Below are 55,505 nucleotides of genomic sequence, written 5' to 3' on the forward strand. Positions count from 1 at the left end.
AGTTCGGCTCCTCCGAGACGAGGAGCCCCTTGACGTAGATCCGGCCGGGAGCCGCGGGATCGATCCGCTTCAGGACCTGGCCGGCCGAGGTGCTCTCCAGCAGCTCGTCCCCGCTGTAGTGCAGGAAGAACCTCCGGGCCGCCGCGACGTCGTCGTCGGTGACGCCGCGCAGCACGACGTCCGTCCCGGAAAGGCCCGGATCGGCCGGCGGGCGGATCACGGCGTGCAGGGTGCGCACGTCGGCGAACGACTCCTTCGCGCGTTGCCGGGTGGTGATGTCGCCGTGCCCGCTGCGGATCACCACGTCGACGTCGTGGCGGTCGAACACGGCCAGCGCGTCCTTGAGGCCCATGCCGAACTGGCCGATCACGACGTCGGAGCCGCGTTTCTCGTCGTTCTCCTTCTGCGTGAGGTGCTCGTAACGCAGCCCGCGGCCGAAGTCGGCCACGTGCCACGCGCCCGCGGGATCCTTGGTGATCACCGGTTCGACGGTCCGGGTGAGAGCGTGCTCGTCGAGGGCGTTGGCGATGATCTCGCGGATCGCGAAGGCCACCGGCCAGTGCTCCAGCACCCGCTCGATGTTCAGGTCGAAGAACTGTTCGGCACCGTCGTTCATCTCAGCAGTCCTGTTTGGTGCAGGTGGTCGAAAATGATCTTGTCCACGGCCGAAACGCGGTCGCGGTCCGCGTAGGCGAGCCACGTGATCTCCTCGATCTCGCTGCTCGCCACCAGCGTTCCCGTGTACTCCGCCGTGAAGCACGTCATCCGGACCACCACACCGGACGCCTTGCCGTCCGCTTGGGCCTCGAAGACGCCGGCCGGCGCGATCGTCGGCTCGGTGATCGCCACGGAGACCTCTTCGCGGACTTCCCGGACCAGCGTCTGCGCGTCCGTCTCGCCCGGTTCGCGCTTGCCGCCCGGGAGGTAGTAGACGTCCTTGCCACGCGAGCGGGTGCTCAGGATGCGGCCGTCCACCAGGTGCAGCCACGCGATCTTGTCGATCATGCCGGCCTCGCCAAGGCTTTCGTCATGACCCGATCCTAGGCACTAGGGTCGGGGACATGGGGAACAGCAGGGAAGTAGTGGTGACCGGCGGCGGCACGGGCATCGGGTACGCCGTCGCGGCGGCTTTCGCGGCGGCCGGCGACCGCGTCACGATCACCGGACGTCGCGAGCAGGTGCTCACCGAAGCCGCGACGCTGCTCGGCGCGCGGCCCGTCGTGTTCGACGCCGCCGATCCCGCGGCCGTCGAGACCGCACTGGGCGAGTTGCCGGACCGGGTCGACGTGCTCGTCAACAACGCCGGCGGCAACACGGACTTCGCCGGCGGCACCGAAGAGGGCCTCGCCGGGTTCGCGGCCGCGTTCGAGCGGAACCTCCGGTCCAATGTGGTCAGTGCCGCGCTGGTGACGCACGCACTGCGCGACCGCCTCGCCGACGGCGCCCGGATCGTGACGATCGGCTCGATCGCCGCCCACACCGGCGCCGGCTCCTACGGCGCCGCGAAGGCCGCGGTCGAGGCGTGGAACGTCAGCGTGGCGCAGGAGTTCGGCGCACGCGGGATCACCGCGAACGTCGTCGCGCCGGGACTGATCGGCGACACGGAGTTCTTCCACGGCCAGCTCAGCGACCGCCGCCGCGAGCGGCTGGTCGGGAACACGATGAACAAGCGACCGGGCACACCGGAGGACGTCACGGCGGTGGTGACGTTCCTCGCGAGCCCGGCGGCCGGGCACGTGACGGGCCAGGTCGTACACGTCAACGGCGGGGCCTACCTGGGCGGTTAGGACCTGGTCGAGTTCCGGCCGCGACGCCAGAAGGCCGGCCGCCCCCAGTACAGCGTCGTGACGTCGCCGGGCCCAGGCGCTTCCGCGACGCCTCGAGGCTCGAAGTCGTCGAGGGCGAGATCGATGGGCCGCCACCCGTCGTCGATCGGTTCGGCCGCGGCGGCCACGGGTAACTCACCTCGGCGTCCACAAGGGCTCAGCCTGGGCGGCCGGCGGTCGCCGGTCAAGCCGATATGGGCAACCAGGACGGTTGGAAGCCGGTCCCCGGGCGCCAGGTCGGCGATGGCGCTCGGGGACCGGCGCGGGTGCTGCCGCGGGAAAGCTTTCTTCGGACCGCGTCCAACACTCGTCGGTGGCGGGCGAAACTCTTGGTGCACACCATGTTCCGCGATCGGGGCGCGGTGCGACAGTGTTCCCGGCACCGGCTCGGTGTGTCTTTCGCATGAATCAGGCGGGCGTGACCTTCAGCAGCTTGTCGTTCGTGCCGTCCGAGGTGGTCACGTACAGGGCGCCGTCCGGGCCGCTGCGGACCGCGCGCAGGCGGCCGAACTTGTCGTCGAACTCCGGGGGCAGCGTGACGTCCAGGACCTTGCCCGCGGGGTCCAAGTGGTACAGCAGCAGCTTCTGGCCCTTGAGCGCGACGACGACGAGCGCGCCGTCGTTGCGGCCCCACTGGGCGCCGGTCAGGAAGGCGTCGCCGCTGATCGCCTCGGTGATCTTGCCGGACGTCCACAGTGGACTCACCGCGTCCGGGAAGCGCTTGAGGTCGGTCATCGGCACGCTCTCGTCGTAGCTGGAGTCCGTGCCGCCCTTCGACGGGTCCCAGCCGTAGTTCGCGCCCGGTTTCAGCAGGTTGACCTCGTCGTCGAACGTCGGGCCGTGCTCGGCGGTGATCACCTGGCCGCTGCCCGGCCGGATGGCCACGCCCTGCAGGTTGCGGTGTCCGTAGGTGTAGATGAGCCGCTCGTGCGGGTCCGACGACGTGATGAACGGGTTGTCCGGCAACGGTTTCCCGGTCTTCGCGTCCAATCGCAGCACTTTGCCACCCAGGGAGTGGCGGTCCTGCGAGACGGTCGACTTCGCCGTGTCGCCGGTGCCGACCAGCAGCGCGCCGTCCGGTGCGAAGGTCGGACGGCAGCCGGAGTGCCGGCCGCTCGGGTTGATCGGCAGCCCGGTGAGCAGGTCCTTGACCTTCGTCGCGCTCCCGCCGTCACCGGCCAGCGTCCAGGTGACCAGCCGGATGTCGACGGGCTTGCCGCCCTCCTGGTGGTCCTGGCAGGTGATGAACTCGCGGCTGGTCGTGAAGTCCGGGCTGATCACCATTCCGAGCAGCCCGCCCTCGCCCTGGGCGAAGACGTCGGAGAAGTCGGCCTGCACCTCGGTGGCCCGGCCGTCGCGGACCAGCGCGAGCTTGCCGGGCCGCTGCGGCACGAGGATGCCGCCGTCGGGCAGGAAGCCGATGTCCCAGCCGTGCTCGAGGCCCGCGGTGACCGTCTCGACCTTGAACTTCCCGGTCGCCGCCGCCGGAGTGGACGGTGGTGGCGAGACGCTCTGCACGGGCGCGCTCGACGCCCCCGAGCAGCCCGTGACCAGCAGGGAAACCACACCGATGAGACCCAGCACACGCCGCATACGGCTCATCCTGCCATCAAGCGGTGAAATCGCCGTTCGCCGCCGCGCGCGTGAGGAACTCCAGGTCCGCGTCGCCGGGGAGGTAGTGCCCGGTGCCGGGCACCAGGTCGACGACGGCGTCCGGCGCGAAGGCCTCGAGCCGTCGTTTGGTCGTCGCGGAGTCGACCATGACGTCGTCGGCGCCGGCGACGGCGTACACCGGCACGGCCAGCGCGGCCAGCGCGGCGTCGTCGAAGGGCAGGAACGGGCCGGTGCGGTACCGGTAGTTCGCCGACACGAGCAGCTGGTGCTCGACGACCTCCGGCGTGCCCGCGTCGCCGAGCACGCCGGCCACTGACCTGCGCCGGCCCCGCTCGCCCAGCAGCGCCCACAGCACGGCCTTGACGAGGAACGCCTTCTTCATCGGGCCGAGGCCGATCGGGGAGCGCAGCGCGAGCGCGGTGACGCGGTCCGGGCGCCGGGTCGCGTAGTCGAGCGTGAGCCAGCCGCCGAGCGACGACGCCAGGAACGCCGCCGACGGCACGCCGAAGTGGTCGAGCACGGCGTCGAGCCAGGCCGCGTACCGGTCGGTGCCGAGCGGCGGCCGCGTCTCGGCGCTCAGCCCCGGCTCGCCGACGATGTCGACGGCGTACACCCGGAACCGCCCGGCGAGCGCCGGCATCCGGGGCGCCCACTCGCCGGAGTTGCTGCCGGAACCGTGCAGCAGCACCAGCGCCGGAGCGCCGGCCGGGCCGGAGACGAGCACGAACGTCTCGCCCTCGGGCGTCGGCACCCGGACCTGCTCGTGGGGGACGGGCCACGCCGTCAGGACGTCGAGGTAGCGCTCACGCAGCAGCCGAGCGCCCGCCTCGGACTTGTATATCGTCATGCAATGTACTCTAACCTTCCCTATCAAGTGGATAGATAGGGAGTGTTACGCTCGGGTTGCACCAAGCCGGACTCAGCTGACGGCGTCGGCCGTCTGAAGCAGGGCTTCCGCGGTTTCGGCGTCCGCCGGCAGGAACGTCTCCAGCTTCAGCTCCGACACCGTGACGTCGGCCGCGGTCGCGAACGTCGTGATCGCGGTGATCAGCCGCAGCTCACCGACCGAAGTGGACAGTCGGACCGGGACCGCGAACCCCAGGTGGTCCGGGGCCGGCGGGGACGCCGGTGGCAGGTACGACTCGAGCTCGGCGAGCTGCGCGGCCAGCCGGTCGTCCGGGTTGCGCGCGAGGTCGTTGCGGATGCGCTCGAGGATGTGGCGCGCCCAGTCGTCGAGGTTGCGCACGCGCGGCGCCATGCCCTCGGGGTGCAGCGCGAGCCGCAGCGTGTCCACCGGTTCCTCCAGCAGCTCCGGCGCGACGCCCTCGGTGAGCAGGCCGAAGGCGTCGTTCTTCGCGACCAGCACGCCGTAGCGGTCGACGACGATCGCCGGGTAGGGGCGATGGCCGTCGAGCAGCCGCCGCAGGCCGTCGAGGACCGGCTTGATCGCCGGGGAGTCGAGGCGCGTTTCGGGGTACGACGGCGCGAAGCCGGCGGTGTAGAGCAGGCCGTTGCGTTCGCGCAGCGGCAGTTCCAGCGACTCGGCGACACGCAGCACCATCCCGCGGCCGGGGAGCGAGCGCCCGCTCTCCATGAAGCTCACGTGCCGTTGCGTCGTCCCGGCGCGCAACGCCAGGTCGAGCTGGCTGAGGTGCCGCCGAATCCGCCAGTCCTTGAGCGCCGTTCCGAAGTTCACGGGGACCATCATCGCGGTCCGCGCCATTCCCCGCGAGGAATTGAGCCCATACCCCGGTACGAACAGGCTTGCGGCATGACGAAATACGGCCTGGTCGTCCCGACCTACCAGCCCATCCTCGACGCCGGGCGGACCGCGCCCGAACTGGTCGAGACCGCCGTCGAGGCCGAACGCCTCGGCCTCGACTCGGTGTGGGTGGGCGACACGCTCGCCCGCGCCCCGATCGACGCCCTGACCATCCTGGGCGCGTTCGCGGCCCGCACGTCCCGCGTCACGCTCGGGACGGCTTCGCTGCTCCCGGCCCTGCGCGACCCGATCCTGACGGCGAACCAGCTGCTGAGCCTCGACCTGCTCAGCGGCGGCCGGCTCACGGTGGCCGTCGGCGCCGGGTTCGCCGGGCGTAGTGAACCGGAGTTCGCGTTCACCGGCGTCCCGTGGGCCCGCCGGCGCGCGCGGCTGGACGACATCGTGGCGTTGTGGCGGGCCGCGTGGCGCGGCGAGACGTCGTTCCACGGGCCGGTGCTGGACTACGGCTCCCTGCCGGTGTTCCCGGCGCCCGCGCGCCCGGGCGGCCCGCCGGTGTGGCTGGCGGCGCACACGCCGGGGGCGCTGGAGCGCGCCGGCCGGCTCTACGACGGCTGGCTCCCGTATCCGCCCGACCCCGCGGACTACGCCGCCGGGCTGGCCGGGATCCGCTCGACGGCGTCGCGGCCGGTGACCCCGGCGCTGTTCGCGACGGTCCTGGTCGAGGACGACGCCGATCGCGGGACGGCGCTGCTGGAGGAGTACTGCCGACGCAACTACGGCATGCCCGCGGACTTCGTCCAGCGCATCCAGATGCAGGTCACGGGCTCGGCCGCGGAAGTGGCGTCGCAACTGCGCGAGTACGCCGGCGCCGAGCACGTGCTGCTGCGGGTCGCGAGCACCGAGCCGAAGGTCTTCGACGAGCAGCTGCCGCGACTGGCGGAGGTGGCGGCGGAACTGCGGGCCGCGTAACGCGGGCGGGCCGGCACCGACTCATCGGCATGGCGAAGGTGAACTGGTCGGCGCGGCAGCCGCTGCCGGCGGTCCCGGCCTGCCGCCTGACCGCCGTGCTGCGCGAGGCGCGCCGGGCGACCGGCCGCGACCGCGAAACCGGCCGGATCGAGCCGGGCAAAGCGGCGCTGAGCGGGAACTGGCTGGGGGCCGTCGGCTACCTGCTGCTGGTCGACCAGGTGGGGAGCGCCTGCCGGGCGCCCGGCCCGCCGGTCGTCCGGGCGCTGCGGCAGTTCGCGCCCCGGATGGGTGAACCGGAGCGGGAAGCGCTCTACGCCCTGCGCTGCTCGCTCGTCCACGACTTCGGGCTGGTCACCGTCGGCGGACCGGGCCGGACCCACCACTTCATGCCGGCCGACGCGGGGTCCGGCCCGGTCGTGCGGCTCCCGCCGGAGCCGTGGGACGGCCGCGCCGAGCACTGCCGGCGGCTCAACGCCACCTGGGTCGACCTGCGGGCGCTGGGCGACCTGGCCGAGGAGGTGGTCCGGCGGTTCGCGGGCCGCCACGGCCAGGCGCCGGTGCCCCGCGGCCGTCGATCCCGGCCCGCGCGCCGACCGGCTCCGGGCACCCGCGCGGCCAGCGGTGATCGGAAACCTGTCGGGGGTGGCACGTAGGCTGGGGACCGTGACAAACGCTTCACTGTCCGGACTCCTCACCGCCGTACTTCCCGACCCGGCCCTGCGTGGAGTGGTCGAGCGCGCCGGTGCGCCGCTGCTCGAACTCCAAGGGCCGATCGCCGCGCGCCAGCTCGTCGCCGGCGCCCTCGCCTCGGACGACGGCGCCGGGAAACCCGTGCTCGTCGTGACCGCCACCGGCCGGGAGGCCGACGAGCTGACCGCGGCGCTGGGCGCGCTGCTGGGCACGAGCCGGGTCGCCGACTTCCCGTCCTGGGAGACCCTGCCCCACGAGCGGCTCTCGCCCCGCGCCGACACCGTCGGGCGGCGGCTGGAGGTGCTGCACCGGCTGAAGACCGGGGCCGACGACCTGCGCGTCGTCGTCGCCACCGTCCGCAGCCTGATCCAGCCGATGGCCCCCGGGCTCGGCTCGCTCGCCCCGGTCGACCTGATCGTCGGCGAGGAGCAGAGCTTCGACGCCCTGCTGCAACGGCTGGTCGAGCTGGCCTACACCCGCGTCGACATGGTCGAGAAGCGCGGCGAGTTCGCCGTCCGCGGCGGCATCCTCGACCTGTTCGGCCCGACCGCCCAGCACCCGGTCCGGGTCGAGTTCTGGGGTGACGAGGTCAGCGAGATCCGCGCGTTCGCCGTCTCCGACCAGCGGTCGCTGCCCGGCGAGATCCCGCGCGTCACCGCGCCGCCGTGCCGTGAGCTGCTGCTCACCCAGCCGGTCAAGGACAAGGCCGCGGAGCTGGCGAAGACCTACGAAGCCGACGCGCACCTGTCGGAGATGCTCACCAAGCTGGCCGACGGCATCCCCGTCGAGGGCATGGAAGCGCTCATCCCGGTGCTCTGCGAAGGCGAGCTGGAGCTGCTCACCGACGCGATGCCGGTCGGCACCCACGTCCTGCTGACCGACCCGGAGAAGATCCGCGCCCGCGCCGCCGACCTCGTCCGCACCGGCCAGGAGTTCCTCGAAGCGTCCTGGACGACGGCCGCGGCGGGCGGCCTGGCCCCGATCGACCTCGGTTCGTCCGCCTACCGCGGGCTCGAGGGGATCGCGTCCCACGCGCAGGACACCAAGCGCACGTGGTGGACGCTCAGCCAGCTGACCAGCGAAGACCCGGACGTCTACCGCGTCTCGGTCGAGGCCGCGCCGGCCTACCGCGGCGAGATCGACCGCGCGACGGCGGACCTGCGCGCGCACACCGCGGCGGGCGGCACGGCGGTGCTCGTCGTCGCCGGTCAGGGCACCGCGGCCCGCGCCGTCGAGCAGCTGTCGAGCGCCGACGTCCCGGCGTCGCTGGCGGGTGACGGCGTCACGGGCTCGCTCCCGCCCGGCACGGTCACCGTCACCTGCGGCGCCCTCACCGAAGGGTTCGTCTCGCCGGAGCGCGCCCTCGTCGTGCTGTCGGAAGCGGACCTCACCGGCCGCGGCGCCGGCGCCGGAACGTCCACAAAGGACCTCACCACCAAGATGCCGTCGCGGCGGCGCAACGCCGTCGACCCGCTGGCCCTCAAGAACGGCGACTACGTCGTCCACGAGCAGCACGGCATCGGCCGGTTCGTCGAGATGGTGCAGCGCACCGTCGCCGGCGCGACCCGCGAGTACCTGCTGCTGGAGTACGGCTCGTCCAAGCGCGGTCACCCCGGCGACCGGCTGTTCGTCCCGACCGACCAGCTCGACGAGGTGTCCAAGTACGTCGGCGGCGAGCTGCCCACGCTCAACAAGCTCGGCGGCTCCGACTGGAAGAACACCAAGGCGCGGGCCAAGAAGGCCGTCAAGGAGATCGCCGCCGAGCTGGTCCAGCTCTACGCCGCGCGCCAGGCCGCGCCCGGGCACGCGTTCGGCCCGGACACGCCGTGGCAGGGCGAGCTGGAAGACGCCTTCCCGTTCACCGAGACCAACGACCAGCTCGCCGCGATCGACGAGGTCAAGTCGGACATGCAGCGCGGCGTCCCGATGGACCGCGTGATCTGCGGCGACGTCGGCTACGGCAAGACGGAGATCGCCGTGCGCGCCGCGTTCAAGGCGGTGCAGGACGGCAAGCAGGTCGCCGTCCTGGTCCCGACGACGCTGCTCGCCCAGCAGCACCTCAACACCTTCCACGAGCGGATGCGCTCGTTCCCGGTGACGATCAAGGGCCTGTCCCGGTTCACGAACAAGACCGAGTCGGACATCATCCTGGAGCAGCTCGCCGGCGGCGAGGTCGACATCGTCATCGGCACGCACCGCCTGCTGCAGACCGGGATCCGCTACAAGGACCTGGGGCTGGTGATCGTCGACGAGGAGCAGCGCTTCGGCGTCGAGCACAAGGAGCACATCAAGGCGCTGCGCACGCACGTCGACGTCCTGACGATGTCGGCGACGCCGATCCCGCGCACGCTCGAGATGTCGCTGGCCGGCATCCGCGAGATGTCGACGATCCTGACGCCGCCGGAAGACCGGCACCCGATCCTGACCTACGTCGGCTCGTACGACGACAAGCAGGTCGGCGCGGCGATCCGCCGCGAGCTGCTGCGCGACGGCCAGGTCTTCTACGTCCACAACCGCGTCTCGTCGATCGAGAAGGCCGCGCGGCACATCCGGGAGCTGGTGCCGGAGGCGCGCGTCGTCACCGCGCACGGCCAGATGAACGAGGACAAGCTCGAGAAGATCATCCAGGGCTTCTGGGAGAACGAGTACGACGTCCTGGTGTGCACCACGATCGTCGAGACCGGGCTGGACATCTCGAACGCGAACACGCTGCTGGTCGAGCGCGGCGACCTGCTCGGGCTGGCGCAGCTGCACCAGCTGCGCGGCCGCGTCGGGCGTGGTCGCGAGCGCGGGTACGCCTACTTCCTGTACCCCCCGGAGGCGCCGCTGACGGAGACGGCGCACGACCGGCTCGCGACGATCGCCCAGAACACCGAGCTGGGCGCGGGCATGGCGGTCGCGATGAAGGACCTGGAGATCCGCGGCGCGGGCAACATCCTGGGCGCGGAGCAGTCCGGGCACATCGCCGGTGTCGGGTTCGACCTGTACGTGCGGCTGGTCGGCGAAGCGGTCGACGCCTTCCGCCGGCACGCGGGCGCGGAGCCGACGGAAGACGAGGAGCTGGCCGACGTCCGCGTCGACCTCCCGATCGACGCCCACCTCCCGCACGACTACATCCCGGGCGAGCGGCTGCGGCTGGAGGCGTACCGCAAGATCGCGGCGGCGCCGGACACCGAGGGCCTGGACGCGGTGCGCGAAGAGCTGATCGACCGCTACGGCCAGCCGCCGGCGCCGGTCAACCGCCTGCTCGCGGTGGCGAGGTTCCGGCACACCTGCCGCGAGGCGGGCGTGACGGAGGTGGCCGTGCAGGGCAACACGATCCGCTTCGCGCCGCTGCCGTTGCAGGACTCGCAGATGGTCCGGTTGAAGCGGCTGTACCCGAAGGCGATGTTCAAGGCCGTGACGAACACCGTGTCGGTGCCGAAGCCCACGGAAGGCGCGGCGGGCGGCCGCATCGGCGCCCCGACGCTGCGCGACGAGGAGCTGCTCGACTGGTGCGCCAAGCTGCTGACGCAGCTGACGAAGAAACCCGCGGCGGTGTAACGGAAACGGACGTCCGGTTGTGTACCGGACGTCCGTCGCTCAACCGACTTCGCTGAACATCGGCGGCATCGGGTCCGCCAGCCCCATCCGCACCTGCTCGACCGGCACCGGCACGGCCCCGGCGTCCGACATCGGCTTCGGCCGTGGCCGGCGTGGGTTGCGCGTCCCCGCGCCGCCACCGCGGCCCGGGTACACCAGCAACCCGCGCGCCGGATCCGGCACGGCGTCGAGCGCCGCCGTCACGACCGGCAACGCCCGGAACGCGTCGCGGCTCTCCTCGGAACGGAATTCGATCTCCAGCACGACGCCCCAGCGGTGTTCGTGCCACACCCACTGCTCGGCGCCGTTCGTCAGTGCTGCTTCGGTCAGTGCGTCACCCCGGGCGAGCCGCCACAACGAAGCCGTGGACTCGCCATCGAAGACCTCGATGGTCAGCCAGTGGTCCATGTCGACGACGGTACGCCCGGCGAAACCGAACGGGTGTTGCGTTTCGGCCGCGAAGGTGTGAGAGGGTATGCGCTGTGATGCGGATCATGGGGCGCCCTCGCGCGCTGGTGGCGGTCGTTGCCGGCGCTCTCCTGCTCGCCGGGTGCGGTGCGGGCCCCGGTCAGGTCGGCAGTGCGGTGATCGTCGGCGACCGCTCGGTCTCCCTCGACCAGGTGCAGTCGATGATCGACCAGGCCGTCCGGGATCAGCCGTACGCGCAGAAGCTCGCGCGTGAGCACAAGGTCGACCTGCTCGGCCGGGAGATCATCCGGCAGTCCGTGCTCCACGAGCTGACCCTGCGCGCCGCGAAGCAGGAGGGCATCGTCGCCGATCAGGCGAAGATCGCCGCCCTCGCCGCGAAGGAGTCCGCCGCCCCGGTCACCGACACCGGGCAGGGCGACCAGGTCGCCGTCACCGAGATCGTCTCCAAGCTGCGCGACAAGAACGAGACGGCCGGCGACGTCGTCCTGGAGCAGCAGCTCGCCGAGAAGTACCTGCCGAAGCTGTCGGTCGGCGCGGACTACGTCGGGATCAGCGCGGCCGCCGCGAACGACAAGGACGCCCGCGCCCGCGCGTTCGACCTCGCGAAGCAGTTCGCCGACGACCCGGGCAAGATCCAGGGCGCCATCCAGCAGGCGAGCCAGGCGGCGCAGGCCGCGCAGCAGGCCCAGCAGTCCGGCGGCCCCGGCCCGGCCCCCGGCGACGTCTCCGACGCCGGGCTCACCGAGCTCTTCGGCGCTTCGCAGTACCTCGCGCTGGCGCAGACCGCGTTGTTCGGCTCCGCCGCGAACAGCGTCGTCGTGTTCCAGGCGCGGATGCCGACCAAGCCCGACTGGTACGTCTTCGTCGTCCGCACCCGCGGCACCGACAAGGCCGTGCCGGCGGACCAGGAGGCGCAGAAGCCGACCGACGAGCAGCTGACCGCCATCGGCACCCGGCTCCTGCAGCCCTACGTGGGCCCGAGCGGGCTGCGCGTCAACCCCCGGTACGGCGTGTGGGATGTTGTGAGCATGAACCTCGCGACGAACCAGGACGCCACCCAGGGCACCGTGCTGCCCTTGCGCGGTGCCGCTCCCGCGCAGCAGTGAGCCGGGGCGTCGTCGTAGTCGTCCGCGGGGCGACACTGCCCGCCGCGGCGCTGAAGATCCTTCGTGAGTCCACCGCCGTCTTCGCGGCCTCGGACGTCGACCCCGCGGTGTTCGGGGTCCCGGCGATCACGGAGGCGCTGTCCCTGAAGGGCATCGTGCTGCTCACGACGTCCCGCGAGGAACCCGCCGCGGCCGTGCTCATCGCGACCGGCGCGCAGGTCATCGACACGCCCGTCCCGCCGCTGGTCGAAGCCGCGGACGTGATGGACCGGCTCCGCTCGCCGGGCGGCTGCCCGTGGGACGCCGTGCAGACGCACGAGTCGCTGCGGCAGTACCTGGTCGAGGAGACCTACGAGCTGCTCGACGCGATCGAGGACGGCGACCGCGAGGCGCTGCGCGAGGAGCTCGGGGACGTCCTGCTGCAGGTGCTCTTCCACGCCCGCGTCGCCGCCGAGGACCCCGCGGACCCGTTCGGCATCGACGACGTCGCGGCCGCACTGGTCGAGAAGCTGGTCGGCCGGCACCCGCACGTCTTCGCCGGCGCCGACGAGGTGCGCACGGTCGAGCACCAGAACGCCAAGTGGGAAGAGCTGAAGCAGCGCGAGAAGCAGCGTCTGTCCATTGTGGACGGCGTCGCGCTCGGCCAGCCCGCGGTCGCGCTGGCCGGCAAGCTCGGCCAGCGCAGCGGCCGCGCCGGCATCCCGCTGGACCTCTTTCCCGAGGGCTCGAACGCGGCGGCCCAGCTGTTCCGCATCGCGGCCACGGCCCGCCGCGCGGGCGTCGACCCGGAGGGCGAGCTGCGAGCGCTGGCGAAGGAGTTCGCGCTGGAGGTCCGCGCCGCCGAGCAGGCCGCGCGCGACGCGGGCCTGGAGCCGACCACCCTCGAAGCGGACGGCTGGCGCAAGTTCTGGCCGGCCCGCGACTGACCCCGGACGTCACTTTCGCTGGGAAAGATGCGTCCGAGGGCGCCTGGACGTATCTTTCCTAGCGAAAGTGGGCGTGACACAGGTCACATTCGGGTGAGAACCGGGGGCGATCTTACGGCGTCTTCCCCGGTGTGAGGATGAAGCCACTGGAGGACGCCGACGAGGAGCACCTCGTCCGGCGCACGGCCAAGGGCGACCGCGCGGCGTTCGAGGAGCTCTACCGCCGCACGTCGCCCTGGCTGGCCGTGCGCCTGCGCCGCCGGTGCGCGGACGAGCAGGTCGTCGCCGAGGTCATGCAGGAGACGTACCTGGCCGTCTGGCGCGCGGCGGGCTCGTTCGCGGGGTCCGCGGCCGGCGGCTCCGCGGTCGGCTGGGTGTGGATCATCGCCGCCCGGCGACTGGTCGACGCGTTCCGCCGGCGGGCGCACCACGCGCAGCCGCCGCCGGTGATGGCACTCGACGTCGCGCCGGTGCCCGGGGCCGAGGAAGAAGCGCTGGCGGCGGCGGTCGGGGACGAGGTCGGCGACGCGCTGCGCGACCTCGCGCCCGAGCTGCGGGCCGTGCTGCAGGCGATGGTGCTCGACGGGCTGACCGTCCGCGAGACCGCCGTCCTGCTCGGGCTGCCGGAAGGCACCGTCAAGACCCGGGCCCGGCGGGCGCGGATCGCGATGCGGGAGGCACTGTCATGAAGCATCCGTCGGACGAGCTCATCGCCGGCTACACGGCGGGCGACGACCTCCCCGGTGACCAGCTCTGGGGCGTCGAGGCGCACCTCGAGACGTGTGCGGTGTGCCGGGCGCGGCTGGCCGTGCTGAGGCCCGCGCAGCCGGTGGTGGACCTCGTCTGGTCGCGGCTCGCGGTGGACATCGAGCTGTCGGGCACGCCCGCGCACCCACAGCCGCAGCCGAAAGCGCACCCGCGGCGGCGGTGGCTGTTCACCTGGACCACCCCGGTGATGGTGCCGTGGCTGGCGATGATCGTGCTGCTCACGCTGCTCGTGGTGGCGTTCGACCGGATCTGGCCCACGACGTTCGACACGACGGCGGTGCAGCTGCTCGCGCCGCTGCTGCCGGTGCTCGGCGTCGCCGCGTCGTGGGCGCGGGGGCTCGATCCGGCGTACGAGGTCGTCGTCGCGACCCCGCGGGCCGGGCTGTACCTGATCGCGCGGCGGACGGTGGCGGTGCTCGTCGTCGTCCTGCCGGTGCTCGGCTTCGCGGGCTGGCTGACCGGCACCGGCTTGGCGCTCTGGCTGGTGCCGAGCCTGGCCTTCACCACCGGCACGCTCGCGCTGGGCGGGCTGATCGGGGTCACCCGCGCGGCCGGCGTGCTCGGCGCGGTGTGGGTCGCGGCGGTGGTGCTGCCGAGCGTGGTGGCGCACCAGCAAACGGTTGTGCTCAGTGCCGGTGCGATGCCGGTGTGGGCGGGGATCTTCGCGCTGACGACGGTGGTCGTCGCCCTGCACAAGGGCGCGTTCACCCGGCTCGGCGTCGGCGACTAGGGAGGAAGACATGCGTGCTGTCGGGGCCGCCGAGATCGCGCCAACGGCCTACGCCTGGGAAATCCGGGCGGAAGGGCTGAAGGTGCGGGTCGGACGGCGGAAAATGGCGGTGGACGGGCTGGACCTGTCCCTCGGCAAGGGGGTGCACGGCTTGCTCGGGCCGAACGGCGCGGGCAAGACGACGCTGATCCGGGCACTGGCGACGGTGCTGCGGCCGGCGGAAGGCCGGCTGACGCTGCTCGGCGCACCGGCCGGGGGGCACACCGGGCAGCGCGGCCTGCGCCGCCGGATCGGCTACCTGCCCCAGGACTTCGGCTACTACAAGCGGTTCACGGTCCGCGAGTTCGTCGAATACCTGGCGTGGCTCAAGGAAATGCCGAAGGCGGACATCCCGGGCGCGGTGCAGCGCGCGATCGAGCGCGTCGGGCTGGCCGACCGCGCCGGCGACCGGATGAAGACGCTTTCCGGCGGCATGGTGCGCCGCGTCGGGATCGCGCAGGCGATCGTCAACGACCCGGACATCCTGCTGCTCGACGAGCCGACGGCCGGCCTGGACCCGGCCCAGCGCGTCCGGTTCCGCGAGCTCGTCCAGGAGCTGGGCCAGGACTCGTGCGTGCTGATCTCGACGCACCTGGTCGAAGACGTCGGCACGGCGTGTTCCGACGTCGTGCTCTTCGCCGAGGGCAAGCTGGTCTTCCAGGGGACGCCGGGCGAGCTGGCCGCGGCGGGGACCCCGGACCACGTCGGTGACAGCCCGATCGAGCGCGGTTATTCGGCGCTGCTGAACCACGAGCACGGCAAGGGGGCGTGGTGATGGTCTTCCGCATCGAACTGCGGCGCTCCATCGCGCCCTGGGCCGGGCTGGCGCTCGTCGTGATCGCGCTCGGTTTCCTGTTCCTGCTGTCCGGCCCGTGGTGGAAGGTGCCCGCGCCGTGGACGGCGAACACGACGACCACCGCGTTGTGGCTGCGGTTCCTCATGGTGTTCCTGTGGCCGGTCGCCGTCGGCGCCGGGGCGATCCAGGGCATGCGCGACAGCCGTTCCGGCATGGTCGAACTGCTGTCCACGACGTCCCGGCCGGGGTGGCACCGGGCATTGCGGCTCGCTGGGGCGGTGGGGGCGCTGTGCGCGCTCGGGTTCGTGCTGGTGTTCGGTGTCGGCCTGGCCGAGGTGCTGGGGCACGGCGGGTTCGTGTCCGTGAGCTTCCTGCCGGTCCTGTTCGTCGCCCTGCTCGCCATCGTGGCCGGGAGCTGGGTCGGCCTGGCGGTCGGGCGGCTGCTGCCGCACCCGCTGACCGCGCCCGCGCTGGCCGTGCTGACCCTGGTGGTGTCGGTGCTGGTCTGGGCGGCGGGCTGGCTTTCCTACAGCCGGCTCGGGTTGCTGACGCCGACCTTCGACGAGCCGCAGGGCGCACTGGTGACGACGGCGACCTCGGTGGACCTCGGGCAGACGGCGTGGTTCCTCGGGCTCGCCCTGACGGGCTTCCTCTTGCTGGCGGCGAACTCCGCGCGGGCCCGGGTCCTCGGCCTGCTGCCGGTGGTGGCCGGAGCGGCGATCGCCCTGCCGGTCTTTCCGGCCTCCGCCGACGGGCTCATGGCCGCCGACAGCATCGCCGCGCAGAAGCTCTGCGACGGGCCGATCTGCGTCAGCCGGGCGCACGAGGACAGGCTGGCCGCGCTGGCCGGGCCGGGCCGCGAAGCGCTGGCGATGCTGGCGAAGCTGCCCGGCGCGCCCACCCGGATCGAGGAGCAGACGGCGCCGACCTCCGTCGCCGACCGGCCCGCTCGCGATTCCGGCGTCGTCTACCTGGACTTCCAGCTCGACGACGACCTGCTCACGGCCGACGCGAGCACCCTGCGGCTCGCGGTGCTGTCCGGGGCCGGGCTGCCCGGGTGCATGCCACCGAGCTACGGCGACGTGCCCGACATGGGCGGCCGCATGATCGCGGCGGCGTACTTCACCGGCGAGCTGAAGCTGCTGCCCGAGTACGGCGGCAGCTGGTTCCGCCACGAGTTCGGCCGGATCGAGCAGGTGTGGCAGAAGTTCCGCGCGCTGCCGGCGGACGTGCAGTTCGCCCGGGTGGCCGCACTGCGCCAGGTGCTGCTGACCTGCAACGGCGACCCGCTCGACACGCTTGTGCCGGGGGCGCTGCGATGAGGTGGGCGATCCTCTACGCCCGGTCGAGGCAGCTCCCGGCGGCGTTCGCGGCGCTGCTGGTGGCCACGTTCGGCCTGTGGTTCCTGGGCCGCGACTCGTGGGGCACGCTGCTGGTGGTGCTGACGCTGGCGGCCGGGATCGCGGTGGCGGCGATCGGCCTGAGCGGCCAGGACCCGGATCTCGACCGCGCCGCGGCCCTCCCGTGGCCGGTCCGGCGGTTCGCGCACCTGGCCCTGATCGGCCTCGCGACGGGCGCGCTGGTGCTGGGGGTGCAACACCTGGGCACGTCGATTGTCGACTTGTCGATCATAGTCCGCGACGCGGCGGGCTTGGCGGGCTTGGCCGGCCTCGCGGCCACGGTGGCGGGCGGCCAGTTCGGCTGGACGCTCCCGCTGGCCTGGTGCGCGATCGCCCCGTTCGTCCCGGAAGACGACTCGACCGGCGCCCGCATCACCGCGTGGATGCTGCAACCCCCGGCCACCACGGCGGCGACGTGGACGGCGGCGGTACTGGCGCTAACGGGAGCGGCGACCTACACGACCTGGGGCGGCCGCCGGTAGCCACGGGCTGGACCGGTTGGGGTGGGCGCCGGGGTGACGGCCGGGGCAGGCGCCGTCCGTGTGGCGCGACCGGCCGGGGCGGTGAACATCCGGTGCCGGCTCAACCGGAACCCGCGTCTCGGCGTGGATGCTGCGCCCGCCGGGTACCGCGGCGGCCACATCGGAGGAAGCCATGCTGCGCGTGTTGTTCGATGTCGAAGATCTGGCCCGGACCCGGTTCGCCACCGCCGGCGATCAGGCGAGCTGGCTTCGGGCGGGGATCGGTGACCTGCTCAACGCGCTGCACCCGCGGGTCCGGTGGCAGGCTCCGGTCCTGTCGGTCCGTGACCTTCCGGACCACGCCGTCCGGCTCGGTGGGCGGGGACTGCTCGTCGACTCCACCGCGTGCCGGCTGCGGTTCGTCCCCGAGGCGGCGCAACCGGTGCTCTACTGCCCGGCGGCGCCGCCGGTGAAGCGGTGCCCGGCCGACGCGCTGAGCGACGTGCTGGGCCGGACCCGCGCCGAGATCCTCCGGCTCCTCGGAGACGGCGAACGCTCCACCGCCGAGCTGGCGGAGGCGACGCGGATCAGCCCGTCGCGGGCCTCCCAGTGCGCGACGGCCCTTCGCGCGGCCGGTCTGGTCGCCACGCGGCGGACCGGGCGGTCGGTGCGCCACGGACTCACCGGGCACGGCCATCGTGTGCTGCGCGGCTGACCGTCCACAGTGGAGCGATTTCGGGATGCGCAAAACCCTGGGGTCTAGCCGGAATCCGCCACTAGCCTCCCGGAGTCCGGCACGGTGCCGGGCGTGGGGAGGATTTCCATGCGGGTCATCAGGTCAGTGGTCGCGCTGGCGGCGGTCGTGGCGGCGATGTTCGGCTCGGCGGCCGTGGCCGACGCGGCGGTGACGACGCCGTGGCGGATCGAGTACGGCGCCAGTGTGGCCGCGGGAACCATCGGGTGGACCGACGGCCGTTCGGCGACGGTGTCCGGCACGATCCACGCGGTCAGCGGCTACCGCGAGGTCTGCGTCTGGGGTGTCAACGGCACCTACACCAGCCCCGTCGAGTGCGACGCGACGTTCCCCGGGGTCGACGCACCCTTCTCGGAAGTCCTCACCATCAACCAGGTCGGCGGCGTCCAGGTGATCTACATCCACCTGTCCGACCAGTACGACCACGACTTCGGTCAGCTCCGCTGCACCCGGGCCGGGTGCGTGCACCAGTGACCGGCGGCGGTGCGGGCACCCCCAGCGCCCGCACCGGCACCGACGTCAGACGTTGCGGATGTTCGTCTCCAGCTCCAGCGGCTCCCGGTCCCAGTCCTCGACGCCGAAGGCGAGGATGCGGGCCGGGTGGATGCGGATCACCGCGTCGTCGAAGTGGTTGTCCGGCAGGCTGACGCCGACCAGTGCCTCCGCGCGGCCGCGGATCTCCAGGCAGCGGACCCGCCACGGGTTCGTCGACGGGAGGTCGTCGACGACGAACGCGACCTGGTCGTTCGTCGCGATGTTGCGGAACTTCTTGCTGGTGCGCAGGTTGTGCCCGGTGACGTCGACGGTCTTCTCGTCCGGGTTGTAGCGGAAGCCGACCGGGTTGACCTGGAGCTTGCCGTCGGGCTGGGCCGTGGCCAGGCGGCCGAGGGGCTGGTCAGCGAGGTACGCGAGCTCTGCTTCGGTGAACATGCGTCCAGCATTCAACTTCAAGCGAGCTTGAAGTCAAGCCCGGTGTCAGGCGAAGACGCCGTCGGCGAACACGAGCTTCGTGAACCGCTCGCCGATCCGGCGGTGCGCCGCCGCGTCCGGGTGCAGGTTGTCCGGCAGCGGGAACTCCGCGAAGTCCGCCTCGCCGTACAGCGCGCGGCCGTCGAGGTAGTGCAGCCGGGCGTCCTGCCGGGCCGCCACGATCCGCTCCAGCTCGGCGCGGATGACCTCCAGCGTCAGCTTGCCCGCGGCCGTCTCGGCGGGGTCGCCGGTGGCCCGGAACCGCACTTCGCCCGCGGCCAGTGCCTCGTGGTCGAAGTCGCCGGGGCCCGGCGTCCGCTCGTGGATCGGGCAGAGGATCGGCGAGACGACCAGCAACGGCGTGTCCGGGTGGCCGTCGCGGATGGTGTCGAGGAACCCGTGCACGGCCGGGCCGAACGCGCGCAGCCGCATCAGGTCGGCGTTGACGACGTTGATGCCGAGCTTGACGCTGATCAGGTCGGCCGGGGTGTCCCGCAACGCGCGAGCGGTGAACGGGTCGAGCAGCGCGTTGCCGCTGAACCCCAGGTTGACCAGGTCCACGCCCGCGGCGGTGGCGGCGAGCGCGGGCCACGTCTCGGACGGCGTCGCCGCGTTCGAGCCGTGGCTGATCGAGCTGCCGTGGTGCAGCCAGACCCGGCCGCGGGCCGGCACGGTCTCGACCGGCGCGTCGGTGCGCAGCGCCACCAGCTCGGTGATCTCGTTGTGCGGCAACCAGATCTCGACGTCCTTGCGGCCGTCGCCGAGGCCGGCGAACCGGACGCGGCCGGTCGGGCCGTCGGCGCGCGACCCGGCGCCGGTGCGCGGATCGACGGTCAGCGTGCTGCCGCCCTCGACCACGCCCGACTGCGCGAGCCGGCCGTCGACGAGCAGGTCGTAGACGCCGTCCGGGCGCGGCGGGGCACCCGCGTACACCAGCTTCGTGGGCCGGGTTTCCAGCTCGACGACGTCGGCGCGGGTCCGGAACCGCAGCCGCACGCCCGCGGGCTGCGCCTCGGCCATGGCCAGGCGCGGGTCGGTGTTCTGGGCTCGTGCGCGGGCGGGCAGCCGGTGCGGGACCAGGCCGAGCTCGGTGGGCTCCAGTTCGAGCGCGCCGCGAACCAGCGAGGCGGTGAGGGCGGTGGTGATCATGTCTGCGGCCAATCGCGGAGAAGGGTGTCGAGGACGGCCAGGATCCGGGTCCAGGATTCCTGCGAGGCGGGGGAGCTGTGGTCGAAGCCGCCCTGGGACTCCAGGTCGACGTAGCCGTGGAAGACGCTGCCCAGCAACCGGACGGCGTGCGTCTCGTCCGGCCCGGTGAGGTCGTAACCGCGCAGGATCGCGCGCATCATCTGCGAGTGCCGGACCCCGGCGCTCGCGGCGGCGGTCTCCGGATCGAGCCGGAACCGCGTGGCGGCGTACCGCCCGGGGTGCTCCCGGGCGTAGTCCCGGTAGACGTCGGCGAAGGCCACGAGCGCGTCGCGCCCCGCCCGCCCCGCCAGCGCGGCGGCGGCCCGGTCGGCGAGCTCCTCCAGCGCGAGCAGGGCGATCTTCGTCCGCAGGTCGTGGGCGTTCTTGACGTGCGAATAGAGGCTCGCGACCTTGACGTCGAACCGCCGCGCCAGCTCCGACGGCGTCACCTGCTCGAAGCCGGCCTCGTCGGCCAGTTCCGCCCCGGCACGCACGACGCGTTCCGTGGTCAACCCAGCACGAACCATGACTACACTCCCTTTTGCCTAAAGCGAGTGTAGATCAACCTAAAGGCTTTAGGCAAACAGGGCGTCGCCCCAGGAGCCGGTCGGCGAAACGCCCGGCGGGACGGCGAAGTGCGCCGAGCCCGTGTGCTGGACGTACTCCATCATCGCGTCCTTCGACGAGAGCGCCTGCTGCATCGGGACGTACTGCTTGCGCGTGTCCCGGTTGAACGCCAGGAAGAACAGCCCGGCCTCCAAGTGCCCGACGCCGTCCGAGCCGTCGACGAAGTTGTAACCACGGCGCAGGATCCGGGTCCCGTTGAGCGCCTGGTGCGACGCGAGCCGGACGTGGGCGTCCTCGGCGATCAGCTTCTCGCCGCCCGCGCCGCCGACGTCGAGGTCGATCTCGTCGAACTCGTTTTGCTGGCCCAGGGCCGCGCCGACGCCCTTCGTGCGGCCGATGATCTGCTGCTGGCCGTCGAGGGTCTCGCGGTCCCACGTCTCGATGTGCATCCGGATCCGGCGCGCCACCAGGTAGCTGCCGCCCGCCATCCAGGCCTGCCCGTCGGCCGGCGTGGCCCACACCTGGTCGCGCAGGAAGTCGGTGTCCTCGGACTTGATGTTGTTCGTGCCGTCCTTGAACCCGAACAGGTTCCGCGGTGTCTGCTGCGCCCGCGACGTCGACGAGCTGCGGCCGAAGCCGAGCTGCGACCAGCGGACCTCGGTGACGCCGAAGCCGAGCCGCACCAGGTTGCGCACGGCGTGCACGGCGACCTGCGGGTCGTCCGCGCACGCCTGGATGCACAGGTCGCCGCCGCTGCGGGCGGGGTCGAGCTTGTCCTTCGGGAACAGCGGCAGGTCGATCAGCTGCGGCGGCCGCTTCGCCTGCAACCCGAAGCGGCCGTCGAACAGCGACGGCCCGAAGCCGATGGTCAGCGTCAGGTGCGACGCCGGCAGGTCGAGGGCCTCGCCGGTGTCGCCCGGCGGGGCGAACTCGCCGCCGCCGACCGCGCCGTTCGCGACGACCTCCTGGCCCGCCGTCATCCGGCGGGCCGCTTCGGTCCACGTCTTGAGCAGCTGCCGCAGCTTCTCGCGGTCGGTGGTCGTCACGTCCAAGGCGGCGAAGTGCAGGTTCGCCTGGGCCGGCGTGACGATCCCGGCCTGGTGCTCGCCGTGGAAGTCGACGGTGGTCACCGACGCTTCGGCGTTGCTGCTGGTCGCCTTGTCGATCCCGATGCCCGCCGCGGCCCCGGCCCCGGCGAGCGCGACACCCGCTCCCGCCAGGCCGAAGAGCTTCCGACGGGAGACGCGGGTGCCGTCTTCGGTCACTTGGAAACAACCTCCGCAACCTTGCTCAGCGGCTCGCTCAGCGCGTCGACGGCACTGGCGAACGCCTTGATCTCGTCCTGCGACAGCTGGTCGTACAGCTTGTAGCCGTCACCGACGCGGGTCTTGTCGAGCAGGCCCTGCACGTTCGCGAACTCCTTGTCCAAAGTGGACACGAGGGCGGCGTCCCGCTCCTGCAGCAGCGGCCGCAGCGAGGCGATCGCGCCCTTCGAGCCGTCCACGTTGGCCTGGAAGTCCCACAGGTCCGTGTGCGAGAAGGTCTCCTCCTCGCCGGTGATCTTGCCGGTGGCGACCTCGTCGAGCAGGCCCTTCGCGCCGTTCGCCAGGTCGAGCGCGGTCAGCTCGAGGGTCTTCGTCTTCGAGACCAGGTCCTTGACGTCGGTGAGCAGCTTGTCCGCGATCTGCGGGCTGTCCGGCTTGAGGCCGGTCACGTAGAGGTCCTTCTCCAGCCGGTGGAACCCGGTGAACTGCTGGTTCGGCTCGAGGTCGGCCTCGCGCACGTCGATGGCCGGGTCCAGGTCGCCGAACTTCTCGGCCACCGGCTCGATGCGCTCGTAGTAGACGCGGGTGGTCGCGTACGCGGCCTTCGCCTCGTCGACCTTGCCGGCCTTGACGAGGTCGACGAACTTGCCCGTCTGCTCCTCCAGCGCGGCGGTGTTGTTCGCGACGTAGTCGGCGTAGCTCTTGGTGGCCGCGGCCTTCTGCGCGTTGGCGTCGGCCTGCTTCGGCGCGCCGCCGGTGATGGTGAAGTCGCCGCGGATGCCGTTGCCGGCCATGCCCGGCTTGCACGCGGTCTGGTACTTGCCCGCGTCGGACGCCTCGACGATCAGCCGCCGGTTGAGGCCGGGGGCGATGTTCTCGACCTCGCCGATGATCCGGTCGCCCTCGGCGTAGAGGTAGAACTCGGTGACCTTGGCGCCCTTGTTGGTGATCTCGAAGGTGACGTTGCCCGCGGCGGCGGTGTTGACGGAGACGTTGCACGCGGTGTCCGAGGCCTCGACCTTGATCGGGCCGCCGGCCGCGCCGGTCTGGGCCGCGTCGCCGCTGCCGCCCTGGCCGTCGCACGCGGCGAGCGTCACCAGCGCGGCGGCGCCGGCCACCAGGGCCAGCGGGGTTCTGTGGGTCTTGCGCACGGTCACTCCTTCGGGGCGGCCGCGGCGGCGGGCGCCGGCGCGGTCTTCTTGCTGGGCTTGAGGAACAGGGGCAGCACGATGACGACGTAGGCGACCCACGCGATGGCCTGCAGCACGGTCGTCGCTTGCGAGTAGTTGAGGATGCCCTTGAGCAGCGCGCCGTACCAGGACGTCTCCGGCAGCACGTTCGACGCGTCGAAGGCGAGGGTGTTGATGCCGGGCAGGAACGCGGCCTCCTGGAGGTCGTGCAGGCCGTAGCCGAGCACGCCGGCGGCGACGAACACCAGCAGCACGCCGGTGATCGTGAAGAACTTCGAGAGGTTGAACCGGACGGCGCCGCGGTAGAGCAGCCAGGCCAGCACGACCGCGGCGAGGATGCCGATGGCGAAGCCGATCAGCGGCTGCGAGGTGTCCGACTGCGCGGTCTGGACGGCGGAGTAGAAGAACACGGCGGTTTCGAGGCCCTCGCGGCCGACGGCGAGGAAGGACAGCAGCAGCACGGCCATCGGGCCGACGTCCAGCGCGTCGTCCATCTTCCCGCGCAGCTCGGCGGCGATGCTCTTGGACGCCTTGCGCATCCAGAAGATCATCGCCGTGACGAACACGACGGCGACGATCGACAGGCTCCCGCCGAGCAGCTCCTGGTGCTCGAACGAGAGCTGGGCGGTCGTGTAGGTCAGGACCGCGCCGACGGCGATCGACAGCAGCACCGCCGCGCCGACGCCGGGCCACACCCAGCGCAGCGCGTGACGTCGCTCGGTCTTGACCAGGAAGGCCACGAGGATGCTGACGACGAGCGCAGCCTCCAGGCCTTCGCGTAGCCCGATCAGCGCGCTCGAGAACAACACCGGTCCACCTCCTCGTTCTTCTGGTCCCGTGAAGTTTTTAGGTAAGGCTCACCTGTAAGTCCAGCGAGCGCACGTCTCGGGAAGCCCGAAGAACCGGGCAAATGGGACCGAGGATGGAAGTTAGGTTAGGGTAACCGCAGGTCAGCGCACTGCGCGTCGACTCGATAACAAAATCTGTGACGTCGCTGGCAGCGGACCTGTTTTTACCCTGCGTTTGCCTGGTCAGGCGTCCGTGGTCCCTCTTGAGTGGCTCCGTAACCTGATCGGGTGGCCGAAACCGCTCAGCCGACCGTCACGCCTCCGGACTCGCCGCCCTCGGGTGGTCCACCGCGGCGCTATCTCGGCCGGGCGGCGCTCGCGGTGGGTCTGGTGCTCACCGGAGTGGTCCTCGTGCTCACCATCGGTGTCCGGAACCCGGACGCGCCGGCGGCCCCGCCGCCGGCCCAGCCGGCGCTCGCCATCCCGGTGCAGCGCCCGCAGCCCGGCGCGGAGTCGCCGCGGGCCGGGCTCGCCGCGCCGGTCGACCGGCCGCAGGTGTCCGACCAGGCCGAGCTCGACGCGTGGTCGGCGCGCGTCGCGGACAAGACGCACATCCCGGCGCGCGTGGTTTCGGCGTACGGCCGGGCGGAGATGTGGATGCAGCGCCAGAAGCCGACGTGCCACCTGTCGTGGGCGACGCTCGCGGGCATCGGCCGGGTCGAGGCCGAGCGCGGGAAGTTCGACCTCTCGGCGATCCGGCCGGACGGCCGCGTCGTCATGCCGGTGGTCGGCCCGCCGCTGGACGGCTCGCCCGGCGTCCCGGCGGTGCACGACACCGACGGCGGCAAGCTCGACGGAGACAAGTCGTGGGACCACCTGATCGGCCCGCTGCAGTTCCCGCCGGCGACGTGGAAGAAGTACCAGGAGCGCGCCAACGGCGACGGCGGCTCGCCCGACCCCCAGAACGTCGACGACGCGGCCTTCACGGCGGCGCGCTACCTGTGCTCGGGCGGCGACGACCTGGGCACCCCGGCCGGCTGGTGGCGGGCGGTGCTGTTCTACAACTCGGCCGTGACGTACGGCCAGGACGTCTTCAGCGCGGCGGACGCCTACGCGGAGGCGAGTGTCGCGCCGTAAGGCTTAAAGCTCCCGGTCGGCGAACAACGGCGTGACGGCCGTCAGCACGAGCAGCAGCACTCCGGCGTAGGCACCCAACGTGGCGAAGATCCCCATTTTCGTTCCCTCCTGGTTCCTTGCGGTCTGGAACCAGCTTCGCCCGCGGCGGGGGGTTCGCGGATCGGCCGAGGGGCCCGGAGAGATCGGCCGAAAGTACGGTCCTCCGGCCCTGGTGCCCGGTCCTTCGGGGGAGGTGCTCAGTCGCGCAGCGCGATGTGCGCCTTGACCTCGCTGATCGCTTCCAGGTACTCCGGCACCGGGTTCATCGCCGAGGCCATCCGCATCTGCGCCAGTGCCTCGACGAACCGGCCGAGGCGCTGGAGGGTGCGGCCCAGGATGAAGCGGGCGTAGTGGTCCGTCGGATCCAGCTCCAGCACCCGCGTGAACGCCTGCTCGGCGCGCCGCAACTGGGCGGAGTGGAAGTAGGCGCGCCCGGCCAGCAGGTGCACCGACGGTTTGTCCGTCTCGGATTCCAGGAGCGGTTGCAACGCCTTCAGCGCGTCGAGCGGGCGACGGCGGCCGACGAGGTCTTCGGCCTGGCGGAAGGCATGGAACCGCGACTCCTCGGGAGGCTGCGAAGCAGCTGCGGCGTCCGTCATGGTCACTCCGACTTTACCTCGGGAGAGGGGCTAACACACGCCCGTGAACGGGACGTGATGGACTGTGCCGCCATGAGCAGCGGGTACCGGGGCTTGGCGCCCTACCTCTACTACGCCGACGCCACCGCGGCGCTGGCCTGGCTGACCAGGGTCTTCGGGTTCACCGAGGAGGTCCGCTTCTGCGACGCCGCGGGCGAGGTCTTCCAGGCGACGCTCCGCGCGGGCGACGCGCGGATCCAGCTCGCGGGCGTCGGCCCGGACTACTGGCAGGCCAAGGGCGTCGACGGCCCGGTCGGCCAGCTCAACATCCTGTACGTCGACGACGTCGACGCCTGCCACGAGCGGATCGGGGCGGCGCTCGGCGACGAGGGCGAGCTCGACCCGCCGCAGGACCAGCCCTACGGCGCGCGGGTGTTCACCGTCGCCGATCTCGGCGGCAACAGCTGGACGTTCTGGCAGCAGACGTCCGACGTCGTGGAGCTGCCGCCGGGCTGGCGGGCCGTCCGCGCGGACGGCTGAAGACGCTCGCGGACCGGCCGCTACCGGCCGTGCCTCCAACGGGTGAACTGCGGTGACGGCTAGGCTGGGCGCGAAACCGCAGGCACGACGCACCGAGGAGCATGGCGTGGCTCTCATCGAGCAGGTAGGCGCGCGCGAGATTCTGGACTCGCGCGGCAACCCGACCGTCGAGGTGGAGGTCGCCCTCGACGACGGCACCCTGGCCCGGGCCGCTGTCCCGTCGGGAGCGTCCACCGGCGAACACGAGGCGGTCGAGCTCCGTGACGGCGACACCGGTCGCTACAACGGCAAGGGCGTCGAGCGCGCGGTCGCCGCGGTGCTCGACGAGATCGGCCCGGAGATGGTCGGCATCGAAGCCGTCGACCAGCGGATCGTCGACCAGAAGCTGGTCGACCTCGACGGCACGCCGGCGAAGTCCCGCCTCGGCGCGAACGCCATCCTCGGCGTCTCGCTGGCCGTCGCGAAGGCCGCCGCCGAGTCGGCCGAGCTGGAGCTGTTCCGCTACCTGGGCGGACCGAACGCGCACGTGCTGCCGGTCCCGATGCTGAACATCCTCAACGGCGGTTCGCACGCGGACAGCAACGTCGACGTCCAGGAGTTCATGATCGCGCCGATCGGCGCGGAGACCTTCCGCGAGGCCCTGCGCTGGGGCGCCGAGGTCTACCACTCGCTGAAGTCGGTGCTGAAGGGCCGCGGCCTTTCGACCGGTCTGGGCGATGAAGGCGGCTTCGCGCCGAACCTGGCGAACAACCGCGAGGCGCTCGACCTGATCCTGCAGGCCATCGAGAAGGCCGGGTACACGCCGGGCCGCGACGTCGCGCTCGCGCTCGACGTCGCCGCGACGGAGTTCTTCGCCGACGGCGCGTACACCTTCGAGGGCAGCAAGAAGAGCGCGGAGCAGATGTCGGCGTACTACGCCGAGCTGATCCGCGACTACCCGATGGTCTCCATCGAGGACCCGCTGAGCGAGGACGACTGGGACGGCTGGGTCACCCTGACCGCCGAGGTCGGCGAGAAGGTCCAGATCGTCGGCGACGACCTGTTCGTCACCAACCCGGACCGGCTCGAGGAGGGCATCACCCGCCGCGCCGCCAACGCGCTGCTGGTGAAGGTCAACCAGATCGGCACCCTGTCCGAGACGCTCGACGCGATCTCGCTGGCCACGTCGTTCGGCTACAAGTCGATGATGAGCCACCGCTCCGGCGAGACCGAGGACACGTTCATCGCGGACCTCGCGGTCGCTACGAGCGTCGGCCAGATCAAGACCGGCGCCCCGGCCCGCGGCGAGCGGATCGCCAAGTACAACCAGCTGCTGCGCATCGAGGAGACCCTCGGTGACGCCGCCCGGTACGCCGGCGAGCTGGCCTTCCCGCGGTTCAGCGCCGAGGGCTGAGCCTGCTATGGCGGACCGGGGGAGGGCACCACGCAGCCGGGGCGGCAGCAGCCGCGCCGCCGGCGGCGGTGCCACGCGGGTAGGCGGGTCCTCACGGGCCCGCCGCCCCGAGGCGGCGCGGGCCCGCCGCACCGGCGACGCGGAGACGACGAGGGACCGGCTGCGCCGGGGCCTCGCGCAGAAGCGCGCGTCGGGTGCGGCGAAGGTGCTCGGCATGTCCACCACCCGCCGCGCGGCGGTGGTGGCGATCGTGGTGTGCGCCTTGGCGTTCACCATCGCCGTGCCCCTGCGCACGTACCTCTCCCAGCGGACCGAAATCCGCCAGCAGCAGGCGCAGCAGGCGTTGCTGCAGCAGACGGTCGCTCAGCTCCAGGGCCGCAAGGCGGAGCTGAGCGACCCGGCGCAGATCGAGGCGGAGGCCCGGCGCCGGCTGCGGTACGTCAAGCCGGGCGAGACGCCTTACATCGTCCAGCTGCCGGAGGACAAGGCCCAGGACGCGGTCCCCCAGCCGGGACAGCAGCAAGTCCCGGACGGCTCCTGGTACGACAACCTCTGGAACCAGGTCTCCGGCGGCTGACGTCTCCCGCGGACCGCCGCTGCCCAGCGAGTGGCGTCGCGGCGGGACCACCCCCCCGGCTTCGCGAGCCGAACCCGCCTGCGCGAGCAGCACCCGGAGTCCCTGCGGGCCGCCGCCGAGCGGGCGGTCGTGGGTGTGAGCAGGGAATCCGGCGTGGTTCGGCGCTGCCGGCCGCACGGGCGTGGTCGCGGCAAGTTTCGTGCGGAAACTCGGTGCGGCAGGCCATCAGGCGAAGCTGCCGGTCGCACAGCAAGGGGCGTGGATCCTCGTCGCCGCCCAGCGAGTGGCACTGCCGGCAGACGCGTCGCGGCGGGACCAACCCCCGGGTTCGCGAGCCGAACCCACCTGCGCGAGCAGTACCCGGCGCCCCCGCGGACCGCCGCCGGGGAGACGTACCCCACGCATTAACCTTGAGTGCGTGAACAGCACGCAGCAGCACCGGTTCGAGCCCGTCACCGACGCCGACCGCGAGGTCATCGCGGCGCAGCTCGGGCGGCCGCCGCGGGCCCTGCGGGCCGTTGCCGCCCGGTGTCCCAGTGGGCACCCCTCCGTGGTGCAGACCAGCCCGCGGCTGGAGAACGGCACGCCGTTCCCGACGCTCTACTACTTGACCTGCCCGAAGCTGAACTCGATGATCGGCACGATCGAGGCGTCCGGGGTCATGAAGGAGATGACCGAGCGGCTCACCACCGATCCCGAGCTGGCCGCGCAGTACCAGCGCACCCACGAGACCTACCTCGCCGAGCGCGACGCGATCGAGCCCCTCGGCCACCAGGTCACCGCCGGCGGCATGCCCGGGCGCGTCAAGTGCCTGCACGTGCACGTCGCGCACTCGCTCGCGGTCGGTCCCGGCGTGAATCCGTTCGGTGACGAGACCCTCGCGCTCCTTAAGGCGAACGGGTGGCCCACGGGAGACTGTGCCGAGTAACGAACGCAGGCCGTGAAGAGATAACTGGTCTGGGTGAGCGAAAACCCCGATCCGGGAAGATCCCGACTCCCGAAGGGGTGAAACCGTGCCCCGGGTACGGCAGGCTGTCACCCGAGGGGTTCCGGCCAGGAGGGTTTCGAGTTATGCGTGTGCGGCGACTGCCTGACGCAGTCGGGAGCTACGCCCGAAGATTCGGGATCCGCCACCGCAGCGCGTACCCGATCGTCCTCGGCGTCCTCGCGGTGATCCCGGCCCTGGTGGCCGGCGGTGGCGTCCTCGGCTGGCTCGGCGGCAGCGGCGACCACACCCGCGACGCCGCGCTCGCCCAGGGCTACGACCCCGGCCGCGCCGCCATCCAGCAGATCGCCGTCGACGGCACCCTCCCCGGCGCCCCCATCCCGCTGCCGCTGCCGGCCTACGAGCTGCCCGACGGCCCCCTCGGCATCCCGGCCACCGCGCTCGCCGCGTACCACAACGCCGCCGACATCCTCGGCCGCGAGCAGCCCGCGTGCCACATCGACTGGGCGCTGATCGCCAGCATCGGCCGCATCGAGTCCAACCACGCCCGCGGCGGGTACGTCGACGCCGCCGGCACCACGCGCGAGCCGATCCTCGGCCCGGAGCTCAACGGTCAGGGCGGGTTCGCCGCGATCCCGGACACCGACCAGGGCCTGCTCGACACGGACCCGGTGTGGGACCGCGCGGTCGGCCCGACCCAGTTCATCCCGGGGACCTGGCGCGGTTACGCCTCCGACGGCAACGGCGACGGCAAGTCCGACCCCAACAACATCTTCGACGCGGCCCTGGCCACCGGCCGCTACCTCTGCTCGGGCGGCTTCGACCTGGGCAACCCGGACCAGCTGCGCGGCGCGATCTACCGCTACAACAACTCCGACACGTACGTGAACACGGTCGTCCTCTGGGCCGACGCGTACCGCAGCGGCATCATGCAGATCCCGGACAGCACGATCCCGATCGGCGCGCCCAACGCGGCGTCCGGGCCCCCGCCGCCGTCGATCCCGCCCCCGCCGGTCCCGACGACGACGCCGAGCGCCCCGCCGACGACGACCACGCCGGGCGGCACGTCGACCGCGCCGACGACGTCGAAGCCGTGCGCTCCGCCGACGACCACGCCGACCACGACGACGGAGATCAGCGTCACCACGGTCCCGTCCCCGACGACGACACCGACGCCGCCCAGCACCACGCCCGGCGGTCCGACCACGACGCCGACCCCGAGCTGCGGCGCGGTCGTCACCTCGGTCTCGACGTCGGTCACCACGACCACGACGACGCTGGCACCCACCAGCTGAGAAGTCCGTGGCAGCTAAGGTTGATCCATGCCTCGTGTTGCCGCGATCGACTGTGGGACCAACTCCATCCGCCTGCTCGTCGCCGAGCTGACCCCGCGCCACGACGGCACGGTTGACCTGCGCGACCTGCACCGCGAGATGCGGATCGTCCGGCTCGGCCAGGGCGTCGACGCCACCGGTGAGCTCGCCCCCGAAGCGCTCGAACGCACCCGCGTCGCGCTCGCCGACTACACGATCGCGGCCCGCCGCAAGGGCGCCGAGAAGGTGCGCATGGTCGCCACCTCCGCGACCCGCGACGCGAAGAACCGCGACGACTTCTTCCGCATGACGCGCGAGACCCTCGGCGTCGAGGCCGAGGTGATCAGCGGCGACGAGGAGGCCCGGCTCAGCTTCACCGGCGCCGTCGGGGAGCAGGACCCGGACGACGGCCCGTTCGTCGTGGTCGACGTCGGCGGCGGCTCGACCGAGCTCGTCCTCGGCACCTGGGACGGCCGCAAGGCCGAGGTGCTCGCCGCGAAGTCCGTCGACATCGGGTGCGTCCGGATCACCGAGCGCGCCCTCAAGAGCGACCCGCCGACCGCCGGCGAGATCGCCGTCGCCCGCGACCTCGCCGGGAAGGTGCTGAGCGAGGCGTTCGACATCGTGGACGTCTCGCGCGCGAAGACCTGGGTCGGCGTCGCCGGCACGGTGACGACGCTCTCGGCCATCGCCCTCGGCCTCACCGAGTACGACAGCGAGCGCGTCCACCTGTCCAAGCTGGGCGCCGCGGACATCGACCGGCTCGCTTCGGGCCTGCTGCACGCCGACCACGCCACCCGCGCGGCGAACCCGGTGATCCACCCCGGCCGGGTCGACGTGATCGGCGGCGGCGCCGTGGTGGTCCAGACCCTCGCCGCACAGCTCGCGGCCCGCGGCGGCCCAACGGAGCTGATCATCAGCGAGCACGACATCCTCGACGGCATCGCGCTTTCGCTCGTCTAGACCGGTCACGGTCAGTCACTTCGACGTGACGCGCCCGCGGCGGTGGTCCAGGCCACCGCCGCCCGTTCGCGTGCCCGAAACAGCTTGTGCCACAAGGGATTTCGCGACCCACCCTCGGTGAGCACACGATGACAAGGCGTCCGCGCTAGGCCGTCCGGAGTATCCGGTTACCTACGTTGGTTGTGCTCCAACCAGGTGGTCCTGACGGTCGTCACACATTTGCAACACCGCACTCCTGTGATCACCTTCGCCGCCCCCGATAGCGTGCGTCCCATCTTTCGGACAGCCGGATTGTGGAGGGGATCATGCGTCGTTCGCGCAGGCTCTGGGGAAGTTCCGCGGTGGTGACCACGCTGGCACTGGTGCTCGCCGCCTGTGGCGGTGGTAGCTCAGGCGACTCCACGGGCTCGGGCGGGACGGACCCGGACGGCACGGTCAGCGTCTACGGCACGGAACCGCAGAACGCGCTGGTCCCGACCAACATCAACGACCTCGGCGGCACCAAGGCCATCCAGGTCATGTTCGCCACGCTGGTCGGCTTCAAGGGAGCGGACGCACAGCCGTTCAACCTGATGGCCGACTCGATCACGACGACCGACTCCAAGGTCTACGACATCAAGATCAAGCAGGGCTGGAAGTTCCACGACGGCACTGAGGTGAAGGCGCACAACTTCGTCGACGCCTGGAACTACGGGGCGTACGGCCCGAACGGCCAGCTCAACACCGACTTCTTCTCGAACATCCAGGGCTACAAGGACGTCCACCCCGCGGACGAGAACGCCAAGCCGGCCACGGACAAGATGTCCGGCCTGGTCCTCAAGGGCGACTACGAGTTCCAGGTGACGCTGGACGGGCCGTTCTCGGTGTTCTCGATCAAGGTCGGCTACCAGGCGTTCGCGCCGTTGCCCGACGTGTTCTTCAAGGACCCCAAGGGCTTCGAGCAGCACCCGGTGGGCAACGGCCCGATGAAGTTCGTCTCGCGGACGCCGAACCAGGACATCAAGCTCACCCGCTTCGACGACTACAAGGGTGACGACAAGGTCCACTTCAAGGACCTGAACATCAAGATCTACGCCAGCCAGGAGACGGCCTACCAGGACCTGCTGAGCGGCCGGCTCGACTTCATGGAGGCGCTGCCGCCGTCGGCCGTCGCGGGCGGCAAGTACAAGGCCGACCTCGGCGATCGCCTGGTCACCGGCCACCTGCTCGGGATCAGCACCATCGCGCTGCCGTACTACGTCCCCGGTTACGACAACCTGGAGCTGCGCAAGGCGGTCTCGATGGCGATCGACCGGGCCCAGATCACCAAGACCGTCATGAACGACACCTACGTGCCCGCGGACAGCTACATCGCCCAGGGCATCCCGGGTGCGCGCGCCGGCGTCTGCCAGTTCTGCAAGTTCGACCCGGCCGCGGCGAAGGAAGCCTTCGCGAAGTCCGGCTTCAAGGGCAAGCTGACGATCGCGTCCAACGCGGACGGCGGCCGCAAGGAACCGCTGACCGCGGCGTGCAACAGCATCAAGAACACCCTCGGCGTCGAGTGCGACTTTGTGCCGGCCACCGACTTCGGCCAGTGGCGCAGCATCGTGACCGGCAAGAAGCTGACGGGCATGGGCCGGTCGGACTGGTCGGCGGACTACCCGTCCATCGAGGACTTCCTCAACCCGATCTACAAGACCGGTGGCTCCTCGAACGACTCGTCGTACTCGAACCCGCAGGTCGACTCGGTCCTCGCCCAGGCGGACGCCACGGCCGACAAGGACGCCGCGGTCAAGCTGTACCAGCAGGCCGAGGACCTGATCGCGAAGGACCTGCCCTCGATCCCGGTGTGGGACGAGAAGGGCGTCGCGGCGAAGTCGAAGAACCTCAAGTCCGCGGGCCTGGACTTCCGGCGCATGCCGGACTACCCGTCCATCGAGGTCCTGAAGAAGTGACGCGCTGACCTGCCGTAACCACCACACGGCGTCGTGAGTGTTTAGGGCGGTTAGAACCGCCCTAAACACTCACGACGGCCGGCGCGCACTAGGAATCCGTCATGATCCGCTATGTCCTGCGACGGCTGCTCCAGCTGATCCCGGTCTTCTTCGGCACCACGTTCCTGATCTACGTCCTGGTCTGGGCCGTGCCCGGCGACCCGTTCGCCGGCAAGTGCGGGCAAACCGCCTGCCCCCAGGCCTACATCGCGCAGATGACCGAGAAGTTCCACCTGGCCGACAACATCTTCGTCCAGTACTTCAAGTACCTCGGGAGCCTGTTCACCGGCGACTGGGGCGAGACCTTCAACGGCACCTCGGTCGGCGAGCTGATCGCGACGTCGTACCCGATCACGCTGCGCCTGGCCGTGGTCGCGGTGGTCATCGAGGCCGTCATCGGCCTCACCGCCGGCGTGCTGACCGGCCTGCGCGGCAAGGGTTTCCTCGACAACCTGGTGCTGGTCTCGACCACGTTCCTGATCTCGCTGCCGGTGTTCGTCACGGCGATCGTGCTGCAGCTGGCCCTGGGCACCAACGGCCTCGGCCTGATCGAGGCCAGCGTGTCCGACAACCCCAGCATCGGCGAGCTGATCGTGCCCGGCATCGCGCTCGGCAGCCTGTCCATGGCCTACGTCGCCCGGCTGTCGAGAACGAGCATCGCCGAGAACCGCCGCGCCGACTACGTCCGGACGGCGATCGCGAAGGGCCAGCCCACCAGCCGCGTCGTCGGCGTCCACCTGCTGCGCAACTCGGTGATCCCGGTGCTGACGTTCCTCGGCACCGACCTCGGCGCCCTGATGGGCGGCGCGATCGTCACCGAAGGCGTGTTCAACATCAACGGCCTCGGCGGCCTCATCTTCCGCGGCATCCAGAACCGGGAGAGCGCCACCGTCGTCGGCGTGGTCGTCCTGCTGGTGCTGGTGTACCTGCTGATGAGCCTGATCGTCGACCTGCTCTACGCCGTTCTCGACCCGAGGATCCGCTATGACTGACCCGAACCTGGTGGGCGGCGGCGGGGCCGACGCGGCCGAGCTGTCCCGCATCGACGACTCCGCGACCAGCCCGCAGAAACCCCGCAGCCTGGCGGCCGACGCCTGGCGCCAGCTGCGGCGCAAGCCGGCGGTCGTCGTCTCGGCGGTGATCATCCTGGTCATCGTGCTGATCGCGATCGCGCCCGGCCTGTTCAGCTCGCGCGACGCGGGCTTCAGCGACCTGACCCACGCCAACGAAGGCCCGTCCGGGGCCGCCTGGTTCGGCTACGACAACCAGGGCGCCGACGTCTACGCCAGGGTGATCTACGGGACCCGCGCGTCGCTGCTGGTCGGGGTGTTCTCGACGCTGCTGACCGTGCTCTTCGGCTCGCTCGTCGGGATCGTCGCCGGGTACTACGGCCGGTTCGTCGACAGCCTGCTGTCGCGCTTCGGCGACATCTTCGCCGGCCTGCCGTTCGTGCTCGGCGCGATCGTCATCCTGACGACGTTCAACGCGCCCGGCACGAGCCCGGGCGCGGTCACGATCATCGTCCAGGTGGTGTGCTCGATCGCCGTGCTGAGCTGGCCGGTCGCGATGCGCATCATGCGGTCGGCGACGCTGGTGGCCAAGCAGCTCGACTACGTCAAGGCCGCGCGCGGCCTCGGCGCGAGCACACCGCGGATCATCTTCCGGCACCTGCTGCCGAACACGGTCGCGCCGGTGCTGGTGTACGCGACCATCGCGCTCGGCGCGTTCATCGGCGCCGAGGCGACCCTGGCCTACCTGGGCATCGGCGTGCGCGCGCCGGTGATCTCGTGGGGCGTGATGATCAGCGACTCGCGGGACTACTTCCGCAGCGACCCGCACATGCTGCTGTTCCCGGGTGCCTTCGTCACCCTGACCGTGCTGGCCTTCGTGATGCTGGGTGACGGCATCCGCGACGCGCTCGATCCGAAGTCGAGGTAGATCCCCTTGTCCGACAACGAACTATTGCTCGAGGTAGAGGATCTGCACGTCGAGTTCCGCACCTCGGACGGCGTGGCGAACGTGCTCAACGGCGTCGGCTACTCGGTGCACGCCGGGGAGACCCTGGCGGTGCTCGGCGAGTCCGGCTCCGGCAAGAGCGTCACCGCGCAGACCGTGATGGGCATCCTCGACACGCCGCCCGGCGTGATCACCGGCGGCGCCGTGCGCTGGCGCGGCGAGGACCTGCTGACGGCGTCCGAGGACCGCCGCCGGGAGGTGCGCGGCAGCGAGATCGCGATGATCTTCCAGGACGCGCTGTCCGCGCTGAACCCGGTGTTCACCGTGGGGTTCCAGATCGAGGAGCAGCTGCGGGTGCGGCTCGGGATGTCCCGCAAGGACGCCCGCAAGCGCGCGATCGAGCTGCTGGACATCGTCCGGATCCCGGCCGCCGACCGGCGGCTCAAGGACTACCCGCACCAGTTCTCCGGCGGGATGCGCCAGCGCGCGATGATCGCGATGTCGCTGGCCCTGGACCCGGACCTGCTCATCGCCGACGAGCCGACCACCGCCCTCGACGTCACCGTGCAGGCCCAGATCATGGACCTGCTGGGGGAGATCCAGGCCGAACGCAAGATGGGGCTGGTGCTCATCACCCACGACCTGGGCGTGGTCGCCGAGGTCGCGGACCGGATCGCGGTGATGTACGCGGGCCGGATCGTCGAGCAGGCCGACGTCGTCGAGCTGTTCCGCGCGCCGGCCCACCCCTACACCGCCGCGCTGATGGACTCCCTGCCCCGGCTCGACCTCAAGGGACAGACGCTGGAGACCATCAAGGGCCTGCCGCCGAGCCTGCTCGACGTCCCGCCCGGCTGCCCGTTCCACCCGCGCTGCAAGCGGGCCGAGGACCGCTGTTCCTCGGAAGTCCCGGCGCCCCGCGGGATCGGCTTCGGCCGGACCAGCGCGTGCCACTTCGCCGAAGATGTGGTGGTGAACTCCCGTGGCAGTGTCTGATGCCGCTTCCGCTGAGAAGAGCACGTCGGCGGAACCCATTCTTTCCGTCAACGACCTCAAGAAGTACTTCCCGGTCCGCACCGGCGTCCTGTTCAAGCGCACGGTGGGCCAGGTCAAGGCGGTCGACGGTGTCTCGTTCGACCTGCTGCCCGGCGAGACGCTCGGCGTCGTCGGCGAGTCCGGCTGCGGCAAGTCCACCCTGGCGCAGGTGCTGATGCGGCTGGAGGAGCCGACGGGCGGCACCGCAAAGTTCGAGGGCCGCGACATCTTTTCGATGCGCGGCAACGAACTGCGCAAGCTGCGGCGCGAGATCCAGATCGTGCTGCAGGACCCGTACACGTCGCTGAACCCGCGGATGACCGTCGGCGACATCGTCGGCGAGCCGTTCGAGATCCACACCGACGTCGCGCCGAAGGGCTCACGGGCGAAGAAGGTGCAGGAGCTGCTGGAGGTGGTCGGGCTCAACCCCGAGCACCTCAACCGCTACCCGCACCAGTTCTCCGGCGGGCAGCGCCAGCGCATCGGCATCGCGCGGGCGCTGGCGTTGCGGCCCAAGGTGATCATCTGCGACGAGCCGGTGTCCGCGTTGGACGTCTCGATCCAGGCGCAGGTGATGAACCTGCTCGGCGACCTGCAGGACGAGTTCGGCCTGTCGTACGTCTTCATCGCGCACGACCTTTCGGTGGTGCGGCACCTGTCCAACCGGGTCGCGGTGATGTACCTCGGCAAGGTCGTCGAGATCGGCACCGACGAGGAGATCTACGAGCGACCGTCCCACCCGTACACACAGGCGCTGCTGTCCGCGGTGCCGGTGGCGGACCCGGCGCTGCGCGGGCAGCGGCAGGTCATCCGGCTGACCGGCGACGTGCCGAGCCCGCTGGATCCGCCGTCCGGCTGCCGGTTCCGCACGCGGTGCTGGAAGGCGCAGGACATCTGCGCCACGGAGGTGCCGGAACTCGTGCCGCGGACCGACGGGCACTTGTCAGCATGTCACTTCGCGGAGCAGAAGTCGGTTGTTCCATAACGTACGTTTGGCCGTTGTAACCACATTGTCCGATCTATACGGTCCGGAGGGAACCGCTTTCCGAGGAGGAGAAACGTGAAGAGACCCAGGCTTCTCGCCGCGGCGCTGGCCGTCCCGCTTTTCGGGGCGCTCACCGTGGCGGCGGTCCCGGTGGCGTCCGCGCAGCCCGCGCTGGCCGGCCCCGCGACCGAGTTCACCGTGCTCGCCAAGGACGTCCAGAGTGTCGCGAGCGCGCAGAAGGCGATCCGCGACGCGGGTGGCACGGTGCTGGAGACCAACAGCGCGGTCGGCCTGATCAAGGCCAGCGCCCCGGCGACCGGCTTCACCGAGCGCGTCTCGGCGAACCGGTCCGTGTTCGGCGCGGCCAAGGCGCAGGTCATCGGCTCGGTGCCGAAGGACGGCAAGAAGGCCAAGAACAACAACGTCGAGAAGGAAGGCCGCGGCACGGCCAAGGGGAACGCCGCCGCGAAGAAGGCCCTCGGACTGGACCCGCTGGACGACCAGCTCTGGGGCCTCAAGTCCGTCCGATCGGACCTTTCCCGCACCAAGCAGCCGGGCAGCAAGCAGGTCAAGGTCGGCATCATCGACACCGGCATCGACGGCACGCACCCGGACATCGCGCCGAACTTCGACGCGGCCGACTCGCGCAACTTCGTCAAGGACATCCCGTTCGACGTCAACGGCGTCGAGGTCGACGGTCCGTGCGAGTTCCGCGGCTGCGTCGACCCGGTGAACCACGACGACGGCGCCCACGGCACGCACGTCGCCGGCACGATCGCCGCCGCGGCCAACGGCTTCGGCGTCTCGGGTGTCGCGCCGAACGTGACGCTGGTGAACATCCGCGCCGGCCAGGACTCGGGCTACTTCTTCCTGCAGCCGACCGTCGACGCGCTGACCTACGCCGGCGACGCCGGCATCGACGTGGTCAACATGAGCTTCTACACCGACCCGTGGCTGTACAACTGCACCGCGAACCCGGCCGACTCGGCCGCGGAGCAGGCCGAGCAGCGCACGATCATCGAGGCGACGCAGCGCGCATTGAATTACGCGCACAAGAAGGGCGTCACGATGGTGGTCGCGCTGGGCAACCAGCACACCGACCTCGGCGCGCCGCAGCCGGACACCACCAGCCCGGACTACCCGGCGAACACCACGCACCCGCGCGAGGTCGACAACGCCAGCTGCCTCAACCTGCCGGTCGAGGGCAACTACACGATCGGCGTCGGCGCGTTCGGCCCGTCGCAGGCGAAGGCGGACTACTCGAACTACGGCACTGAGCAGATCTCGGTTTCCGCACCGGGCGGCTACTTCCGCGACGGTTTCGGCACGCCGTGGTTCCGCACGGTCGAGAACGAGATCCTCTCGACGTACCCGAAGAACGTGGGTGTGGCCGAAGGCAACATCGACGCGGCGGGCAACGTGACACCGGCGGGTGTCGCACTGGGCGTCCAGAAGGCCACGGCCGCGGACGGCCGCGTCGGCTACTACCAGTGGCTGCAGGGCACGTCGATGGCGACGCCGCACGCGGCGGGCGTCGCGGCGCTGATCGTCTCGCAGTACGGCAAGAAGTCCGGCGCCGGCTTCGGCCTGGACCCGGACAAGGTCCAGCGCGTCCTCGAGGGCACGGCGTCGAAGATCGCCTGCCCGGTCCCCCGCACGGTGGACTACCTGGACGAAGGCCGCGACGCCACGTTCACGGCAACCTGCACGGGTGACGCGTCGTTCAACGGCTTCTACGGCCACGGCGCGGTAGACGCGTACGCGGCGGTGACCCACGGGTCGCAGTACCTGAAGTAACTCTCGCCGAGACGGCCCGCTTCCCTTCCGGGAGGCGGGCCGTTTTCGGGTCAACCTATTGACCGGTTCGTGCGTGTACTCCCCGAGGCGAGGGGGAGACGTGTACGAACCGACGGAGGCCGAGGTCGACGCGGCCGGGTTGTGGCTGGCCAAACGCGGCGTCGAGGTGGTGCGGCCGACGCCGTTGCTCGCGTTGCGGCTGGGTGCGCGCCGGGCCGCGCGGCCGCCGGGGTACTGGGCGTGGTGCTTCCTGGTGCTGGCGGTGGTCGTGGTCGCCGGTGGCGTCCTGCAGTTCCTGGCGCTCTGGCTCCACACGCCCATGGGCGGCGTGGTCTTCGCGGCCTACGCCGGCGTAGTGGTGCTCGTCTGGCTCCCGGTGCGTTGGGCGGACCGGCGAGCCGCGGCCCTGCTGGGCGACCGGCGGCTCGACGTGCCCCGGCCGCCGTGGCGGGAGTCGCTGGACGGCTGGTACCTCGCCTCGGTGCTGATCACCTTCGGCGGCGGCGCGCTCCTGGCCGTCGCGATGTGCGTGACGACGTCCGCGTGGGTCTGGGCGGTGGGCTGGCTCGGGATGCTCGCGATCGGCGCGCTCGTGGTGGCGGTGGTCCTCACCGGCGTGGTCCGGCGGCCGGTCCTCGCCGAGGACGAGACGTCGCTGATGATCGACGCCGTCGTGCGGGCCGAGGACCCGTACATCACCTTGCCCGCGCTGTTCGCGCTGCCGGTGCTCTTCGACCCCCTGACGACGGGCCGGCAGCCGCACGAGTTCACGCCGTGGCTCGTCGGTTACGTCGTCCTCGCCTTCGCGACCCTGCTCGTCGGCCGCTACCGGCAGTACCGGCGCCGGATGCTGCCGGCGGGGACCTACGGCGTCGAGGTGGCGGTCCGATGATCATGGTGACCGCCGCGGAGCAGGAAGCGGCCCGGCGCTGGCTGGCCAAGCGCGGGCAGCGGGTCGAGCGGCCGACGCCGGTGCTGACCGCGTTGATCGCGACGAGGCAGGCCTTCAACGGCCGCTGGTTCCCGCGCTACATCGGCTACGTGCTGCTCGTCTTCGTCGGCGGGCTGGGGTACACGCGGCTCTTCGGACCCGGGATGACCGAAAGCTATCCCGTCTACTTCAGCTATTTCGCGCTCCAGCTCGCCGCCCGGGACAGCAGTCACCTCCGCTTGCGGGAACTCCGTGAGTCCGTCCCGTCGCGGAAGCCGGCGGAACCGTGGTGGCAGGTCCTCGGCGGCTGGTTCCTCGCGTCCGTCGCGGTCGCGTTCGGCGGCGGGATCGCGCTCGCCGTCACGATGTACGCGACGACGCCGTCCCGGACGTACGCCGTGAGCTGGCTGGGGCTGCTCGCGCTGAGCGCGCTCGTCAGCGGCTGGGTCCTGGTCAGCGTGCTCCGTCGCCCGCTCATCGCCGACGGTGCCGAATCGCTGGCCGTCGCCCGGGCCCTCCGGGTCGAGGCGATCTACGCGGCGTCACCGCTGATGGCGGTCCTGCCGCTGGTGATGGACCCGCTCCTGGGGAACCACCAGCCGGCGGCGTTCACACCGTGGCTGGCCGGCTACGTCGTGCTGGTGCTGGTCCTGCAGGTGGTCGGCTACGTCCGGCACCTGCGCCGCTCCCGGACGCTGCCGCCGGGCCACTACGGCACGCCGCTGCCGGACCTGGACGTCCCCGTCGACTGGTCACCCCCGCAGGAGGCCCGATGATCGAGGTGACCGCGGCGACGGAGTCGGCCGCGCTGAAGTGGCTGGCGGGCCACGGTCAGCGCGTCGGCCGGCCGGCGCCGGTGCTGACCGCACTGATCGCCACCAGACAGCCGTCGCGGTGGTGGCGCTACTTCCTCTACATCGTGGTCGCCAGTTCCTTCGGGGTGGCGTATTCGCTGTTGTTCGGCCACGGCATGACCGAGAGCGTCCCGATCTACTTCCTCTACTTCGGGATGCAGCTCTCGATGTGGGACGGCTTCCGCCGCAACGACCGGGCCCTGCGCGCGTGGGGCCCGTCGCGGAAGCCGGCGGAACCGTGGTGGCAGGTCGTCGGCGGCTGGTTCCTGGTGTCCCTCGTGGTCGCGTTCGGGGGCGGGATCGCGCTCGCCGTCACGATGTACCCGACGGCCCGCACGTACGCGGCGAGCTGGCTAGGCCTGCTCGTTCTGAGTGCGCTGTGCACCGGCTGGGTCCTGATCGGCACCGTCCGCCGTCCGCTCTTCGCCGAAACCGCCGAATCCCTCGCCGTCGCCCGGGCGTTGCGCGCCGATCAGGTCTACGTCGTGACGCCGATCCTGGCGGTCGTACCGCTGGTGATGGACCTGCTGGAGGAAAGGCTGCCGCCGGGATTCGCGTCCTGGCTGGCCGGCTACTCCGCGGCGGTGGTGCTCCTGCAGGTGGTCGCCATCGTCCGGCACGTGCGCCGGTACCGGAGGCTGCCACCGGGCGACTACGGCACGCCGCCGGTCCCGGACCCGGGCACCCCGGTGGACTGGTCGCCGCCACGGGAGGCCCGATGATCGAGGTGACGTCGGCGGAGGAGTCGGCGGCGTTGAAGTGGCTGGCCAAGCGAGGACAGCCCGTCGGACGCCCGACGCCGCTGCTCACCGCGCTGATCGCCACCAGACGGTCGCTGTACAGCCGCGGTCTGCCGCGCTACTTCGCGATCGTGGTCGGCATCTGCGTCATCGGCAGTGGCTATTCGCTGTTGTTCGGGCCTGGAGCGACCCGGAGCGACGTCGCGTACTTCATCTACTTCGGGATCCAGCTGTCGATGTGGGACGGCATCCGTTGGCACGAGCGGAAACTCGGTGCGTCGGTCCCGTCGCGGAGCCCGGCGGAGCCCTGGTGGCAGGTCCTGGGCGGCTGGTACCTGGTTTCGGTCGTGGCCGCGTTCGGCGGCGGGATCGCGCTCGCCGTCACGATGTACTTCACGACAGCGGCTCGGACGTACGCGGTGAGCTGGCTGGGCCTGCTCGTCCTGAGCGCGCTCTGCTGCGGCTGGATCCTGACGGGCGTCCTCCGCGGCAGGGACTTCGGCGAGACCCCGGAATCCCTGGCCGTCCACCGGGCTTTGCGCATCGAGCGGCTCTACCTCGCGATGCCGGGGTTCGCGGTCTTCCCGGTCATCCTGGAGCTGCTGTGGCCGGGCAACCGGCCACCGGCGGAGATCACGCCGTGGCTGGCCGGTTACATCGCGGTGGTGGTGGTCCTCCAGCTGATCAGCGGCATCCTGCACTGGCGCCGGCAGCGGCGGCTGCCACCGGGCGACTACGGCAGGCCGCTGCCGACGGCGTCCAGCCCGGCTCGGACCGGACCGGACCGGACGCCACCGGATCGCGCTAGCGGTTCGACGCCTTCTTGACGAACTTCCCGAGGTCCTTCGCCTGCTGCACCCGGGTCGGCTCGTGGACGTACATCATGTGCCCCGCCGGGTAGTACGCCGTGTCGATGTTGTCGCGCAGCTCCTCCGGGATCTGCAGGTGCGCCAAGACGTGCTCGGCCGCGAAGTACGCCGTCGCGCCGTCGTAGTGGCCGAACGCGACGTGGACCTTCAGGTGCGGGTTCGCGCGCATCGCCGCGCTCACCGAGTCGACCACCGAGATCGAGCGGCCCTCGAACTCCTTGTACGACCACGCCTTGAACGTGTCCTCGTGGATGATCTCGTACGGCAGGTCGTTCTCGTAGCCCAGCTCGGCCCGCACGTAGTGGTTGAACGCCGCCGAGTACGCGCCGATCACCCGGGAGATGGACGGGTCGTCGCTCATGTGCTCGCGGCCGCCGTCCGGCTCCCACGTCGTGAAGCGGCCGTCCATCCGGCCGACCGTGAGGCCGCGGTCGCGCAGCAGCTCGGTGAAGAACCGGACGTGCTCGATCCGCAGGTTGACCCGGTCCACATAGGACTCGGTGAGCCCGGTCAGCGACGCCAGCGTGGCGACGGCGTCGGCCCGGTCCTGTGTGGACAGCCGGGCGCCGCGCGCCAGCGCCCACGGCAGGTCCTTCGCCGCGAAGTCCTCGGCGTCGGCGAGGACGTCGTCGAGCGGGCGCTCGCCGTGCAGGCCGTGGTAGTGCGCGATCGCCGCGTACGTCGGCACGTACAGCGAGTACGGCAGGTCGTTGCCCTCGCTGAACTGCAGCGTGCCGAGGTCGAGCACCGACGAGATGAGCAGCAGGCCGTTGAGGTAGAGCCCGTGGCGGTCCTGCAGGTGCGCGGCCAGCCCGGCGGCGCGCAGCGTGCCGTACGACTCGCCGGCCAGGAACTTCGGCGACAGCCAGCGCTCGTGGCGCGACACCCAGAGCCGGATGACCTCGCCGACCGACTCGATGTCGCCCTTGAAACCGTGGAAGTCCTTCGTCTCGCCGCCCTCGGCCGCGCGCGAGTAGCCCGTCGACACCGGGTCGATGAACACCAGGTCGCTGTGCACCAGCAGCGTCTCGGGGTTGTCGGCCAGCCCGTACGGCGGCGGCTCCGGGTTGTCGACGTCACCGGAGAGCACGCGCCGCGGCCCGAGCAGCCCCATGTGCAGCCAGATGCTCGACGAGCCGGGCCCGCCGTTGAAGGCGAACGTGACCGGCCGCGAGCCGGGTTCGGCGTCGTCGAGGGTGTAGGAGGTGATGAAGACCTCGGCCTTCGCCTTCGGCCCCTCGGACTTGCCGTCCTTCACGACCTCCTTGCGGAGGACGATCCGCCCGGCCTTCGCCGTGTAGGACAGCGTCTTCCGCTTCACGGTGAGCGTGTGCTGGGTCGTGACGATGTCGTCGGCCGGCTCGGCCGGGAGCTCCTTGATCTCCGGAGTCGTCTTCTCGGGAGCCTCTTCGGGGGTCGTGTCCGCCATGGACCCCAACTTAGCCGGATCACTGTGGCAGGGTGACTTGGTGCACACCGACGACTGGCCGACGACGATCGCCGACGCGCTCGCCGTGCAGGAACGGCTGCGCGGCGAGGTCGACCTGACCGACGACGTCCCGGAGCTGCCGCCGACGGTGACCGGCCTGGACGTCGCCTACGACGAGGGCGACGGGATCGCCGCCGCGGTCGTCACGCTGGAGACGGCGGGGCTGACCGTGGTGGAGGAGCGGACGGTCCGCGCCAAGGCCGTCTTCCCGTACGAGCCGGGCCTGTTCGCCTTCCGCGAGCTGCCGCCGCTGCTGGCCGCGCTCGAGCGGCTCGACCACGAGCCGGACGTCCTGGTCTGCGACGGCCACGGCCTCGCCCACCCGCGGCGCTTCGGGCTCGCGTGTCACCTGGGCGTGCTGACCGGGCGGCCCGCGTTCGGCGTCGGCAAGACGCGGTTCGTCGGCTCGCACGACGAGCCGAGCCACGCGCGTGGCTCGTCGGCGCCGCTGGTCGACGCGGGGGAGGTCGTCGGCGCGGTGCTGCGCACCCAGGACGGCGTCAAGCCGGTGTACGTCTCGGCCGGGCACCGGATCGACCTGGCCCACGCGTGCCGGCTGACGCTCGCGCTGGCGCCGCGCTACCGGCTGCCCGAGACGACGCGGCAGGCCGACCGGCTGTCCCGGGTGGCGCTGCGATGAGGACGCTCGCCCAGCTCGACGCCGCCGTCTCGGAGTGCCGCGCCTGCCCGCGGCTGGTCGAGTGGCGCGAGGGCGTCGCGGGCACGAAGGCGGCGTTCCGCGGCGAGGAGTACTGGGCGCGGCCGGTGCCGGGCTTCGGGCCGCCGGACGCCAAGCTCGCCGTGGTCGGGCTGGCGCCGTCGGCGCACGGCGCGAACCGCACCGGCCGGATGTTCACCGGCGACCCGTCGGGTGACTTCCTGTTCCGGGTGCTGCACGAGGTCGGGCTCGCGTCGCAGCCGACGTCGACGGCGATCGGCGACGGCCTCGAGCTGTACGGCACGCGGCTCGTCGCGCCGGTGCGCTGCGCGCCGCCGGAGAACAAGCCGACGCCGGCCGAGCGCGACACGTGCCGATCGTGGCTCGCGGAGGAGCTGACGCTGTTACGTCCGACACTGCGCTCGATCGTGGTGCTCGGCGCGTTCGGCTGGCAAGCGTTGCTGCCCGTGCTCGCCGCGGCGGGCTGGCCGGTGCCGTCGCCGCGTCCCGCGTTCGGCCACGGCACGGTCCTGAAGCTCGGCGACCTGCGGATTTTCGGCTGTTATCACGTCTCGCCGCGCAATGTCCAGACCGGGCTCCTGACCCACACGATGGTGGCCGACGTCTTCCGCGCCGCGACCTCGGTGACGGCCTCGGACTGAATCGTTACGGAAGGTGCAGCGACGCTGGTCACAGCGAGATGGGGTCCCCTCGCAAGGTCCGTGTGAAGGTGCGACTATGAGTTCATGGCTGCTGCGAAGTCGAAGTCGGAACCGCTTCGGATCCTTGTCCTCGGTGGTGGGTACGTCGGGCTCTACACGGCGTTCGGCCTCCAGAAGATGCTCCGGGCCAACGAGGCCTCCGTGACCGTCGTTGACCCGCAGCCCCACATGACCTACGCGCCGTTCCTCCCGGAGGCCGCGGCCGGCGCGATCGAGCCCCGCCACGTCGTCGTGCCGCTGCGCCGCGTGCTGAAGCGCTGCCACGTGCTCACCGCGCGCGTCACCAAGATCGAGAACGACAAGAAGTCGGTCACGGTCGAGGCCGCCGACGGCCACATCGAGCAGCTCGGCTACGACGTCCTCGTGGTCGCGCTCGGCGCCGTCGCCCGCATCCTGCCGATCCCGGGCCTGGTCGAGCAGGGCATCGCCTTCAAGACCATCGGCGAGGCGATCTACCTCCGCAACCACATCATGACCAAGCTCGACGAGGCGGCCAGCACGCTCGACCCCGAGCTGCGCAAGCGCCTGCTGACGTTCACCGTCGTCGGCGGCGGGTTCGCCGGCATCGAGGCGCTGGCCGAGCTCGAGGACATGACCCGCTTCGCGGTGGAGAACTACTACCCGAACATCGAGCCGGCCGACGTCCGCTGGGTGCTCGTCGAGGCCGCCGGGCGCATCCTGCCCGAGGTCCGCGAGACGCTCGGGGTGTACACGGTCGAGCAGCTGGAGAAGCGCGGCATCGAGGTCTACCTGTCGACGGCGGCGAAGTCGTTCGAGAACGGCCACGTCGAGCTCTCGGACGGCACCGAGTTCGACACCGACACGCTCATCTGGACCGCGGGTGTGAAGGCCAACCCGGTGCTGGCCGACTCGGACCTGCCGCTGGACAAGCGCGGCCGCCTCGAGGCCACGGCGGCCATGCAGGTCATCGGCCACCCGGACGTCTGGACCGCGGGCGACAACGCGGCGATCCCGGACCTCTCGCGCACCGAAGAGGACCCGACGGCCACCTGCCCGCCGAACGCCCAGCACGCGGTCCGCCAGGCGAGGCTGCTGGCGAAGAACATCATCAAGGTGATCCGCGGCGGCCAGCCGAAGGACTACTACCACAAGAACCTCGGCGCGGTCGCGAGCCTGGGCCTGCACAAGGGCGTCGCCGACGCGCTGAACCTGAAGATCAAGGGCTTCCCGGCGTGGCTGTTCCACCGCGCGTACCACCTCAAGGCGATGCCGACGTGGAACCGCAAGATCCGCATCCTGTTCGACTGGATCCTCGGCGGCCTGTTCCGGCGTGAGGTCATCTCGCTGGGCCAGATCAACAACCCGAAGGACGAGTTCGCGCGCGTCTCGAAGTCCTGACGTTCCGGTCGGAAGAGCCCCTGTCCGCTTCGGCGGGCGGGGGCTCTTTTGCTGCCTGTTAAGGGCCTTTTGGGGCAGTTGCCAGGGAATGACCGACTGTGTGCCGGTGAGCGACATGGTCTGGACAACTGGGTCGTCGAGCGGGTATCCCTTTCTTCACTACGAAGAATAAGTCGGCGAACCTCCCCCTCGCCGACGGTCGTCGGATCGACTCCGCACCGCCCGTCCCCACGGTCCCAGGAGCTTTCATGCGCTTTTCCAAAACCCGAGCGGCACTCGTCGCGGCGTTGCCCGCCGTGCTGAGCGTCGCCGTCATCGCCGGCGTGCCCGGCACCGCGGCCGCGGCCGGCCCGGCTTTCCCGGCCCACTACGCGGCCCCCTACCTGCAGATCAGCGACTCCGACGCCGGCCAGATGTCCGCCGACATGAGCGCCACCGGCACCAAGTTCTTCACGCTCGCGTTCCTCACCCCGCAGTCCGGCTGCACGCCGGTCTGGGAAGCGAACGGCACCGGCGTCGGCTCGTTCAAGTCCCAGATCAGCGCGCTGCAGGCCGCGGGCGGCAACGTCATCCCGTCGTTCGGCGGCGCGGAGGGCGGCGAGCTGGCCCAGACCTGCACGAACACCGCCAGCCTGACCGCGGCGTACGCGAACGTGGTCAACAGCTACGGCACGAACCGCCTGGACTTCGACATCGAGGGTGACGTCCTCGGCGACACGGGCTCGAACCAGCGCCGCAACTCCGCGCTGGCCGCGCTGCAGCAGCAGAACTCCGCCGTCCAGGTCGACTACACCCTGGCCGTCGACCCGTCGGGCATTCCGGGCAACGAGCTGGACCTGCTGCGCGACGCCAAGAACAAGGGCGTCAAGGTCAGCGTCGTCAACCTGATGGTGATGGACTTCTACGACGGCCAGCCGGTCCTGGGCGACGCCCTGTCCGCGGCCCGCGCCAGCGCGTCGCAGCTGGCGAGCCTGTACGGCATCTCGACGTCGGCGGCCTACGCGATGATGGGCCTGACCCCGATCGCCGGCCGCAACGACGACGGCGCGCAGTTCAGCCAGTCCGACGCGCAGCAGCTGGAGACGTTCGCCGCCCAGAACGGCGTCGCGGAGCTGTCGTTCTGGGAGCTCCAGGACTACGACCGCGCGACGGGCTACGCGTACTCGAGGATCTTCAACGCGATCACCGGCGGCGGCACGACCACTCCGCCGCCCGCGGGCAGCGGCACGATCACCGGCTACGGCGGCAAGTGCGTGGACGTGGCAGGAGCCTCCTCGGCCAACGGCACGGCGGTGGACCTGTACACGTGCAACGGCACGACGGCCCAGAAGTGGACGTCGACCTCGGGCACGCTCCGAGCCCTGGGCAAGTGTCTCGACGTGAACGCGGCAAGCACGGCGAACGGCGCGAAGGTCCAGCTGTACGACTGCAACGGAACGGGCGCCCAGCAGTGGACCCACACGGGCAACCAGCTGGTCAACCCGGCCTCGGGCAAGTGCCTGGACGCCACGGGCCCCAGCTCCGCGGACGGCACCTTGCTGCAGATCTGGACGTGCGCGGGCAGCGCCAACCAGTCCTGGACGCTGAACTGAGCCACTAGGTCCACAGTAGACACGAGGCCGGCCGGGGACACCCCCGTCCGGCCTCGTGGCTCGCGAGGGCGGGGATCGCCTAGAGTGTGCGGTGCCCCCGTAGCCCAACTGGCAGAGGCAGTCGACTTAAAATCGACCCAGTGCGGGTTCGAACCCCGTCGGGGGCACTGTGCGGTCAGGCGGCCGAGCGTTCGCTCATCGGGCGTCGGCGGAGGGGGATCTCCTGCAGTGCTCGCGGTACGAAGTCCTGGTCCAGTGCGCTGACGTTCGTGCCCGGCGGGACGATCTCGTCGATTCGGTCCAAGACCTCGTCCGACAGGGTGACCTCCATGCCGGCCAGCAGGTCGTCCAGGTGGGCCATCGTTCGCGGGCCGATGATTGCGCTTGTCACTCCGGGGTGGGAGATTGCGAACGCCATCGCCAGGTGGGTCAGCGGGAGGCCGGCCGAAGCCGCCAAGGGGATCAGTTGCTCCACGACGTCGATGCGACGCGCGTCATTCAGGTGCTTAAGGAGGCCTGCTCGGCGGAGGTCGTTCGCGCCGTCTCGGCGGACTCGGCCTGTGAGCATTCCCTGGCCCAGTGGGCCCCAGACCAGGGTGCCCATTCCGTGGCGTTGTGTGGTCGGGAGGACTTCGCGTTCGATTCCTCGGCTCAGGATCGAGTACGGCGGCTGCTCTGTGTGGAACCGCTCGAAGTTGCGGCGGGAGGCCGTCCACTGGGCCTCGATGAGGTCCGATACCGGCATGGCCGACGTGCCGATTGCGCGGACCTTGCCGCTGTGGATCAGGTCGTTCAGGGCCGAGAGCGTTTCCTCGATGTCCGTCGACGGGTCGGGGCGGTGGATCTGGTACAGGTCTATGTGGTCCGTCTGCAGGCGGCGCAACGAAGTCTCTACCGCGGTCATGATCCAGCGCCTTGACGTGCCCTGGTGGTTGGGGTCTTCGCCCGTCGGGCGGCTGAACTTGGTGGCCAGGACTACGTTGTCGCGGCGGCCCTTCAGGGCCTTGCCCACTACGTCTTCTACGTCGCCGTAGGCGTCGGCCGTGTCCACGAAGTTGATGCCCGCGTCCAGGGCCTTGTGGATGACGCGGATCGAGTCCTCGGGGTCGGGGTTGCCGATCGACGTCGCGAACATCAGGGTGCCGAGCGCGTACGGGCTGACCTTGATGCCGGTGCGGCCGAGGGTGCGGTACTGCATGAGGGGTGGCTCCTGGGGGTAGTCTCGGGACGTAAGCGGAAAGCTCTTCCGCTACTATACGGAAAGGCTTTCCGGTTATGCAACCGCGCAAGCTGCGCGCCGATGCTCAGCGCAACGTCGACGCCCTGCTCGAAGCCGCCAAAAACGTCTTCGCCACCTCCGGCGTGGACGCTCCCGCGAAGGAGATCACCGACCTGGCCGGGGTCGGTGTCGGGACGCTCTACCGGCACTTCCCGCAGCGTGCGGACCTGGTCGTGGCCGTGCTGCACCGGGGGATCGACACCTGCGCCGTCGCCGGGCCGGCGCTCAGTGCCGAGCACGAACCGCGGGTGGCGCTCGTGGAGTGGCTTCGCCGGTACACCGCGTTCGTCGGGACCAAACGCGGCCTGGCAACGGCCCTGCACTCCGGGGACCCGGCCTTCGACGGCCTGCCCGGGTACTTCATGGAACGGCTCGAACCCGTGCTCGCGGCGCTGCTCGACGCCGCGGTCGCGACCGGCGGGATCCGCGCCGACGTCAGCGCCAAGGACCTGATGCACGCCATCGCGCTGTTGTGCCAGCCCGTGCGCGGCGAGGGCATCGAGTACAACCAGCGCATGGTCGGCGTGCTCGTCGACGGGCTCCGGCGCGCCTGAAACCCCGATGTACGCCGGGTGTACCCGCCCTGGATCCTCCCCGCCCACGCTGCACGGAAACCCGCATTCCGCGAGGTCATCCGTACGGGGAGAGCAGCATGACAACATCCAGCAAGGTGGGCCGCGCGGCCGTGTACGGCGTCGCCGGGCTCGCTACCGCCGCGGTCGGGGCCACCGCCGCCGGGGCCTTCGCCTCCGATGACGTGACGCCGGTCGCCGCGGCCACCGGGCGGCCCGCCGTCGCTCCGGCCGCCGTCGCGCCCGTCAAGGTCGCGCCCCTCGCGGCGCCGGCCGCGAAGGTCGCGCAGAAGGTCGCCCAGCCCGCAAAGCACGCTCCGGCCAAGCACAGCCAGGCCAAGCCGGGTTCCCACCAGAAGCGGCAGGTCGTGAAGCATCAGACCGTGCAGCCCGGGCAGGCCAACCACATCTCGCTGCCGCACCTCGTCGCCAAGCCGGTGGCGCTGCCGAAGCCCGTGCCGCCGCCGAAGCCGGCCACGCCGTCCGCGCTCGACCAGGCGACCGCCGAGGTCGGGGCGGCGAAGAAGGCCGTCGACGCCGCCGATCAGGCGCTGCACCAGGCGAAGGACCACCTCTCCAAGGCCGAAGCGCACCTCGCGGACGTCAAGCACCACACCCAGCACCGTAAGTCGCCCGCGAAGCCGACGCGCGACTCCGACCAGAAGCTGCTCGAGCAGGCCGGGTTCTCGCCCGCCATCGCGAAGAAGATCGCCGCCCACGAACACAAGTCCGTGACGTCGACGTCCACTTCGGACAGTGGGCCGTCGTCGTGGTCGTCCTCGACGGTGGTGCACCGATGAGCGCACGCCGGGCGCTGCTCTACACGGCTTCCGGCGGCTTCGTCGCCCTCGGGTTCGGGCTGCTCAGCGCGGGCGCGGCCGAGGCGAAGCCGACGCCGAACCCGTGCGCGTGCACGATTATTGGTGGGGGTGTGGGTGGGAAGCTGGTTCCCAGCGGCCCCGGCGGGGCGCTGCGCGACGACGGCCCGCTGCGGAAGCTCGACGCCGAGACCAAGAACCAGCCGGTGAACCCACCGCCGGCGCAGAAGAAGGATCCCGCCCCCAAGCAGCAGACGCCCAAGCAGCCGAAGCCGAAGCCGGAGAAGCCGAAGCCGCGTGAGGACTCCGGGCAAGAGGACAAGCCGCGCAAGCAGCAGGACGACAACAAGAAGAACCAGGACAACGAGGACCAGCCGAAGCAGCGGGACAGCGACGATCGGAAGGACCGCGACGACAACCAGGACCGGTCCGAGAAGAAGAACCGGGACGACGACAGGAACCAGGACGACAACAACAAGGACCGCGACAAGCAGCAGAAGAAAGAGAAGCAGCCCAAGCAGGAAAAGCAGCAGAAGAAGCCCGACTACCGGCAGGTCCGCAAGCAGGACGCCATCCCCGCCGACTACCGCCACAAGGCCGACGACAACGACGACCCGTGGCCGCAGCCGAACGCCGGCGATCCCTACCCCGCGGACCCGATCCCGATCACGCCCGCCTGCACACAAGGGGATTGCCTGCGCACCCAGGGCATTCTCCGCCGTTACGTGCAGGACGCGATGGACCGGCTCGACCAGCTCGGCGTGAAGGTCCAGTCGCAAGGTACGGACAGCGGGGCCGAGGTGACGGGCCCGGACAAGAAGGGCGGGATCGTCCACGCCGAGGCGCACTACGACTTCGACCACGGCACCTGGTCCGCCCTCGACGGCGGGATCCAGAACGGCGAATACGCGCTGACGGCCAAGGCGGAAGGCGGCGTCGAGGTCGGCAAGGACGGCGTCGGTGCCAAAGCCGAAGCCAAGGCCGGGCTCGACGTCAAGCTGCCCGAGGTGTCGAGCGGCCCCGGCCCGGTCACCGTGTCCGCGCAGCCCGAGCTGATGATCGGCCCGGGCGTCACCGCCGAGGCCACGCTGGGCAAGGGTGAGGACGGGAAGTACCGCGTGCACGTCAAGGCCGGCTTCTCACCGCTGGTCGGCGGCTCGCTGGGCCTCGACATGGAGGTCGACCCGCAGGCCATCGAGGACGGCGTGCTCACCAGCGACGTCTTCAAGGACTTCGTCTCCGCTGTCGCGGGCTGAGGAACAACCGGGGCGGGTGCCGATCGGCACCCGCCCCCCTCAGGCTTCGTGACGGCGTTCGTACAGCTCGCCGGCCAGTTCGCGGCCCATCAGCCCGCCGAACAGCCCGGCCGCGACGCCGGCGACGATCCCGCCCGGCGCGCCGATCAGCATCCCCGGCAGGACACCGGCCGCGATCGCGGCCAGCACGCCGCCGGCCGTGCTCGCCGCGGCCTGGCCCATCGGCGTCCGGACCGGGTGCTGGTAGTAGTACTCCTCCGCGGGCACCGCGTCGGACGTGTGTTCGTCGTCCTGCGGCGTGGCCGCCCGCTGGCCCAGCCAGACCTGCGCGGGCACGACGATGTAGCGCGGCGCGACCGGCCGCCGCAGCAGGCCGGTGCGGACCAGCGCGGACTGGAGCGACAGCCGCGGCCGCTCGGCGACGGTGGCGCCCACGTCAGCCCACCTTCACGGTGCCGTTGCCGCACACCGAAGCCGTCGACGCGCTGTGCCCGTCGGCCGACACCTTCCGGACGGTCTTGCACGGCCCGATGTCCCGCTGCTGCCCCGCCTTCAGGGTCGCGAGATCGGCCCGCGCCCGCGTCAGCTCGGCCTGCAGGTCCTTGACGCGCTGCTCGGCCTGGGCGACGCTCGGCCGGGTCGCGGCCCGCACGACGAACTTCTTCTGCGGCGCCGCCTTCGCGTGCTGAGCGGCGTGCCGCGTCGCGGGTTTCACCGCGTGGTGCCGCACGCCGGTGACCTGGTGAGCGGCCGGGGCGGCGACGTGCACCTTCGGCGCGGCCTTGTGCGTCGAAGCGGCCTGCTTCACGACAGGCTTCGAGGCGGGCTTCGAGACGGGCTTGGCTTCGGGTGCCTTGACCGTGGGCGCCTTCACCTCAGGAGCCTTGACGGCCGGTGCCGGGTGCGCAGCCGGTGTCTTCACCGCCGGTGTCTTCACGGCCGGAGACGCGTGCGGCGAAACGGCAGGTGCCTGCGTCATCGGGGCCTGGGCCGCCGCGGCCTGCGGAGCCGCCACGGTGTCGCTCTCGGCGGCCATGGCGTTCGCCGCGGTGGCGCCGATCGCGGCCGTCGCCAGGCCCGCGACGCCGTACACCGCCGCCCGGCCGATCCGGTTCGGTTTGCTCATCACAGTGCTCCCGGGAATCGAAGAAAGTCCTACCCGGAAATGGTGCGCGATCGCCGTCCAACCGCGATACAGTGCCAATACATCAGGAAAGCGAGAAACCCGTTCCCCGCACGGTCCGCACGATCGGCGGCGGCCCGAGTTTGCGCCGCAACTGCGCGATCACGACGTCGAGCACGTTGGACGTCGGCGCGACCAGCTCGTCCCACGCCGCCGCCTCCAGCTCGCGCCGCGTGACCGTGGTCCCGGCCGCCTCCAGCAACCGCCGGACCACGGCGAACTCCTTGGCCGTCAAAGAAACGAGCACACCGGAACGGTGGACTTCGTGCCGGGAGACGTCCAGGGAAAGGTCGCCGTGGCGCAGGACTTCGGGTCCCGAAGCGACGGCTCGGCGGCACAGGTTCCGCACCCGTGCGATCAGCTCGGCGACGGCGAACGGCTTGCCGAGGTAATCGTCGCCTTCGGCCAGTCCGGCGACGCGATCGGCGACGCTGTCGTGCCCGGTCAAGAACAGCACGGGAACCGTCCAGCCGGATTTCCGGTGGCCCCGGACAAAACCGAGGGAATCACCGTCCGGCAGTTTCCGGTCGAACACCGCGCAGTCGTAGGAATTGACGAACAACGCTTCGTCCGCGGTCGCCAGGTCGGGCGCCGTGTCGACGGCGAACCCGGCGTCGCGCAACGCCAGCTCGACGGCGAGGCGGATGTCCTCGTCGTCCTCGGTGACCAGTACCCGCACGGGCACCGAGCCTAGCCGGGTCATGCCACGTGCACCCCTTGGTCACCCGGCCGGGAAACCCGCGCCCGGTACCGCCCGGGGCCGGGCGCGGTGAGCAGGTGGACGTCGACCAGCCGTTCCAGCAGCCGCCGCGCCTCGGCTTGGCCCACCCGCAGCCGCCGCGCGACCAGCGGGACGCCGACCTCGCGCGGCAGCCCGGCGAACGCGCGGAACGCCGTCCGCTCGGCCGGGGCGAGCCGCTGCAAGGACGCGTCGAGCCGGGCCGGGGCGACCTCCGCCGCGAGCCACGCGACGACGTCGGCGATCCGCCAGTGCGGCCGCGCGGCGAGCCGGTCGCCGGCCGCGCGCAGCAGATCCGGTAGCCCGCCACAGAAGGCGAGCAGTTCGCCCAACGGTCGGTCGTCGCCCGCGCACGCGCGGACCAGGGCCGCGGCGGCTTCGTCGTCCAGCGGTGCCAGGGTCAGCCGACGCGCGCCGGGGACGTGCCAGCCGCCGTCGCGGGTCGTGATCAGCGTCCGGGCCGGGCCCGCGCCCGGCAGCAGCGGCGCGATCTGGCGCGCGCTGACGGCGTCGTCGAGGACCAGCAGGATCCGGCGGCCGGCGATCTCGGACCGCCAGAGCGCCGCGCGTTCGCCCAGGTCAGCGGGAAGAGCGTCGACGCCGATCGCGCGCAGCAGCCGGGCGAGCACCGCGCCGGGATCGCCGTCGGCACCCAGCTCGACGTGGAACTGGCCGTCCGGGAACCGCTCGGCCAGCTCGTGCGCGAGCCGCACGGCCAGCGCGGATTTCCCCACCCCCGGCATCCCTTCGAGCAGCACGACCGGCTCGGGCGCGTCCCGCAGCAGCGCGAGTTCGGCGTCGCGGCCGGTGAAGCCGGGGACGTCCCGGGGGAGTTCGCGCCGCGCCGGAGCGGGCCCGGACAGCGCCCGCCGGTAGGCCGCGGCGAGGCCGGCGCCGGGCTCGACGCCGAGTTCCGCGGCCAGCACCCGCCGCGCGTCGCAGTACGCGGACAGCGCTTCACCCCGGCGGCCGGCCGCCGTGAGCGCGTCGACCAGGAGTGTCCACGCGCCTTCGCGCAGCGGGTCCTCGGTGACCAGTTCCCGAAGCAGCACAACGGCTTCACCCGCGCGCCCGACCGCTTGCCGGGCGCGGGCCAGCAGCTCCCGCAGCTCCCAGCGCAGCTCGCCGAGCCGGACCGCCGCCGCGGCCGGCGGCTTCCCGGCCACCCCCTCGAACGGCCGCCCGCGCCACAGCGCGAGCCCCCGTCCCGCCAGCGCGGCGGCGGTCTCGTGCTCCCCCTCGGCCAGCGCGGCTCCCGCCCGCGCGGCCAGGTCGGCGGCCAGGTCCGCGTCGAGCTCCCCGGGCTCGACGCGGATCCGGTAGGCACCGGGCCGGTGCTCGATGCGCCCGCCGTCGCCCGGCGCCGGCAAGACCCGCCGCAGGCGCCAGATGTAGGTCTTGAGGTTGGCCTCGGCCGACGCGGGCGGGCGGCGGT

The 55,505-nt window shown here is 71.3% G+C and carries 56 protein-coding genes and 1 tRNA gene (2 of these 57 only partly in view); 38 read left to right on the forward strand and 19 right to left on the reverse strand.

The features are described from left to right. On the reverse strand, positions 1–616 hold the 5' portion of the coding sequence (locus tag OG570_RS17555; RefSeq protein WP_326957700.1) for an ATP-binding protein. 794 nt of this gene lie to the left of the window's left edge; only the first 616 of its 1,410 coding nucleotides appear in the window; the start codon lies at positions 614–616; the stop codon falls past the left edge of the window. Beyond that, positions 613–1,005 (reverse strand): NUDIX hydrolase, encoded by a 393-nt coding sequence (locus tag OG570_RS17560; RefSeq protein ID WP_326957702.1) that lies wholly within the window; start codon positions 1,003–1,005, stop codon positions 613–615. Before OG570_RS17560 ends, OG570_RS17555 begins: the two co-directional genes overlap by 4 nt. A gap of 56 nt (positions 1,006–1,061) precedes the next feature. Here OG570_RS17560 and OG570_RS17565 point away from each other — a divergent pair, with 56 nt between their 5' ends. Further along, positions 1,062–1,787 carry an SDR family NAD(P)-dependent oxidoreductase gene (locus OG570_RS17565; RefSeq protein ID WP_326957704.1) on the forward strand — a complete coding sequence of 242 codons (726 nt, stop codon included), beginning with the start codon at positions 1,062–1,064 and terminating at the stop codon, positions 1,785–1,787. A gap of 447 nt (positions 1,788–2,234) precedes the next feature. On the opposite strand, the gene OG570_RS17570 is transcribed toward OG570_RS17565, so the two are convergent. From OG570_RS17570 to OG570_RS17580, 3 genes are all read right to left on the reverse strand, one after another. Next, positions 2,235–3,419 carry a PQQ-dependent sugar dehydrogenase gene (locus tag OG570_RS17570; RefSeq protein WP_326957706.1) on the reverse strand — a complete coding sequence of 395 codons (1,185 nt, stop codon included), beginning with the start codon at positions 3,417–3,419 and terminating at the stop codon, positions 2,235–2,237. 16 nt (positions 3,420–3,435) lie between these two features. Beyond that, on the reverse strand, positions 3,436–4,287 hold the full coding sequence (locus OG570_RS17575) for an alpha/beta fold hydrolase (protein ID WP_326957708.1): 852 nt from the start codon (positions 4,285–4,287) through the stop codon (positions 3,436–3,438). A gap of 72 nt (positions 4,288–4,359) precedes the next feature. After that, positions 4,360–5,136 (reverse strand): helix-turn-helix transcriptional regulator, encoded by a 777-nt coding sequence (locus tag OG570_RS17580; protein WP_326944462.1) that lies wholly within the window; start codon positions 5,134–5,136, stop codon positions 4,360–4,362. A 75-nt stretch (positions 5,137–5,211) separates the two neighbouring features. Here OG570_RS17580 and OG570_RS17585 point away from each other — a divergent pair, with 75 nt between their 5' ends. The 3 genes from OG570_RS17585 to mfd are packed head-to-tail and all read left to right on the forward strand — an operon-like array spanning position 5,212 to position 10,365. After that, positions 5,212–6,132 (forward strand): LLM class flavin-dependent oxidoreductase, encoded by a 921-nt coding sequence (locus tag OG570_RS17585; protein WP_326957710.1) that lies wholly within the window; start codon positions 5,212–5,214, stop codon positions 6,130–6,132. A gap of 29 nt (positions 6,133–6,161) precedes the next feature. Continuing rightward, complete coding sequence (locus OG570_RS17590; protein ID WP_326957712.1) at positions 6,162–6,785, forward strand: hypothetical protein; 624 nt, start codon at positions 6,162–6,164, stop codon at positions 6,783–6,785. 25 nt (positions 6,786–6,810) lie between these two features. Next, positions 6,811–10,365 carry a transcription-repair coupling factor gene (mfd, locus tag OG570_RS17595; RefSeq protein ID WP_326960058.1) on the forward strand — a complete coding sequence of 1,185 codons (3,555 nt, stop codon included), beginning with the start codon at positions 6,811–6,813 and terminating at the stop codon, positions 10,363–10,365. Between the two features lie 39 nt (positions 10,366–10,404). Here the strand turns inward: mfd and OG570_RS17600 are convergent, their stop codons facing one another. Then, positions 10,405–10,812, reverse strand: a complete 408-nt coding sequence (locus OG570_RS17600; RefSeq protein WP_326944459.1) for a hypothetical protein — start codon at positions 10,810–10,812, stop codon at positions 10,405–10,407. Between the two features lie 86 nt (positions 10,813–10,898). On the opposite strand from OG570_RS17600, the gene OG570_RS17605 reads away from it, so the two are divergent. The 9 genes from OG570_RS17605 (at position 10,899) to OG570_RS17645 (ending at position 18,287) form a co-directional block, all read left to right on the forward strand. Next, positions 10,899–11,939, forward strand: a complete 1,041-nt coding sequence (locus OG570_RS17605) for a hypothetical protein (RefSeq protein WP_326957714.1) — start codon at positions 10,899–10,901, stop codon at positions 11,937–11,939. After that, positions 11,936–12,865 (forward strand): MazG family protein, encoded by a 930-nt coding sequence (locus OG570_RS17610; RefSeq protein ID WP_326957716.1) that lies wholly within the window; start codon positions 11,936–11,938, stop codon positions 12,863–12,865. Before OG570_RS17605 ends, OG570_RS17610 begins: the two co-directional genes overlap by 4 nt. A gap of 137 nt (positions 12,866–13,002) precedes the next feature. Further along, positions 13,003–13,554: an RNA polymerase sigma factor gene (locus tag OG570_RS17615; protein WP_247057895.1), complete on the forward strand. Its 552-nt coding sequence runs from the start codon at positions 13,003–13,005 to the stop codon at positions 13,552–13,554. Next, positions 13,551–14,363: a zf-HC2 domain-containing protein gene (locus tag OG570_RS17620; protein WP_326957717.1), complete on the forward strand. Its 813-nt coding sequence runs from the start codon at positions 13,551–13,553 to the stop codon at positions 14,361–14,363. The genes OG570_RS17615 and OG570_RS17620 overlap by 4 nt, the downstream gene beginning before the upstream one ends. 10 nt (positions 14,364–14,373) lie before the next feature. After that, positions 14,374–15,177 (forward strand): ABC transporter ATP-binding protein, encoded by an 804-nt coding sequence (locus OG570_RS17625; RefSeq protein ID WP_326957720.1) that lies wholly within the window; start codon positions 14,374–14,376, stop codon positions 15,175–15,177. Further along, positions 15,177–16,520, forward strand: a complete 1,344-nt coding sequence (locus tag OG570_RS17630) for a hypothetical protein (RefSeq protein ID WP_326957722.1) — start codon at positions 15,177–15,179, stop codon at positions 16,518–16,520. The genes OG570_RS17625 and OG570_RS17630 overlap by 1 nt, the downstream gene beginning before the upstream one ends. Further along, a complete protein-coding gene (locus OG570_RS17635; protein WP_326957724.1) occupies positions 16,517–17,080 on the forward strand; it encodes a hypothetical protein in 564 nt (187 codons plus the stop codon). The genes OG570_RS17630 and OG570_RS17635 overlap by 4 nt, the downstream gene beginning before the upstream one ends. A 172-nt stretch (positions 17,081–17,252) precedes the next feature. Beyond that, entirely contained in the window at positions 17,253–17,774 is a 522-nt protein-coding gene (locus OG570_RS17640; RefSeq protein WP_326957726.1) for an ArsR/SmtB family transcription factor, read from the forward strand. A 108-nt stretch (positions 17,775–17,882) separates the two neighbouring features. Continuing rightward, positions 17,883–18,287: a hypothetical protein gene (locus OG570_RS17645; protein WP_326957728.1), complete on the forward strand. Its 405-nt coding sequence runs from the start codon at positions 17,883–17,885 to the stop codon at positions 18,285–18,287. 45 nt (positions 18,288–18,332) lie between these two features. Here OG570_RS17645 and OG570_RS17650 read toward each other — a convergent pair whose 3' ends face one another. Genes OG570_RS17650 through efeU form a run of 6 tightly spaced genes read right to left on the reverse strand, consistent with a single transcriptional unit; the run spans position 18,333 to position 23,801 of the window. After that, complete coding sequence (locus OG570_RS17650) at positions 18,333–18,743, reverse strand: PPOX class F420-dependent oxidoreductase (RefSeq protein ID WP_247057880.1); 411 nt, start codon at positions 18,741–18,743, stop codon at positions 18,333–18,335. Positions 18,744–18,788: 45 nt separating this feature from the next. Beyond that, complete coding sequence (locus tag OG570_RS17655) at positions 18,789–19,931, reverse strand: GDSL-type esterase/lipase family protein (RefSeq protein ID WP_326957730.1); 1,143 nt, start codon at positions 19,929–19,931, stop codon at positions 18,789–18,791. Further along, positions 19,928–20,497, reverse strand: a complete 570-nt coding sequence (locus tag OG570_RS17660) for a TetR/AcrR family transcriptional regulator (RefSeq protein WP_326957732.1) — start codon at positions 20,495–20,497, stop codon at positions 19,928–19,930. Before OG570_RS17660 ends, OG570_RS17655 begins: the two co-directional genes overlap by 4 nt. A 48-nt stretch (positions 20,498–20,545) precedes the next feature. After that, the gene (gene efeB, locus OG570_RS17665; protein ID WP_326957734.1) at positions 20,546–21,802 is read right to left on the reverse strand and encodes an iron uptake transporter deferrochelatase/peroxidase subunit; all 1,257 of its coding nucleotides are present in this window, start codon (positions 21,800–21,802) and stop codon (positions 20,546–20,548) included. Beyond that, a complete protein-coding gene (gene efeO / locus OG570_RS17670; protein ID WP_326957735.1) occupies positions 21,799–22,959 on the reverse strand; it encodes an iron uptake system protein EfeO in 1,161 nt (386 codons plus the stop codon). Before efeO ends, efeB begins: the two co-directional genes overlap by 4 nt. Then, positions 22,956–23,801, reverse strand: coding sequence for an iron uptake transporter permease EfeU (gene efeU / locus OG570_RS17675; protein WP_326944446.1), 846 nt, complete (start codon positions 23,799–23,801; stop codon positions 22,956–22,958). Before efeU ends, efeO begins: the two co-directional genes overlap by 4 nt. 369 nt (positions 23,802–24,170) lie before the next feature. Here efeU and OG570_RS17680 point away from each other — a divergent pair, with 369 nt between their 5' ends. After that, a complete protein-coding gene (locus tag OG570_RS17680; protein WP_326960060.1) occupies positions 24,171–24,917 on the forward strand; it encodes a murein transglycosylase in 747 nt (248 codons plus the stop codon). A 236-nt stretch (positions 24,918–25,153) separates the two neighbouring features. Here OG570_RS17680 and OG570_RS17685 read toward each other — a convergent pair whose 3' ends face one another. After that, the gene (locus OG570_RS17685; protein ID WP_247057868.1) at positions 25,154–25,555 is read right to left on the reverse strand and encodes a tetratricopeptide repeat protein; all 402 of its coding nucleotides are present in this window, start codon (positions 25,553–25,555) and stop codon (positions 25,154–25,156) included. 72 nt (positions 25,556–25,627) lie between these two features. On the opposite strand from OG570_RS17685, the gene OG570_RS17690 reads away from it, so the two are divergent. The 16 genes from OG570_RS17690 (at position 25,628) to OG570_RS17765 (ending at position 42,361) form a co-directional block, all read left to right on the forward strand. Beyond that, positions 25,628–26,074 carry a VOC family protein gene (locus tag OG570_RS17690; RefSeq protein ID WP_326944445.1) on the forward strand — a complete coding sequence of 149 codons (447 nt, stop codon included), beginning with the start codon at positions 25,628–25,630 and terminating at the stop codon, positions 26,072–26,074. 106 nt (positions 26,075–26,180) lie between these two features. After that, on the forward strand, positions 26,181–27,467 hold the full coding sequence (gene eno / locus OG570_RS17695) for a phosphopyruvate hydratase (protein ID WP_247057862.1): 1,287 nt from the start codon (positions 26,181–26,183) through the stop codon (positions 27,465–27,467). Between the two features lie 7 nt (positions 27,468–27,474). Continuing rightward, positions 27,475–28,044, forward strand: a complete 570-nt coding sequence (locus OG570_RS17700; RefSeq protein WP_326944444.1) for an FtsB family cell division protein — start codon at positions 27,475–27,477, stop codon at positions 28,042–28,044. A 418-nt stretch (positions 28,045–28,462) separates the two neighbouring features. After that, positions 28,463–28,972 (forward strand): DUF501 domain-containing protein, encoded by a 510-nt coding sequence (locus tag OG570_RS17705; RefSeq protein ID WP_326944443.1) that lies wholly within the window; start codon positions 28,463–28,465, stop codon positions 28,970–28,972. Positions 28,973–29,115: 143 nt separating this feature from the next. After that, positions 29,116–30,285, forward strand: coding sequence for a lytic transglycosylase domain-containing protein (locus OG570_RS17710; RefSeq protein WP_326957736.1), 1,170 nt, complete (start codon positions 29,116–29,118; stop codon positions 30,283–30,285). Between the two features lie 27 nt (positions 30,286–30,312). Continuing rightward, entirely contained in the window at positions 30,313–31,266 is a 954-nt protein-coding gene (locus OG570_RS17715) for a Ppx/GppA phosphatase family protein (protein ID WP_326957737.1), read from the forward strand. A 305-nt stretch (positions 31,267–31,571) separates the two neighbouring features. Further along, positions 31,572–33,200 (forward strand): peptide ABC transporter substrate-binding protein, encoded by a 1,629-nt coding sequence (locus tag OG570_RS17720; protein ID WP_326944440.1) that lies wholly within the window; start codon positions 31,572–31,574, stop codon positions 33,198–33,200. 101 nt (positions 33,201–33,301) lie between these two features. Further along, positions 33,302–34,231, forward strand: coding sequence for an ABC transporter permease (locus tag OG570_RS17725; RefSeq protein WP_247057850.1), 930 nt, complete (start codon positions 33,302–33,304; stop codon positions 34,229–34,231). After that, a complete protein-coding gene (locus tag OG570_RS17730) occupies positions 34,224–35,177 on the forward strand; it encodes an ABC transporter permease (RefSeq protein ID WP_326944439.1) in 954 nt (317 codons plus the stop codon). The genes OG570_RS17725 and OG570_RS17730 overlap by 8 nt, the downstream gene beginning before the upstream one ends. A 6-nt stretch (positions 35,178–35,183) precedes the next feature. Continuing rightward, complete coding sequence (locus OG570_RS17735; protein ID WP_326957739.1) at positions 35,184–36,188, forward strand: ABC transporter ATP-binding protein; 1,005 nt, start codon at positions 35,184–35,186, stop codon at positions 36,186–36,188. After that, complete coding sequence (locus OG570_RS17740; protein WP_326957741.1) at positions 36,175–37,212, forward strand: ABC transporter ATP-binding protein; 1,038 nt, start codon at positions 36,175–36,177, stop codon at positions 37,210–37,212. The genes OG570_RS17735 and OG570_RS17740 overlap by 14 nt, the downstream gene beginning before the upstream one ends. Before the next feature lie 75 nt (positions 37,213–37,287). Next, positions 37,288–39,009 (forward strand): S8 family serine peptidase, encoded by a 1,722-nt coding sequence (locus tag OG570_RS17745; RefSeq protein ID WP_326957744.1) that lies wholly within the window; start codon positions 37,288–37,290, stop codon positions 39,007–39,009. A 100-nt stretch (positions 39,010–39,109) separates the two neighbouring features. Then, positions 39,110–39,901 (forward strand): hypothetical protein, encoded by a 792-nt coding sequence (locus tag OG570_RS17750; RefSeq protein WP_326957746.1) that lies wholly within the window; start codon positions 39,110–39,112, stop codon positions 39,899–39,901. Beyond that, positions 39,898–40,716 carry a hypothetical protein gene (locus OG570_RS17755; protein ID WP_326957748.1) on the forward strand — a complete coding sequence of 273 codons (819 nt, stop codon included), beginning with the start codon at positions 39,898–39,900 and terminating at the stop codon, positions 40,714–40,716. The genes OG570_RS17750 and OG570_RS17755 overlap by 4 nt, the downstream gene beginning before the upstream one ends. After that, the gene (locus tag OG570_RS17760; RefSeq protein ID WP_326957750.1) at positions 40,713–41,516 is read left to right on the forward strand and encodes a hypothetical protein; all 804 of its coding nucleotides are present in this window, start codon (positions 40,713–40,715) and stop codon (positions 41,514–41,516) included. The genes OG570_RS17755 and OG570_RS17760 overlap by 4 nt, the downstream gene beginning before the upstream one ends. After that, positions 41,513–42,361 carry a hypothetical protein gene (locus OG570_RS17765; protein ID WP_326957752.1) on the forward strand — a complete coding sequence of 283 codons (849 nt, stop codon included), beginning with the start codon at positions 41,513–41,515 and terminating at the stop codon, positions 42,359–42,361. The genes OG570_RS17760 and OG570_RS17765 overlap by 4 nt, the downstream gene beginning before the upstream one ends. On the opposite strand, the gene OG570_RS17770 is transcribed toward OG570_RS17765, so the two are convergent. After that, positions 42,339–43,832 (reverse strand): S10 family peptidase, encoded by a 1,494-nt coding sequence (locus tag OG570_RS17770; RefSeq protein WP_326957754.1) that lies wholly within the window; start codon positions 43,830–43,832, stop codon positions 42,339–42,341. The genes OG570_RS17765 and OG570_RS17770 overlap by 23 nt on opposite strands. Between OG570_RS17770 and OG570_RS17775 the strand changes: the two genes are divergently transcribed. From OG570_RS17775 to OG570_RS17795, 5 genes are all read left to right on the forward strand, one after another. Continuing rightward, a complete protein-coding gene (locus OG570_RS17775; protein ID WP_442788276.1) occupies positions 43,831–44,532 on the forward strand; it encodes an endonuclease V in 702 nt (233 codons plus the stop codon). The genes OG570_RS17770 and OG570_RS17775 overlap by 2 nt on opposite strands. Next, positions 44,529–45,212: a uracil-DNA glycosylase gene (locus OG570_RS17780; RefSeq protein WP_326957758.1), complete on the forward strand. Its 684-nt coding sequence runs from the start codon at positions 44,529–44,531 to the stop codon at positions 45,210–45,212. The genes OG570_RS17775 and OG570_RS17780 overlap by 4 nt, the downstream gene beginning before the upstream one ends. A gap of 84 nt (positions 45,213–45,296) precedes the next feature. After that, complete coding sequence (locus OG570_RS17785) at positions 45,297–46,631, forward strand: NAD(P)/FAD-dependent oxidoreductase (RefSeq protein WP_326957760.1); 1,335 nt, start codon at positions 45,297–45,299, stop codon at positions 46,629–46,631. A gap of 248 nt (positions 46,632–46,879) precedes the next feature. Further along, complete coding sequence (locus tag OG570_RS17790) at positions 46,880–48,223, forward strand: ricin-type beta-trefoil lectin domain protein (protein ID WP_326957762.1); 1,344 nt, start codon at positions 46,880–46,882, stop codon at positions 48,221–48,223. Positions 48,224–48,316: 93 nt separating this feature from the next. Further along, positions 48,317–48,390, forward strand: a tRNA-Leu gene (locus tag OG570_RS17795). Positions 48,391–48,398: 8 nt separating this feature from the next. On the opposite strand, the gene OG570_RS17800 is transcribed toward OG570_RS17795, so the two are convergent. After that, the gene (locus OG570_RS17800) at positions 48,399–49,421 is read right to left on the reverse strand and encodes an aldo/keto reductase (RefSeq protein WP_326957764.1); all 1,023 of its coding nucleotides are present in this window, start codon (positions 49,419–49,421) and stop codon (positions 48,399–48,401) included. Between the two features lie 77 nt (positions 49,422–49,498). Between OG570_RS17800 and OG570_RS17805 the strand changes: the two genes are divergently transcribed. From OG570_RS17805 to OG570_RS17815, 3 genes are all read left to right on the forward strand, one after another. After that, positions 49,499–50,056, forward strand: a complete 558-nt coding sequence (locus OG570_RS17805) for a TetR/AcrR family transcriptional regulator (RefSeq protein WP_326957766.1) — start codon at positions 49,499–49,501, stop codon at positions 50,054–50,056. Positions 50,057–50,154: 98 nt separating this feature from the next. Continuing rightward, positions 50,155–50,874: a hypothetical protein gene (locus tag OG570_RS17810; protein WP_326957768.1), complete on the forward strand. Its 720-nt coding sequence runs from the start codon at positions 50,155–50,157 to the stop codon at positions 50,872–50,874. Then, complete coding sequence (locus OG570_RS17815; protein WP_326957770.1) at positions 50,871–52,148, forward strand: hypothetical protein; 1,278 nt, start codon at positions 50,871–50,873, stop codon at positions 52,146–52,148. Before OG570_RS17810 ends, OG570_RS17815 begins: the two co-directional genes overlap by 4 nt. A 39-nt stretch (positions 52,149–52,187) precedes the next feature. On the opposite strand, the gene OG570_RS17820 is transcribed toward OG570_RS17815, so the two are convergent. The 4 genes from OG570_RS17820 to OG570_RS17835 form a co-directional block, all read right to left on the reverse strand. Further along, the gene (locus tag OG570_RS17820) at positions 52,188–52,583 is read right to left on the reverse strand and encodes a hypothetical protein (protein WP_326957772.1); all 396 of its coding nucleotides are present in this window, start codon (positions 52,581–52,583) and stop codon (positions 52,188–52,190) included. Position 52,584: 1 nt separating this feature from the next. After that, the gene (locus tag OG570_RS17825) at positions 52,585–53,274 is read right to left on the reverse strand and encodes a hypothetical protein (RefSeq protein WP_326957774.1); all 690 of its coding nucleotides are present in this window, start codon (positions 53,272–53,274) and stop codon (positions 52,585–52,587) included. 82 nt (positions 53,275–53,356) lie between these two features. After that, positions 53,357–54,034 (reverse strand): winged helix-turn-helix domain-containing protein, encoded by a 678-nt coding sequence (locus OG570_RS17830; RefSeq protein WP_326957776.1) that lies wholly within the window; start codon positions 54,032–54,034, stop codon positions 53,357–53,359. Then, positions 54,031–55,505, reverse strand: partial view of an AfsR/SARP family transcriptional regulator gene (locus OG570_RS17835; protein WP_326957778.1) — the 3' portion only. 220 nt of this gene lie beyond the right edge of the window; the window shows 1,475 of its 1,695 coding nt (coding positions 221–1,695); its start codon lies off the right edge, out of view; its stop codon occupies positions 54,031–54,033. Before OG570_RS17835 ends, OG570_RS17830 begins: the two co-directional genes overlap by 4 nt.

The sequence above is a fragment of the Amycolatopsis sp. NBC_01286 genome, from assembly GCF_035982555.1.
GTDB lineage: Bacteria > Actinomycetota > Actinomycetes > Mycobacteriales > Pseudonocardiaceae > Amycolatopsis.

Excerpts from the sequence above, each read along its gene's own strand:
- OG570_RS17810 (WP_326957768.1), top strand. The coding sequence starts at position 50,155 with ATGACAACATCCAGCAAGGTGGGCCGCGCGGCCGTGTACGGCGTCGCC.
- OG570_RS17635 (WP_326957724.1), top strand. The coding sequence starts at position 16,517 with ATGAGGTGGGCGATCCTCTACGCCCGGTCGAGGCAGCTCCCGGCGGCG.
- OG570_RS17660 (WP_326957732.1), bottom strand. The coding sequence starts at position 20,497 with ATGGTTCGTGCTGGGTTGACCACGGAACGCGTCGTGCGTGCCGGGGCG.
- OG570_RS17585 (WP_326957710.1), top strand. The coding sequence starts at position 5,212 with ATGACGAAATACGGCCTGGTCGTCCCGACCTACCAGCCCATCCTCGAC.
- OG570_RS17590 (WP_326957712.1), top strand. The coding sequence starts at position 6,162 with ATGGCGAAGGTGAACTGGTCGGCGCGGCAGCCGCTGCCGGCGGTCCCG.
- OG570_RS17805 (WP_326957766.1), top strand. The coding sequence starts at position 49,499 with ATGCAACCGCGCAAGCTGCGCGCCGATGCTCAGCGCAACGTCGACGCC.
- OG570_RS17625 (WP_326957720.1), top strand. The coding sequence starts at position 14,374 with ATGCGTGCTGTCGGGGCCGCCGAGATCGCGCCAACGGCCTACGCCTGG.
- OG570_RS17725 (WP_247057850.1), top strand. The coding sequence starts at position 33,302 with ATGATCCGCTATGTCCTGCGACGGCTGCTCCAGCTGATCCCGGTCTTC.
- OG570_RS17785 (WP_326957760.1), top strand. The coding sequence starts at position 45,297 with ATGGCTGCTGCGAAGTCGAAGTCGGAACCGCTTCGGATCCTTGTCCTC.
- OG570_RS17765 (WP_326957752.1), top strand. The coding sequence starts at position 41,513 with ATGATCGAGGTGACGTCGGCGGAGGAGTCGGCGGCGTTGAAGTGGCTG.
- OG570_RS17630 (WP_326957722.1), top strand. The coding sequence starts at position 15,177 with ATGGTCTTCCGCATCGAACTGCGGCGCTCCATCGCGCCCTGGGCCGGG.
- OG570_RS17620 (WP_326957717.1), top strand. The coding sequence starts at position 13,551 with ATGAAGCATCCGTCGGACGAGCTCATCGCCGGCTACACGGCGGGCGAC.
- OG570_RS17815 (WP_326957770.1), top strand. The coding sequence starts at position 50,871 with ATGAGCGCACGCCGGGCGCTGCTCTACACGGCTTCCGGCGGCTTCGTC.
- OG570_RS17830 (WP_326957776.1), bottom strand. The coding sequence starts at position 54,034 with ATGACCCGGCTAGGCTCGGTGCCCGTGCGGGTACTGGTCACCGAGGAC.
- OG570_RS17645 (WP_326957728.1), top strand. The coding sequence starts at position 17,883 with ATGCGGGTCATCAGGTCAGTGGTCGCGCTGGCGGCGGTCGTGGCGGCG.
- OG570_RS17780 (WP_326957758.1), top strand. The coding sequence starts at position 44,529 with ATGAGGACGCTCGCCCAGCTCGACGCCGCCGTCTCGGAGTGCCGCGCC.
- OG570_RS17685 (WP_247057868.1), bottom strand. The coding sequence starts at position 25,555 with ATGACGGACGCCGCAGCTGCTTCGCAGCCTCCCGAGGAGTCGCGGTTC.
- OG570_RS17565 (WP_326957704.1), top strand. The coding sequence starts at position 1,062 with ATGGGGAACAGCAGGGAAGTAGTGGTGACCGGCGGCGGCACGGGCATC.
- OG570_RS17655 (WP_326957730.1), bottom strand. The coding sequence starts at position 19,931 with ATGATCACCACCGCCCTCACCGCCTCGCTGGTTCGCGGCGCGCTCGAA.
- OG570_RS17790 (WP_326957762.1), top strand. The coding sequence starts at position 46,880 with ATGCGCTTTTCCAAAACCCGAGCGGCACTCGTCGCGGCGTTGCCCGCC.
- OG570_RS17560 (WP_326957702.1), bottom strand. The coding sequence starts at position 1,005 with ATGATCGACAAGATCGCGTGGCTGCACCTGGTGGACGGCCGCATCCTG.
- OG570_RS17800 (WP_326957764.1), bottom strand. The coding sequence starts at position 49,421 with ATGCAGTACCGCACCCTCGGCCGCACCGGCATCAAGGTCAGCCCGTAC.
- OG570_RS17760 (WP_326957750.1), top strand. The coding sequence starts at position 40,713 with ATGATCGAGGTGACCGCGGCGACGGAGTCGGCCGCGCTGAAGTGGCTG.
- OG570_RS17825 (WP_326957774.1), bottom strand. The coding sequence starts at position 53,274 with ATGAGCAAACCGAACCGGATCGGCCGGGCGGCGGTGTACGGCGTCGCG.
- OG570_RS17730 (WP_326944439.1), top strand. The coding sequence starts at position 34,224 with ATGACTGACCCGAACCTGGTGGGCGGCGGCGGGGCCGACGCGGCCGAG.
- OG570_RS17575 (WP_326957708.1), bottom strand. The coding sequence starts at position 4,287 with ATGACGATATACAAGTCCGAGGCGGGCGCTCGGCTGCTGCGTGAGCGC.
- OG570_RS17605 (WP_326957714.1), top strand. The coding sequence starts at position 10,899 with ATGGGGCGCCCTCGCGCGCTGGTGGCGGTCGTTGCCGGCGCTCTCCTG.
- OG570_RS17600 (WP_326944459.1), bottom strand. The coding sequence starts at position 10,812 with ATGGACCACTGGCTGACCATCGAGGTCTTCGATGGCGAGTCCACGGCT.
- OG570_RS17570 (WP_326957706.1), bottom strand. The coding sequence starts at position 3,419 with ATGCGGCGTGTGCTGGGTCTCATCGGTGTGGTTTCCCTGCTGGTCACG.
- OG570_RS17700 (WP_326944444.1), top strand. The coding sequence starts at position 27,475 with ATGGCGGACCGGGGGAGGGCACCACGCAGCCGGGGCGGCAGCAGCCGC.
- OG570_RS17720 (WP_326944440.1), top strand. The coding sequence starts at position 31,572 with ATGCGTCGTTCGCGCAGGCTCTGGGGAAGTTCCGCGGTGGTGACCACG.
- OG570_RS17755 (WP_326957748.1), top strand. The coding sequence starts at position 39,898 with ATGATCATGGTGACCGCCGCGGAGCAGGAAGCGGCCCGGCGCTGGCTG.
- OG570_RS17615 (WP_247057895.1), top strand. The coding sequence starts at position 13,003 with ATGAAGCCACTGGAGGACGCCGACGAGGAGCACCTCGTCCGGCGCACG.
- OG570_RS17770 (WP_326957754.1), bottom strand. The coding sequence starts at position 43,832 with ATGGCGGACACGACCCCCGAAGAGGCTCCCGAGAAGACGACTCCGGAG.
- OG570_RS17690 (WP_326944445.1), top strand. The coding sequence starts at position 25,628 with ATGAGCAGCGGGTACCGGGGCTTGGCGCCCTACCTCTACTACGCCGAC.
- OG570_RS17710 (WP_326957736.1), top strand. The coding sequence starts at position 29,116 with ATGCGTGTGCGGCGACTGCCTGACGCAGTCGGGAGCTACGCCCGAAGA.
- OG570_RS17640 (WP_326957726.1), top strand. The coding sequence starts at position 17,253 with ATGCTGCGCGTGTTGTTCGATGTCGAAGATCTGGCCCGGACCCGGTTC.
- OG570_RS17650 (WP_247057880.1), bottom strand. The coding sequence starts at position 18,743 with ATGTTCACCGAAGCAGAGCTCGCGTACCTCGCTGACCAGCCCCTCGGC.
- OG570_RS17775 (WP_442788276.1), top strand. The coding sequence starts at position 43,831 with ATGGACCCCAACTTAGCCGGATCACTGTGGCAGGGTGACTTGGTGCAC.
- OG570_RS17715 (WP_326957737.1), top strand. The coding sequence starts at position 30,313 with ATGCCTCGTGTTGCCGCGATCGACTGTGGGACCAACTCCATCCGCCTG.